We start from the raw sequence: 57,671 nt of genomic DNA on the forward strand, positions 1-57,671 counted from the left end.
AAGTGAACTAGCTGCTTGTTTGGCGATGTGTGGATATGAATCAATAGCTGGTGAAGTTTTACAAATATATTTAAATAATAATAGTGATGAAGAAATAGAGATGTTAATAGCTGAATCTGAGGCAACTTTAAACAGCAAATCATTACTAGATAGTAATAGAAACTCTTTTCTTATTCAGGAATTAGAAAACCTAATTCATTTACTAGTAAAATCAAATAAAAAAGCAAGATGTGTAACTAAGGAGTCAGTATTATTTATTCATTCGATACTCGGAGCAGATAGAGTCTTAATTCAACAAATAAGAGATAATACCCATTTTTTCTTAATCATCAACATTGAGGAAGGGTTTGACTCTATTCTGAAGAATCATTATAAGATGAATATAGACTCATTTCATCTATATAATCATCCTTCAATCAAACTAACAGAACAGATATTTGATCAACTTCATACTCTGGAAGATCCAATTATAGAATATATGAGAAACGATAAGAAGGTAGATTCAGCTTTAAAAGAATTTCTTTTGGATTTTAGAAAAAATAATAAGACCTTTGATAATTTATCTTTGATGGAGACTAATTATACAAATAATAGGATGGATATCAAAGAAGTCACTTTTTTTATTCCGTCTGTAAGCAACATATGGCATTTAGATTATGAGGGTATTAATAAAGATCAAATTTTTATTCATCACTCTTCGCCTGACAAATACATCCGAAGACTAAGTGAATCTATATTAACGTTTATCAAATAATTTCATAGGTTGTCTGGTGAAAGGAGTATTTATGAAAAGAAATATAGCAATCATACTAACACTTGGCTTTTGGCTTTTGATATCTATCTATCTAACAGGAATAAACATTCCATTCCCGAGTTCACTAGTCATTGTGATGTTAGGGATTAACACGATTTTTGCGTTCTTCTCAATATTCATCCAACGCCTAGTAGTCGTGCTTTATGAATCAAATGTATTTGAAAAGCCTCATTCTTTTTCGGACTATTTTTATAAATATATTGCGATTCTTACATCAGGTGTGAACTATTACGTGCAATTGGTCATCCGGCGTCTTCCATTTATCTTTAATAAGGTTATGGGTGTTGTGTTTTTTGTCTTTTTGTTATTCATCAATTTTACAATGATGTATATTTACAATTACCAATAAACGTTTTTAATGGAGGTGAACTTATTGGAGAAATTAGTAAGACCGTCTTATCAGGAAGTTTTATCGGCTTTGGAACATATGAAAAGCAAATCCTCCCTGCAAGAATTTAAGAGTATACATAAATTAAGTGCTGAGAAAGTTGACGGTATACCAGTGCTGCCCAAGAGTGCCCGTCTTAATGAATTGCTTGAAAAAATTCTCAACGCAAAAAAGATGATAGAGTTCTCTAGAGAAAATAGTACTGATACCTTGGCCGTTTATTATTATAATAAGGAAATGATTTCTGTATCTACAGATGATCAAAATTTCATTACTATTTTTCCTATTGGTAATAAAGATGAATTGAAGAAGAGAATGGCAAAATTTTATGAAGTCGATTTATCTTTTGAGAATAATCCAGTGGAAGTAAATATTGGTATCACGGAAGAAGACTATGACCGCCTTCATTCTAAAACACCTGATGAATTAACTGCTATGATTCAGGATGAGAAGGTTGATAAGAGGCTTCAACGTTTTCTTTTGGACTTTAAAAACAATCATCAAAAGGCAGACCGTATTAATTTTAAAATGAAAGAAAGAACCAGCGAACTTTTTACGGAAGGTTCTGTATTGTTTTTTGTGCCTGGTGAGAAAAATATATGGCATATAAAATATGATGAAATAGAATCAGGAATGATCTATTTAATGAGTAACAGCATAGCGGAGTATTTTACAGGTGCAGAACTTTTAATAGAAAAATTCTTAGAAGAAGAGCCTGTAAAGCCTCAATTAAACAAGCCAGCCGGCACCAAGAAAATAGATAGTGAGAAATTCTTTTCCATCAAGAGAGGCTTTTCTTTTTTCTATAAAAGTAATATAGCTGTTGTGATCGGGCTTTTGTGCTTCTTTATCAATCAATCAAGCTGGGTAGAACAGGGAGGAATAAACTTATTTATTGTCTTTATTTTGACTGAATCCTTCCTGCTCCTTCTATCCTTGATTGCTTGTTTTAAAGAGAAAGAAGAGAAAGCAGCGGCTGACAAACGTTTGAAGACCGCATAGTAAATTCATTCGTTCTTTTGCGACTTGTACAATACGGAGGAAAGGAAAACATTATGAAAAGCTCATTGGCTGCATTGCTGGTTTTCGGTGGATGGACATTAGTATCCTTATCTCTGTATCAATCTATGCCGCTGCCCACCTCATTTTTATATTTCTTAATCGGTGTAAATATCATCTTTGCGTTTTTCTCTATTTTTATTCAATCCAATTTAATTAAGCTATATAAATCGAATGTTTATAAAGAACCTATGACTTTTATAGATAGCTTTTTTAAATATATGGCCATTTACATGTCTGGGCTGAATCATTACGTACAAAGTGTTTTATCCGGGCTTCCTTTTTTAGTCAATAAAGTATTAGGGATAGTATTCTTAACCTATCTGCTTTTTGTGAACTTTTTGCTAATGGGAATATTTTTTGAGTAGATTAAAATTTTATCTTTTTCAAGAGGATCCTAAAGTTCTAACCTAAAGGAAAGGGTTAAATGAATGGCGTATGTAAAGAAAGATACAGTTTTTTCATTTAAGAAAGGCTATTCATTCTTCTGGAAAGCACAGGCAGCTTTCTTAGTCTTATTGCTTTCAATACTTATAAATATTAATGGGTGGAATCCACAAATCAATAGAGGTGTTATAATATTCTTGGCGTTAGTTTCAGAGTCTGTCATTTTTCTCTTCTTTTTGGCTGCCTGTATCCAGAAGAGTAAAAGATCACAAAGCAATGTTTAACAACAATCTGAGGTAGAGAAAAAACTTATAATTTATCAATTCAGCCACAGCTGCCATGTAAAGGTCTGCTGTGGTTTTATCTTATCTATTTAAGGGAGAATTTGCATTTAGGCCAAATTTTAGCCCGTAAAATGGTATGATAGTCATAACTATGTTTTAAGAGGTGTAAATTATAATGAGCGAGTCACAAACTCCCGAAGAAGAAATACGTCAACTGAGGGAAAGAGTAGAGGAATGCGAAAGGCTGATCGATGAGCTTTCTACCCCGATTATTCCTTCCATCATTCCCGAGACGATGCTGGTTCCTTTAACAGGAACACTAAATGAAAAAAGGTTAGATAATATTCAAAATAAGGTATTGTTCAGCATCCAAAAACAAAAGGCAGACACGGTTCTCCTTGACTTTACAGGCATCAGCCATTTAGACGTGGAAGAACTGGGGCTGCAAAACTTGATCTATCGAATCAGCGAGCTGCAGGCCGGATTAAAATTAATGGGCGTGGAAACAATCTTTGTCGGATTTAAACCGAACTTCGCACATGAAATGGTCATCTCCGGAGTCGACACAAGCAAGTTCATCACACATGCCAACTTCCGCGATGGACTGAAGTATCTAATGGATAAAAAAGGGCTGGATTTCATAGAAACCGAACCAGCCAAGTAAAGAAGGACCATTATCTTTCAGAGATGATGGTTCTTTTTGTTTTGAAGTATAGATGAAGGGGTTCCGTTTTGGGAGGGAAAATTACAATCTATCAAGCATACACTAATTATTGTGCTGCTGAAATATGAGGTGCAAATGTGTTAAATGACTTGTCAATTCGCATCCCGTCATGCGGATAAGAGTTCTTCTAAAGAATTGAGTGAAACCAATATTCAATTAAAGGATTACATAGCTTTTATGTGGAATTATGAAAGAGTATGGTTAGTTTTTGGAAATTTATATTGTCTAACAGATGGAGCAGTTTAGATAGAAGAAGTTATTGATATATTAAAAAGATAAATGTAATTTTTACAAAGAATTGAGGTGCAATGGATGTCTCAAATTAGAATTGTATTAATAGGAAGTGTTTCAATCTTTGACAATGATAAAGTTTTAATAATAAAAGAGAATAAACCTACTGCTGTAGATAAGTGGAACTTTCCGAGTGGACATATAGAGTATGGTGAGGACATTATTTATTCAGCTCAGAGGGAAGTTAAAGAGGAAACGGGATTAGAAGTTAAACTGACCGGCACGACTGGAGTATATAATTTTATCAGTAACACGAACGATCAAGTAATTTTATTTCATTTTATTGGGGAGATTACTGGAGGTACATTAAATCTTGAAGAGGATGACATCATTGACAGCAAATGGGTACAAGTTAATGACCTTGTAGCATTTGAAAACGAGGAATTACGAGAATCGCATTTAATGAAACAGATAATTAATAACTTAATAGAAGAAAATCTTTATTCAATTAGTGTATTTAATGACCAACTTTTTAAATAGTTCTTACTGGAGGTTTATTGGTTTAAAGGGAGCTTAAACGGAACAAGAAGTTCATAAAAATTAAGAACCGGATCCATTTGGGTCTGTTTTTTTTTGCTGTAAAACACAATTTAACTTGCACAGTTATTTCAGCTGCTAATTAAGGTGTGAACTATGGTTTGCTTGCCTTAAACGGTAAACACAAGTTTCCCTGAAGAGTGTTCTAACTATTTTTAGCTTAGCTTGTCTTTGAAGTGAATCCCAGCAACAGATTTGAACCTTCCGCGATGGGCAGATATATTTGATGAGCAAAAAAGGCTGGATTTCATAGAACCCACACCAGCCAAGTACTAAGAACTCCGTTATAAGAAATGTTTTGCAGTAAGCCCACTTCAGTAGAGAAAAAAGTTTCTAATATATTGAAGAATCTCGCCATTAATTTTCTATTTATTTGAATCTATCTCAAGAAGTTATACAAAGAAATGGGTGATCAAGGTGTAAACAGTTTCCAAGACCCTTCGGATAAAATTTCTATCTCTCCATCGTAAACCTTGATTGCCGTTTGATCGTCAATTGCATACGAGGGTCCCTGCATCTCGGCAGCCCATTTCTCTGCGGCAGCCATGTTGTTTCCAGGCAGCATTTCGTGATCCAGGTGGGGGAAAATTGAAAAATCAACCATTCCCAATGTTTCATCACCGCCGCTTGGCGGAGTCCAGCCAACGAAGTATTCCCCTATTTTAGGTGCCATTACCATGCTCCCGGCACTCATTCCTACATATACTAAGTTTAGTGTCGGTAAAAGGTCTGCTAGCCCGGATAGACGCATCCAGTGGCACAGATAAAGGGCGTCACCGCCTGACACCAGCAATACATCTGTCTCCTGAACAAGTGGTATCCAGTGTTTTTCGTCGATGCTGGGAAGCGCTGTGAGCTCCAATACGCCGACAGACTTCCACCCAAGGTTGACCATAGGATTCTCTTCTTTCCCACTGATGAACTCCCAGGCTTTAACACCAGGGCCAACCCAAGGGTGTCCATACATCGCAGTGGGGATGCACAGGGCGTTGCAGTCAGCAATCGGCTTTCCCAGCATGTCAACCAGCGCGTTGTGAATGGTTTTGTTATTGACGCCGCCAGATGTAAGCAGAAGTTTCATAAAATCACTCCTTTTCTTTTGTGTTACTGTCAATTTTGTTCATATTTCTAAGATAGCAACTCGAGCTTTATGGATGATTAGGACACTTCTATCCGATGTTCAGCTTAGATGTCTATTCAAACACCTAGTAAACAATCTGTCCTAGACTTTACAATTCTACAAATCTTATATAAATCCTTGTTTAACCATTCTGTCCTTCCGACATTAAGTACCTTCTTTCATAATGTCGGAAAAATATAATTTCAATAACTGTTATTATTTTAGGCACTTAGTTTACCTAAATAACTATATTACAAAACTGATTGAAGCGGAAGGTGCCCGACCTCCTGCGGGACTAGCGGTCGTCCAGTTCCAGGGCCTTAGCCCCTCGGGATTGTTAATATTTTTAGATTACCTTACTTACTATTATATAAGACTGATTGAAGCGGAAGGTGCCCGACCTCCTGCGGGAGCAGCGGGACAGATGAGACCCCGCAGGCGCAGCCGAGGAGGCTCAACGCCCGCCCCGCGGAGTCGGGCACCTGGAGCGGAAATCAAACCCATTTAAACCGCATATTTAATCCCCCTGGAACACACCCCAATAGTTAATCAAACCAAAAAGGTGTCGTATATCTCTACAAAAGAGAAATACAACACCTTTTTAAGTATGGAAAAACAATCCTGTAATAAAACAGTCAAATATAAAACACCTTTTACAAAATGTAAGCGGTTTTATATAAAAGCGTTTTCATAGAAAATAAAGTTAAATAAAGGGAAGGGGTTAACAAAAATGAAACTATTAAACAAGCTGGTTGCGGGAGTTGGGATTTCGACGATGCTATTTGCTGCAGGATGCAGCGGCGGTTCGACAGAATCAGGCTCAAGTGATGAAGGCAGCAAAGATAAAGTGGTACTGGATTACTGGCACACTTACAGTGATCAAGAAGAGGTCATCCTGAACGATGAGATCAAACCTTTGTTTGAAAAAGAACATCCAAACATCGAATTGAAATTAACTCGTATGCCATATGAAGGCTTGAAACAGCAAGTTGTTGCAGGTGTATCAGGCGGAGAAGCTCCGGACTTAATGCGTATGGATATCGTATGGGTATCTGAGTTCGCTAAAATGGGTGCTCTTCAAGACCTAAGCGAGTTCGACGGTTTTGAAGAAGTAAAGAACAGCGTATTCGAATCACCAATGGCAACGAACATTTTCGAAGGAAAGTATTACGGAGTTCCTGTTAATACAAATACAAAAATCGCTATCTATAATAAAGAATTGCTTGAGAAAGCTGGTTACACTGAAGCACCTGCAACAATGGATGAATTAGTGGACGCTTCTCAAAAAGCGGTAGACGCTGGAGCTAAAGGCGGAATGGCAATCGGCGGAAGCTTCTCATGGGCTTTCCTTCCATACTTCTGGAGCCTTGGCGGAACAATGACAAATGAAGATTATACAAAATTCGATGGATACTTGAACAGCCCTGAAAGTATTAAAGCTGTTGAAGAAATTGCGAAATGGGAAAAAGATGGAATCGTAGCACCTACAATCCTTGGCGGAGAGCCTGGCGTGTGGGATGGTATGAAAAACAATGAATACCTTATGATCGATGACGGTCCTTGGTTCTACAGTGTCCTGGCTAATGAAGAAGGAAGCAAGTTCAACCCTGAAGAACAAACGATCAGCGGTTTAATGCCTGCAGGTCCTGGCGGCAGCAGCTCTGTTATCGGCGGAGAAAACCTTGTAACATTTGCTGGTTCCGAGCATCCGGAAGAAGCTTGGACTTTTGCGAAATGGATGCTTACAGATGAGCCGCAAAGAATTATGGCTAGTGTAGGATTAATCCCGACTAACCAAGAAACTGCGAACGACCCTGAAGTTATTGAAAACCCAATCGTTCAAAAATATGTAGAACAGCTTGAAACGGCATTGCCGCGTACTCCAATCCCTCAATGGTCTGAAGTTGAAGCAATCATCAACTTGAACTTCGAAAAAGTGATCCGCGGGGAAATGGGAGCTAAAGAAGCAATGGATGATGCAGCGAAGAAAGCAGATTCCTTACTGCAACAATAACACTGACAAAAGAAGATACTCGCCAGGCGCCTTGCCGGTGCAGTATCTTCTTTCATTAAGGCTCTTTTCGTAAACTTTGTTGAAAAGCAAGCTGATTGCAGAGAGTTTAATAGGCTCTTTTCTAAATGATTGTCGCTTTAAATGCTGTTTTACCTTACACCCGTTTACGTAGGAGGATTGGAGCGGAAGGTGCTCGACCTCCTGCGGGACTAGCGGGACAGGTGAGACCCCGGAGGCGAATCTAGCTTCAGCGGCCAGCGACTAGCAGATTTCGGTCTCTCTCCTTGCGATAAGTCATCATCGAATCGCTTACGCTCTTCGGGATTCCTTTATCCCATGCGAGAGCCCTAAAATCTGTACGTCGCTGAACGGCCGCTTCCGCTTTTTATGAAGCCGAGGAGGCTCAACGCCCGCCCCGCGGAGTCGGGCGCCTGGAGCGGAAATCCACTGCTTTTAAACAGCCACAATCATGGCGAAAAGAGCCTTTTCAAAAGAGCAAGGAACAACTAACGCAGATATCAAGGTCAACAGGTTTTGCGAAGAGAGTCTTTACCAATAGTGAGGGGGGAGCAGGGGTGCTACCTAATTTAAAAAACAATAATAATCAAGACGTCGTGATGCTCGATAAGAAGCCGATGTCCAGCAGAGTAAAAAAGGATTTAGACAATGGCTACAGGTTTTTCCGTTTCTGTTTTTAGGATTAGCGGGTGCCAGCATTTTCGTCGTCTATCCTCTAATCAAAGGAATTGTCATGAGTTTTCAGGATTACAATATCATGCCTGGTGCCGAAAGCCCGTTCGTCGGCTTGGAGAACTACATGAAGGCATTTTCCGATCCTGCTTTCAGATACGCAGTGCGAAACACCTTTTTGAATACAGTCGTCACGGTGCCGATCAACTGGTTCCTCGGACTGTTCTTTGCCGTTTTAATCAACATCCAGTTCGTTAAATACAAGATTACCTTCAGGACTCTATACTATCTTCCAATCATTACTTCCTGGATCGTTGTCGCTTTCCTTTTCCGTTATTTGTTTGCGGATGGAGAGAACGGCTTGATCAACTTTCTTCTTGTGAATATTGGAATCGTGGATGAGCCGATCAGCTGGCTGCAAAATCAATGGACCGCGATGATCGTTATCTGGCTGTTCCATATCTGGAAGACAGTCGGTTGGACCGTTGTCATTTACCTGGCAGCCCTTCAAGGCATTCCGAAGAACCTATATGAAGCGGCAGCGATTGATGGAGCAAGCGGCATCAAGGCCTTCCGTTTTGTCACTATCCCAATGCTTGGACCAATCACCGCCTTTGTTATCATCAACCTTGTCATGGGTGCTTTCAATATCTTCCCGCAGGTGTACTTTATCACCAATGGCGGACCGATGGGGCAGACAGAAGTGCTGCAGAGCATGATATATAAGCAGGCTTTCAATAACTTCAACTTTGGTTATTCCTCAGCCCTGGGTGTAATGATGGGATTAACGATCTTCCTCATTACGTTGACGCAGCAGAAAAAACTTGGAAGACAGAGGTTCATGTAACCAGAGGAGGAGGTTTTACAAATGAAGGGAAACATTTTTTCAAAAATTATCGTATATTCGTTTCTAATATTCGGGCTTGTCATTTTTATCACACCATTCATTTATATGCTCATGACCACCTTCATCGGCGAAGCATATTCACTGCCTCGGCCGCATGAAGTATTTACCGCAGTTCCTAATCTGGAAAACTATGAAACGGTTTGGAACAAGAATAACTTTTTCCGTTACTTCATGAACAGTTTGCTTGTGGCGGGTGTTGCGACAGTCGGTAGCGTGTTTTTAGGAGCCCTGACAGCATACGCGTTTGTACGCTTCACTTTTCCAGGAAAAGAACTACTGTTCAGAATGTTTCTGTTCACAATGATGATTCCTCTTGTATTGGCAATCGTTCCACAGTTCACGGTTATCAAGAGCCTGGGGCTTGTCAACACGTATTGGGGATTATGGCTTTTGTATATCGGCGGTGGGGTAGTGGGATCAACCTTCTTCCTGCGCGGATTCTTTGAAACCGTACCAAAAGAATTGGAAGAATCCATCTTGATGGACGGCGGCGGAAACTGGACGATCTTCAGAAGGATCTACCTTCCGCTGTCCAAGCCGGCTCTGGGAACAATGGCGATCTTCGCTTTCTCCGGAACATGGGATGAGTACTTTGTCGCGTTAACAATCATCAAAGATGAAGCAATGAGAACACTGCCGATTGCCTTGATGATGTTCCAAGGTAAATACGCGAGCAACTGGTCATGGATCTTTGCAGCTTCAATCATTGCCATCCTGCCGGTTATCTTGATCTATATCATATTCCAGAAAAAGTTCGTCCAAAGCGGCGACTCAGAAGGCGCTGTCAAAGGTTAATTTTTCAAGATCTTTTCGTAAACGTTGCTGCTGTTTAATATGAATTCCGAAAGACAATGTCATATTTCAGGGTGAATTTGCGAAGAGAGTCTTTTTTTAAAAAAGCAGATTAAGGAGACTTTCATGAAAAATCAAAAGAAATTAGCGTTAGTGTTAAGTGTCGGTTTGGGATTGAATGTATTGGCGGGCTGTACGTCAAATGAACCCGTGTTTCAATCCGCCACGATCGAGTCAGGAGAATGGGTGAGCTCCCTGAACACGGATAAAGCTGCTTATGCTCCTGGAGATAAAGTGAAATTCACCCTTACCCTGCAGGAAAAGGTGAAGGAAGGCAGCCTTCTTATTCAATATAAGCACCTCGACGACCAGGTGGAAGAACAGGAAGTAACATTGTCTGACTCCCAGGAAGTTACGTGGGAATGGACTCCTGATAAAGAAGACTTCAAAGGGTATATGGCTGAGGTTTATGTAAAAGAAGGGAAGGATGTCGTTGATCACCAGAATATTGCGGTCGATGTCTCATCCGACTGGAGTAAATTCCCGAGATACGGTTATCTCGCCGACTTCTTTGCGATGGAGGAAGGCGAACAGGAGGCCATTATAGACAAACTGAATCGTTTCCATCTCAATGGCATTCAATTTTATGACTGGCAGTTCAAGCATGAAAAGCCGTTAAAGATGGAAAATGGAGAGGTTGCTGAAACGTGGCCGGACATTGCCAACCGGGAAGTGTCTAAGAAAACCATCGAAAATTATATAGAGCTCGCTCATGAAAAGAACATGATGGCCATGAACTACAACTTATTATTCGGCAGCTATGAGAATTTTGAAGAAGAAGGGGTCAAAAAGGAATGGGGAATTTTCCGTGACCCTGATATGGATGACCAGGACAAGCATCCGCTTCCTGAGAACTGGGCAAGCGACATCTATTTAATGGACCCTTCCAACGAAGGCTGGCAGGAGCACTTGATCAATGCGGAGAAGGAAGTATTCGATCACCTGGATTTTGACGGCTGGCATGTCGACCAGCTTGGCGACCGCGGTGTTTTATGGAACGGACAGGGCAAAACCATTGATCTTGCCCAGACGTATGTTCCATTCCTGGAGCGTGCCAAATCTGAACTGGAAGTGGACTTTGTCATGAATGCCGTGAGCCAATATGCACAAGGGTATATTGCCTCCCAGGCACCGGTGGACTTCCTGTATTCAGAGCTTTGGGATGGCCACACAACGTATGACAGCTTGAAAAAAGTAATCGATCAAAACTCAAAGTACAGCAAAGGTGAACTCAATACAGTGCTGGCGGCTTACATGAACTATGATCTGTCCAACAGCAAGGGTGAGTTCAACGCACCTGGCGTGCTGATGACAAACTCTGTCATCTTCGCATCAGGCGGCGCCCACCTCGAACTTGGGGAGAACATGCTGTCAAAAGAATATTTCCCGCATAAAAATTTAGAAATCACGGATGAATTGAACGACCAGCTCACAAGCTATTATGACTTTACTGTAGCGTACGAAAACCTGCTTCGCGACGGCGCGGAGGAAGTTGAAAAAGAAGTAACTATAGAGGGTCAGGAAGTAACGGCTTCCCCTGAATTGGGTGCGCTTTGGAGCTTTGTTAAAAAGAAAGACAAACAAGAAATCATCCAGCTCATCAACTTCACAGATGCTGCATCGATGGAGTGGAGAGACAATGATGGTTCCCAGCCGGAGCCTTCTGTGAAAGAAGAACTGAAGGTAACCATCAAAACGGATGGAGATGTTGAGAAAGTCTGGACAGCTTCACCGGATCTCTATGAAGGTTCCGCCATGGAACTGGAATTCAAGCAGAAGGTTGATTCGCTCGAATTCACATTGCCGTCTATTAAATATTGGGATATGGTAGTGTTAGAATATAAGTAAACTTACTTTCTCTTTTGAGGACGTCGCGGGGAGTGCGGTTGATTGATGGATGCCGCTGTTCCCGGTGTCATGCCTTTGAATGGGTTGCCAGCGGGGAAAATAAGGGGAGTTTTTCCCCTTATTTTCAGATTTGTACTGATTTTGAGGGTGAATAAGGGGAGTTTTTCCCCTTATATGAAGAAAAAGCCCCTATTTTCTAGTGGTTCTAGTCAAATAAGGGGAATTTCTCCCGCTATTTCAGTGATTTTCGGTGCTTTTAATGAAATAAGGGGAGTTTTTCCCTCTATTTAGAAGAGTAACTGAAGTGTTGGCCTTGCCGGAGCAACCAGTGGGAAAATAAGCGGAATTTGTCCGGTTAAATGCCGGTTTGAGCCCAATTTATTGGTAAATAAGCGGAGTTTTTCCGCTTATCTAAGGCAGAAGTGCCTATCTGATAGTCAATTGAGTCAAATAAGCGGAATTTTTCCGTCTATTCCAGCAATTATTGGTGTTGTTTTGTAAATAAGCGGAATTTCTCCGCCTATTATAAAAAGCACAAGCGCCCGCGTCCCGCAGGAGCTCATAAGCCGGCAGCGAAGACCCATAACCGCACTCAAAACAAACCAAAAAACCCCCAGAAAATACCCTGAAAAAAGAGAATTAAGATACATTTAATACTACAGAGTAAAGAGGGATCCAGCGATGATTTACAACCTACTTAGAAAACGTCTGGCTTCAAAAGTCATCGTCACTATATTGATTGTCAGTTTGATCCCGACCGTATTTAATAGTTTGTTTTTCTATCAGTCCGCATCGGATGTGGTAAAAGAAAATGTCAGAGAATCTTCGCTGCAGATCGCTAGGCAGGCAGCAGATTCTCTTTCGTTTATTTTTTCCAATGGCAGTGATATGTCGGACCTTTTATACAGCAACGAACGGATTCAGGAAATAGTTAAGGCGGACCTGAATGATACCGCTTCACCCGCTGAAATCAAAGAAAACCAGGAGTACATGAACTCTTTCCTGAATTCGAATATCTATACCAGTTCATTTGTCCGCATCATTTATGTGCTAAAAGATGAAGGAAACAGCTGGGGAAGCGGGACGTTCTCGCCTTATAAGCTTTCCATGGTCAATATTGACAAGTCGGAGTGGGCAAAGGAGTCTGTCAAAAAAGACGGTGAGTTGGTCTGGGGCGGCCTGCAGTACGATAAGTTCAGCGGAGCGGGAGAGAATACTGCCCTCGTGCTTCCCATCACCAGAGTCATGAAGGATTTTGACAATATGGAAAATATCGCGTATGTGCAGGTCAGCCTGGATGGAAATGCGATCCTCGAAAAAATCAATCAAATTAAATTGGGGAAAACGGGCCGCTTTTTTGTGGTAAATGAATCGGCGGAAGTGATGATCGACAACGACCTGGATGAAATCGGGAAGCCTGTCCATAATGATGAACTGCGGAATTACATTAAGGGTAAGAAGCAGGAGTTTGAATTTCATCAGAACGGCGTCCATCAGTATGGCGTCATGCAGCCGATCGGCAATGGCTGGTCGATTGTCGGCATCGTCCCTGTCACTGAAATCACAGGTGAAATTGTGTCGATCCAGCGCATCATCATTTTTGCCTCTGTCATGTTCGGCATCATTGCAATCATTCTTGGCATTGCCATCGCCAAACGGGTGACAGAGCCTGTCAAAGTATTGACAAAGCAGATGAAACTGGTTGGAGAAGGAGATTTTAAAGTCCGGACAGCCGTCAGTTCGGTTGATGAAATCGGCGTGATGAGCAGCCAGTTCAATCACATGATCAATCAGGTGGATAATCTTTTGGAACAGATAAGAGAAGAGCAGCGGCAGAAGCAGGAAGCCGAGCTCAGGGCCATCAAACACAGGATCAATCCTCATTTTCTATTCAATACGCTGAGCACGATCCGCTGGCTTGTACAGTTTAAGGAAACTGAACGGGCCAACACGGCGCTGTCTTCTTTATCGAAGCTGCTGGAAGGCAATATGGGGAAAACCGGAACCTTCATATCCATCAAAGAAGAGATCGAGCTGGTTGAGAATTTCATGCTCATCCTGCAAATCCGCTATCAGCAGAACTTCTACCTGAAAACAGACTTTGAAGAGGATGTGGAAGACTTCCAAATTCCGCGTATGCTTCTTCAGCCGATTGTCGAGAATTCAATTTTTCATGGAATCGTCCCTACTGGGAAAGAAGGAACAATCGTTATATCCGGTAAAAAGGTTGAACGGGGAGTGGAGCTGGAAATCCACGATAACGGCTTGGGGATCAAGGAAGATATCCTGCAGAAATTTCAGCAGACATCAGATACATCCAGTTCCTATTTAGGGATAGGGCTCAGTCATGTGTATGACTCTGTGCGCCTTTATTTTGAAAAGGATTCGAAGGTGGAAATCACGAGTACGGAAGAAGGAACTATCGTGAAATTACTATTGCTATCGGAACCAGGGGGTGAGAATCGTGTTTAATGTAATGATTGTAGATGATGAACCGATTATCCGCTTTGGACTGAAGTCCTCCATCGATTGGGAAAAAGAGAACCTGAAGCTCGTCGGTGATTACCCGAACGGCAAACAGGCATTGGATGCCATGGAGGACACTGCGGTCGATATCCTGATCACTGACATCAAAATGCCCGTAATGGACGGCATCACACTCATGAAAAAAGCGCTGGAAAAGAATTCAAAGCTGAAAATCGTGCTGGTCAGCAGCTATAACGAATTTGAATATGTAAGAGAAGGGCTTACACACGGAGCCGTTGATTATATTTTAAAGCCGACGCTCGAGCCTGAAACCTTTTTGAAAACGGTTCAGAAATGCGTGGACAAGATTGAGGAAGAGCAGAGTATGGACAGGAAACTGGAGTATGCCAGCAGATCGACTGATGCGGCCAACAGAAGAAAAATGGAACAGGAAATCAAGCGGATTCTTTTAAAAAAGAATGAAGACGTCAAGAGCGAAAGCATCAAGGAGATGTTTGCGGATCCCCATACAATCGTTCTGTTGAAGCTGAAGGAAATCGACAGAGTCGAAGAGGATTTTGGTTTTCTATACAACAGCCTGATTTTTGAAGAAATACAAGAAAGATTTTATCAGGAAATGGATGAAGGGATCTGCTTTCTAGTCAGTGACAGCGAGCTGATCTTTCTTCTGAAGAAGACGGGTGATCCCTTATCCCTGACGCACATGGTCAAGGAGAAAATTGAAAGCGAAACGTCGATCGGCATCATCTACGGATACGATGTCGTCCAGAATGTTCAGGATCTGGTAAAAGGATATTACCGGGCCCATTCCGCGTGCAGAAGATATTTTTTCCATAGTGAGAAAGAGGTATTCAAGTACAGACCGGATCTGGCGAAGGATGTCCCGGCGATTTCAGAACAAGAGCTGGAAGGGGTCCTGCTACCCTTCGATGAGAGCAGAAGCCAGCAGTTCATTGAAGACCGGTTTGGTGTATGGAGCAGTGAAAGCATGAATCCTTCCGATATTAAAAAAGAGGCAGGGAATATCTTAAAAACCATTTTTATAAAGAAGATTGATTTGCCCCTGCTGATGGAAAAGATTGCGATCATTGAGGCTTCGGCAACTTTGGAGGAAGTCCGAAAATCCACCCTTGAAGGTCTCAAAGCCTGTGCCCAGCTGTTAGTGAATGGTGAAAGCAAGCCTCATATGGACAATGAACTTCTGGATAAAGCCCTGCACTATATACATGCCAATTATACAGAAGAACTGACGCTGCAAAATGTAGCCGACCATATTCATATCAGCCGCAATTACTTTAGTATTCTTTTCAAAAGGCTGATGGATCAGAATTTTATCGATTATGTCATTGAACTCCGGGTGAAGAAAGCGAAGGAGTTACTGAGGCAGACCTCCTTGAAGGTGTATGAAGTGGCAGCCAATGCGGGTTTCAATGATGTGAAGTATTTCAGTAAATTATTTAAAAAAGTTACGGGCCAATCTCCCGGGGATTACAGGCTGAATCATGAACAGTAAGAAAGGAACTCCGTCCATGAAGCGTTCATTGCTGCCATTGGTCATGCTGGTGCTGACGATGCAGGGCTGCATGAACCAGAATATTATTGAAGAGAACGAACCCGTCCAGATGGATACGGGGAACGCCAAGGAACAGATTGAAATCTGGCATACGTATAGTGATGAGGAGACACGGATCTTCGAGCAGGAAGTCATTCCATTGTTTGAAAAGGAGAATCCGGAGATCGATGTCAAGCCGGTTCGCCAGCCTCACAATGAGCAGCTGATGTCTGCATTGATTTCGAGGGCATCGGTCAACCGCACGCCTGATATTATCCGGATGGACATCACCTGGCTTCCGAAGTTTGCCGACCTGGAGCTTCTCTATCCTGTGAGTGAGTTCGATGACTTTAATGAAGTCAAAGATCGATTTTATTTTCCGCCATTGGAATCCAATCGTTATGGGGACGACTATTACGGCCTGCCTTTGAATACCAACACGAAAGCAGCGATTTTCAATAAGGACACCGTTGAAGAACTTGAATTGGAACAACTGCCCCGTACGATGGATAATTTGCTGAAGATTGTGGAAGAGAATCAACTGAAGATCGCTATGAATGACGTATCCCCATGGAGCAGCCTGCCTTACTTTTACGGCTTGGGCGGGAAACTGCTGAGCCCGCAATATACTCAGGCTGCAGGATACCTGGACAGCAGGGAAAGTATCGAGGCCGTAGAGAGGCTTGTGCAGCTCTATGAGAATGGAAATTTCCCTCCTGAAATCTTGAAGGGATATCCGCAAACCTGGGAAAAAATCAGGACCGGAGAGTACTTCATGATCGATGAAGGGCCATGGTTCTACAGCGTCCATTCCCTGCTTGATATTGAAGTCCTGAAGAGGCAGACCGTTTCAGCCCCATTTCCGAGCAATGAAGTATTCACATCAGTTCTCGGAGGCGAAAATGCCGTCATTACAAAGGGGTCGGAGCACCGCGAAGCCTCGTGGACATTCATCAAGTGGCTGACGACAGAGACTCCGCAGAAGCTATTACTGACTGCAGGTGTGCTGCCGACCAATACGGAAGTGGAAATGGCCAGCATCGTCGAGCAGTATCCATATTATGAAAGCTATATTGAAAGCATCAACAGAACTTTCCTCAGGCCGCCTGTACCACAGTGGAGTGAAATCAACTCGATCTACACCGAGTATTTCAGGCTGATGTTTTCAGGAGAATTGAGCGCGGAGGAAGGGTTAAAGAAAGCAGCAGAAGAGATCGATGAGCTGCTGATATATAGAGAGGATGAAGAGGAATGAATAAAAAATGGTGGAAAGAAAGTGTTGTTTATCAAATCTATCCTAGAAGCTTCATGGACAGCAATGGAGATGGAATCGGTGACCTGCAAGGAATCACCTCCAAGCTGGATTATTTAAAAGAGCTTGGCATTGATGTCATCTGGCTGTCGCCTGTTTTTAAATCCCCGAATGATGATAATGGCTATGATATCAGTGATTATCAGGACATCATGGACGAATTCGGAACGATGGCGGACTGGGAAGAATTATTGGCAGGCATCCACAGCCGCGGAATGAAATTGATGATGGACCTTGTTGTCAACCATTCTTCCGATGAGCATAACTGGTTTGTGGAATCACGCAAATCCAAGGATAACCAATACCGAGACTACTATATCTGGCGTCCGGGACAAGACGGACAGGAGCCGAATAACTGGACATCCTTCTTCAGCGGCTCAGCCTGGCAGTATGATGAAGCAACCGATGAATATTTCCTTCATCTTTTCAGTAAAAAACAGCCGGACCTGAACTGGGAAAATCCTGTGCTGAGAAATGAAATCTACGACATGATGACTTGGTGGCTGGACAAAGGCGTCGACGGCTTCCGCATGGACGTTATCAACCTGATCTCCAAAGCGGACGGACTGCCGAGCGCACCGGGTGGTAAAAAATACGATTGGGGCGGGGAGTTCTTCATGAACGGACCTCGTGTTCATGAGTATCTTCAGGAAATGAACAAGGAAGTGCTTTCGAAGTATGACATGATCACGGTCGGCGAATGCCCGGGTGCTTCTCCGCAGGATGCGGCTCAATATGCTAATGACGAAGGAACTGAGCTCAACATGATCTTCACTTTTGAGCATATGGATCTGGACTCTGGACCTGGCGGGAAATGGGATGTTAAGCCATGGAAACTGGCGGACCTGAAGGACGTTATGACCAAGTGGCAGAAGGAACTTGAAGGAAAAGGCTGGAACAGTCTGTACCTGAACAACCACGATCAGCCGCGGATGGTCTCCCGTTTCGGGAATGACAACGAATTCCGTACAGAATCGGCAAAAATGCTCGGAACCTTCCTTCACATGATGCAGGGAACTCCTTACATCTATCAAGGAGAAGAGCTGGGGATGACCAATGTTCAGTTTGACTCTCTTGAAGAGTACAACGACATCGAAATCCATAACATGTACCGAGAAAAAGTAACCGAGGGCGGCGAAGACCATGATACAATCATGAACGCCATCTACATCAAAGGCCGTGACAACGCCCGTACCCCAATGCAGTGGGACAGCAGCGAAAACGCAGGCTTCACAACCGGGACGCCGTGGCTGAAAGTGAACCCGAATTACACGGACATCAATGCAGAAAGCGCTTTGAAAGATCCTGATTCCGTTTTCCATTACTATCAGAGGCTCATCAAGCTCCGCAAAGAGCATGAGATCATCGTGTATGGAACGTACGATTTAATCCTGGAAGATGATCCAGCGATCTATGCTTACACACGTACATTGGGCAGCGAGAAACTTGTTGTGATGTGCAACTTCACGGGTGAAGAGGCAGCGTTCAATTTGCCAGAAGGCATGGAGCATACTTCCGCAGACGTGTTGATTGGGAACTATGATTCAACGGAGGAAGGTACTTTATCTTCTGTGGAGTTGAAGCCTTATGAGGCTCGGGTGTATCTTTTGAAGTGAATTTTATAGAGTGCGGGCTGTTTTTGCTCGCTTGAGGGGTGTCTAGGAGTTTTCTAGATGCCCTTTTTTTGTTTGTTTGATTTGGGTGGCTGGGGGCTTTGTTGGTGCCCTATTTTGGCAGGTTGGATGGATTTAGGGCAGCTAAGAATCTAAGAACGCTTTAGTTGCCCTGTGTTAGCTAGCTTAAGAAGCTCTATTCTTTATAGGCACAAACAAATCAACTTTACATTTCCCTTCTGGATCTTCGGCAGGGTTATTCATATTAAATTCAAGGTTATGTCTATGAAAGTCCACCTCAAAGCCGCTATCCGGCAGCCATTGTCCATACATGTATTGATAGGCATTATTTAGCTTTTCAGGCACATCATAAAATGGATACAAAGCATATTGTCCGCCATCCAGTTTTTTAAATAGCATTTCATGATGTTTCTCTTTATGGAATCCTTCAGGGATTGTAACACAAGCATCATGACGGCAATTATTACTCTCAACTAAATCAGGATTATCCAAAGAAATCCCTATGAAATTTTGTCTTGGAGGATAAAGATCATTTTTAAATGCCCAATGCATCAAACTTCCCCAATGTTCTTGGGGTTCAAAATAACTTCCAACACGCCGGATATAGGCTACTTCACTTTGTGGCAATTCCTTCACTGTGATATTCAAATTTTATCTCCTCCAAAAATTATTCCGGTTTCATCAGTTTTCTCTATCAATTGTCAAAACTCCTTCTATTTTTAAACAGACACTTGAAGATTGTTGAGTCAAAGCTCTCCGTTAGAGTGAAATCACTCTGTATTAAAATAAGGTTGTCACTTTTTCAGCAACAACCCTTACATTATTTCTTTATTTTCTCCTGAAAGATTTCTCTTTTCATTACGCTTAGATTTCAGCTCTTTTCCGGAATACCTTTTCATATCTGAGTTGTCTAAATACCTGGTCAATGAAGCTTTAAGTTCAGGATATTCTTCAATTTCTTGTGCTGGATCAGAATCTGAAGCATGGTCTATTCTTTCTGAATCACCTTCTACCTCAACAGAAACTAATTTACCACTCAAAACAAAAACCCCTGATTCTCTTCCATTTAGAGCACTAAACAATTCTTGTTTTGCCTTTTCGCTCATTGAATTCATATAGGTATCACCTCAATTCAATTAAAACAAATTTGCCTAAGAGCTCTCTAGTAGCATAAATGAGCCCTAACAATTTGATTCCTCAGCCTCAAGCAATTCACCGCTTTCATCATCTACTTGAACAGCACCAAACTCGCAGTCTTCGTCGATTTCCCATTCAACGGTGTACTTCCCCCAACCTTTGCTTACCGATTTTATCTTAATTGTATTTTGGTCTTTGTTTGTTTCTTCAGTCAGATGCTGCACAACAATTGACTCTGCTTCGGATTGAGTAATTTTAGATTCAGAATTTCCACAAGCAGCTAATGTTAAAAGTAGTAAAACAAATAACATAGGGACCATTCTTTGCATATTTTGCTCCTAGTTTAAATTAGATTTTGGAGGGACAGAGGGACAGAGGGTGAACTGTCCCAGATTCAAGGAGGAAATTGAAGGGACAAGAACCTTTCCCTCCATCCCCAATGAACTGCAGAATTTCCACCCGAGACAAGATCCCCGTTTGTTCAAGCCTATCTCATTACTAAAACTCCTTTAACGGCGGCTCACTGCTCTTTTGCCTAAAGTCTATCATTGTAATTTGGCTTGTCTCTTCTTTATACGCAAAAACATATTCCACCATTGGTTCATCTTCGAAGGTTACAAAGGAAAAATACCCGCCTGAAAAACGAGGGTCACCATCTTCATCTATGCTGACCCTTGGATAGGTTGTGATTTCTTCCTTTTCAATAAGCTCTCCGTATCCCCGTTCTTGGAGGTAAGAATAGGTATCTTCTATGATCACATTTTGTTGATAAGTTTTAAAGAAGAAAATCCCTCCTGCGACCAATATCAATAAAGTTGATGCAACAATACTCCACTTTTTCATAGGTTTTTCACTTAAGTCATTTTTGAACTCATTCCGAATTACTATCCCAATAAGCCCGCCTATGCTCAATGCAAAAAAAGTTAGCCAATCTATTCCTTTTCCTGTCCATAAACTTATGACTAATTGGATAATGAACAGACTGCCTGCAAAATAAAAACAATCCTTTAATATACCCTTAATTGTGATCTCCTCCAAAAATTCTTCAACTAACCCTTTACTGGAATAGAGGGCGGTTGCTTGTTCAATAGACGCCACCGATAGTTCAAAAAGTTCTAAATGAATTAGTGTTTAGTTCTTCTGAAATATCTATATAAACCTACGGATCCTATTACAATTAAAGCGGTCATAGAACTGCTGTAAAAAAGTGATTTAAATGTGTAACTAAGCGAATACATACTACTAACCATAGCAGAACCTAAAACAAAAATAATACCACAATCAGCAACAATCGATTTTTCATATACTTCCTTCTCTCATTAAATAGAACTCTCTTATTCAACAAAACTCCCTTTACATGAACAGAGGGCAGCTGCTTGTTTAGCAAATGCCCCCTTAACAGAACAACGCTTAAACCTAAGCGAGTAGAAAGCATCCTGAAATACTTCAACTCAAATTGAACTGTGCCTATTTTTTATCTTTACCAAATTTCAGTTCTTCTTACGTTAAGGCATTCTCAAGCTTTTCATATTGGCCCTTATGATATTGAATACCCGTGATTACGCCTTCCTCATCTGTTTGTATATTGCCGTTAATTGTAAATGTACCACTTTCATCACTTTCTTTTTTCGCATAGGATACTTCAGCAGCAAAGGTGTAATAGTCCTCGGCTTCTTCAAGTGTGATTTCCTCTGTTGCCAAAACATAATCAGGGTAAGCATATCTCAAGAATTGAGTAGCACCATTAGAATTGATAAAACCCTCTTAAAGACTTTCGCTCATATAAGGCTCGAAATTATTTTGATAGTACTCTGAAATTCTTTCGTCTCTTCTTTCCAAATCATCAGCCTCTTCGAGAAAAGCCTCCACATACTCCTCGGTAGGTCCAGTAAACGCATTTTCTAAGAAAGCTTCAATGTTTTGTTCAGCAGCACTTTGGGTTCCGGCCTCTTCTGAGTTGTCCCCTGAGGTTTCGGAGTTTGTACACAGTGTCTAAAAGTAGAATTCCCACTAATATCAATGGCTGAAAGTGTTTTTGATTTTAATAATTTAGTACCACCCTTTCAATTATTCTTATACTCTATATACGAGACAGGACTATGATTAGTTTCAAAGTTGCTGCAATTCTGTAATTTCAAGGTGCGCCCCTATTCTCTTCGGCTAACATGCTCCTTTAATGGAGGAGCAGAAAATAGTTCGCAGTATATTGCAAACGCCAGTGTCTAATTTAACCCTCATTGTCATTATTTAGTTTCTTGTTTGCATTCTCCAGATCCTCGGTTGATTTTGACCAATAACCAATCGCCAACCACGATACTATTGTGAGGATGGAAACTGCCAAAACTGCAACAAGATTTATCAAAAATAACCCCTCCCAAAAAGTTTTAATTATTCAATAATCCTGCTCCTTGAATGGATAATGGAACATTATATTAACTTCAGTTTACCATAAATATTCCAATTAATCTGACTATTTGGTTGCACATTACCCTAAGAAGTAGGGTGCAGATTAGTTTGATACCTCATATAAAAAAGCAGTTCAGTTTTGTACTCCAAAAATGAACTACTTAATTGATTATCGGATGGTATTTGAATCTAAAATTATAAATTGTACAACTTCCTATACACTTTTTCCTAGTGAGATGCAATTAACTAAAAAACCTAGCAATGATTTGATTGGAACGGAAGGTGCGTGACCTTCTGCGGGACTAGCGTGACAGGTGAGACCAAGGTTACGTACCTACTGGAACGTAACCCCACAGGCGAATCCAGCTCCAGCGGCCAGCGACTAGCAGATTTCGGTCTCTCTCCTTGCGATAAGTCAACATCAACTCACTTCGTTCGTTGTGTTTACTTTATCTCATACGAGAGCCCTAAAATCTGTACGTAGCTGAACGGCCGCTTCCGCTTTTTATGAAGCCGAGGAGGCTCACCGCACGCCCCGCGGAGTCACACACCTGGAGTGGAAATCAATTTACCCTCATTTGACATCGGCTATTGATCATTTTAATGCATTTTAGAATTGTCTTTTGACTGTAAATTAACAATCATTTCGGTTACTTATTAGAAGTATGTATCTCAAAACAGAACCCGTTATATATCGACTGCCATTTTCCGGAATAAGTGCTTTATATTCCTGAGAAGGTGTCTTAAGTTAAGCGTTTACATTTTCCGTGTTCTACTCCTCCAGTGTTCACTTTACAATGAAGTAAAAGGGGGAAAGAACATGATTAAAAATAGAGTAGTGAAGGTTGGCTTGATTGGCCTTGGGGACATGGCGAATGCCCACAGGACCATGATTTCCGAATTGGATGAACTGAAGCTGAGTGCCCTTTGCGATGTCAATGAAGACCTCCTTAATAAAATCGGGGACATTGAGAACGTCGCAGTGGAAAAGCGCTTTAACAATATGGAAGCCCTTATTTCTGACGGCGATGTAGATGCGGTGATTTCGATTGTTCCTAACCATCTTCACGCCAGGGTGCTGGAGCTGTGCATTCAATATCAGAAGCCAATCCTGGCGGAGAAGCCGTTCACATTGAATTTTGAAGAAGCCGAATACTTAAAGTCTCTATATGAAAAACAGCCAATCCCCTGCATGGTCGGATTTTCTTATCGCTATACACCTTCATTCCGTTATGCGAAAGAGCTCATTCAAGAAGGCAAAATTGGGAAGGTAAAGCATATCTCGGTCCGTTATCTGCAGTCATTCGGTGCGCCGATTTATGATGTTCCTTTTCTGTGGAGATTTGATAAAGCGGTTACAGGAACAGGAGCGCTTGGGGATCTTGGTGCCCACATGATCGATCTTGCCCGCTTCATGATTGGTGAGTTCACTTCTGTGTCCGCGATGGTGGATACCTTTGTACATGAGAGGAAAAATCCTGTCAGCGGGGAGATGCAGAAAGTCGATGTCGATGATTATGCGAGCTTCCTGGCTGTTCTGGACAATTCCATTCCTGGTAATTTTGTTACGACGAGAAACGCGATCGGTTCGGGCAATCAGCATGAAATCACTGTTTATGGAGATTTCGGGACGATTCATGCGAGCTGTGAAAGACCTTATGAAATCGATGTCTGCATCATTGAAGACAAAGAAGTTCAATCCAGCTTCGAAACAAAACCGGTTTCAGAGAGCTACAAGAGACAGCAGCTGGAGGATTTCGCTGATTTGATCTTGGGCAAGAAGCAGGAGGGAACACCTGAATTCTTTGATGGCTACCAAAACCAGAAAGTTCTTGAGCGGATCATTGAATCGGCGGAAAGCGGACGCACCGTACTGATTGATTAAGGAAGGAGCCAGGAGATGAGTAATAACAAATTGAAAATCGGTATCGCCGGGGCCGGATCCTTCACGGAGCTATGGTACCTCCCGGCTCTGGAAAAGCATCCGGATGTTGAACTGACGGCGATTTGCAGTCCGAGCGGCATAAGTGCTGAAAGGCTGGCTGAAAAATATGAGATTCAACGATGCTATCAATCTTATATAGAGATGCTTGATGCGGAACAGCTGGACGGGCTGTGTATCGTGACGCCCAATCAATCTCACAGCGAGATAGCGCTAGAAGCGAGCCGCAGGGGGATCCATATCCTCTGTGAAAAGCCGCTGGCCATGAACCGGGATGAGGCTCGTGTGATGCTGGAGGAAGCTGATAAAAATGGAATCCTTCACGCCATTAATTTTACATACCGCGAGAACCCTGCCGTGAAAAAATTGAAGGAACTGCTGGCTGAAAATCAAATTGGCGAAATCTATGAAGGTCGTTTTCACTATACAGCCTGCTATGGGCTTTCCGGTCCTCCGGGCTGGCGGGGAACAAGGTCCAAAGGCGGCGGTGGCGGCGTGCTCGCCGACTTGGGGTCCCATTTGATCGACATGGTGCAATATGTTTTGAAGGAAGAAATCGCCAGTGTGCAATCATCGCTATCTTATCTGCATGAAGGAAAGTTGAAAAGAATCAAGGATATGGGGGACGCGGACCAGTCGGTCGACTCTGCTATGTTCAATTCAGGATTTCCCTCCGGAATTCATGCTTCCTTTTTTACAAGCTGGATTTCACCTCAGGGAAACCGGAACCAGACGATCGAGTTAACTTTTTACGGAAGCGAAGGAGCCATACAACTGCTTTCCAGTGAACTCGGCATCAAGCTGCAGATTGCCCTCGGAAATGAACCATGGACGGAAGTGGAGCTGGACTCTGTCTGGAAATGGGAAGAGGATGCAGAGCCGGAAGAAGACCGATTCCGTCCATGGCGCCTAACTGAAACCAATGAAATCTGGAAGTGGGCAGATTCTATTAAAAATGGCCCTGCAGCGGACTATCCCGACTTTGCAGATGGATATTCCGTGCAGAAGGTGATTGATGCTGTCCTGGAGTCAGCGATTCACGGGAAAGAAATTTTAATAGAAAAATAGACTAATAGAGGAGTGGTCAACATGATCAAAGTGACAATTTGGAACGAAAACCGCCATGAACAGACGAACCCTGATGTGAAGGAAATCTACCCTGATGGAATCCACAATGCGATTGCCGGTTTTTTAAAAGAGGATTTCGAAGTAACGACTGCCACACTGGATGAGCCGGAGCATGGTTTGACAGAAGAAGTATTGAACAACACGGATGTCTTGATCTGGTGGGGCCATCTGGCTCATGATGACGTCCAGGATGAGATCGTTGAAAGAGTGAGAAATCGTGTCCTTGACGGCATGGGCTTCATTCCTTTGCACTCTGCTCATGGAAGCAAGATTTTTCATGTGCTGATGGGAACAAGAACGGGCGAATTGAAATGGCGTGAAGCGGATGACACCGAAAGACTGTGGGTCGTCGACGAAAGCCATCCGATTGTCGATGGTCTGCCAGATATGATCGAAATTGAAAAAGAAGAAATGTACGGCGAAAGATTCGGCATCCCGCAGCCCGAAGAACTGATCTTCATCAGCTGGTTCTCAGGCGGAGAAGTATTCCGTAGCGGCTGCACCTATAAGCGCGGAAAAGGAAAGATCTTCTACTTCCGCCCGGGACACGAAACCTACCCGACCTATTATCAAAAAGAAATCCAGCAGGTCATTCACAACGCAGTGAAGTGGGCAGCACCGAATCAGCGCAGCCCGAAGATCCACTTAGGAAACGTGGAGCCTTTGGAAGCAATTAAATAAAAGGAGAGAGGCTGTTGGGACTTTGGTTCTGCAGCCTTTTGGCGTTTTATTGAATTACCTCTAAGAGTACTGTTTGTTGGGGTAGAGACCCAATGGCGATGAAAATGTCTAAAATGGAGAAATCCAAGTATAGTAGGGTGTTTAAGAGCTAATCACCCTATTAAAATGGAGAAATCCAGTTATAGTAGGGTGTTTAAGAGCTAATCACCCTACTAAAATGGAGAAATCCAGTTATAGTATAGTGTTTAAGAGCTAATCACCCTACTAAAATGGAGAAATCCAGTTATAGTATAGTGTTTAAGAGCTAATCACCCTATTAAAATGGAGAAATCCAGTTATAGTAGGGTGTTTAAGAGCTAATCACCCTACTAAAATGGAGAAATCCAGTTATAGTAGGGTGTTTAAGAGCTAATCACCCTATTAAAATGGAGAAATCCAGTTATAGTAGGGTGTTTAAGAGCTAATCACCCTACTAAAATGGAGAAATCCAATTGTAGTATAGTGATTAGGAGCAAAACACCCTATTATAAATAAGAAATCCAGTTTTAGCAGGCAGTTCCCACCCCAATCACCCCCACCCTCAAAGCACAGAGCCAGGCATTTCCCTCCAGCAACTCTCCAAAGCCAAAAGGCCCAAGACTATAGGGCTGGCAAGCAAAAAAGCACCAAGCAAAGCAAAAGTTTTGGTGTCTTATATCTCTATAACAGAAAAAATAACACCATCCTAAACCCACGAAGAATCCCCTGTGAGTCTATATATTCGAAAATTCAAACAAAGGACACCTTCAGAGTAATGAAAACGGTTACATAAGAATTCTCCATAGAGGACAATAAAAGTATCGAAGATTTCAAGGAGGAAATGTATGAAGAAGAGTTCATTCCGCAAAACGACTTTACCGTTAGCCAGTCTGGTGGCTGTCAATCTTGCCTTCGCTTCCATGACGCTCACCCCTGTAACAGAGGCGAAGACGAACAACCCCCACGCCGCAGCGCAAGCGCAGCATAAGGCCAAGCTTCCGGCTGAACCTATCACCGCCTTTTTGGTCGATAAAGCCAGATACAACCCGAAAGAAAAAGTAAAAATGTCACTTCTGTTTGACACGACGAAGGATTGGAAAGGAAAACTGAACCTCGAAGTCTATCACTTGAATGAGAAAGTGGCAGAGGGAAAAAAGAATATTAAGGTGAAAAAAGGATTAAAAGGGATCGAGATCGAATGGACACCGCCGAAAGAGGATTTCCGTGGATATCTTGTGAAGGCTTCCATAAAAGGTTCCGATCAGGTAGTGACCGCAGCGATTGATGTTTCCAGTGACTGGACCCAGTTTCCTCGTTATGGGTATGCGACTGAGTTTCCTCAAGAATCCAAGGCGGATAGTGAGAAAAAGATGAAGGAACTGACGCAGGAATATTATCTGAACGGGTTCCAATTTTATGACTGGATGTGGCGCCATGATGTGTCCGTCTACTCTAAAACGGACAGCGAAGGAAACCCTCTCCGTGATGAGGATGGAACTTTTATCTCAGAAGAAATTACGAAAGAAACGGCCTATGATGATTTGCTGGGGAGAGAGTTATTCCCACTGACGGTCAAGCAGCAGGTCAAAGCGGCGCAGAAGTACAATGCGGCTGCGATGGCTTATCAAATGAACTATGCGGCAAGGGAAAACTATGAAGCCTTCGGAGTGAAGAAAGAGTGGGGGCTGTACAGAAAGAATGCGGAATTCCCGAATCCGTCCCTCAATGATCAGGAAGGCTTTTACTTTGACTGGGTAGATCCGCCGACTGGATTGTATCTTCAGGACCCGGGGAATACGGAATGGCAGGACTACCTCAATAAAGAATTTGCCAGGGGAGTCAATGATTTCGGTTTTGATGGGATGCACCTCGATCAATGGGGCTTCCATGACAATGATTATCTATATGATTATGAAGGAAATGAGCGTTATTTTTCAAGAGACTATGATTCTCTCATCAATTCGGTCAAAGATTCACTCGTTGATAATGATAAAAAGAAGAACTTTGTTACCTTCAATATGGTGGGAGGAAATGAAGGGTACCAGGATGTTCCGAAAACGACTACCAAGACGGACTTCGACTACAGCGAGATCTGGCAGGATAAAGACAATTATCGCGATCTCTTGAAAATCGTCGAGGAAACCAGGGAAACCAATGGCGGGAAAGCAGTCGTGATTGCAGGGTACATGAACTACAAGCAGGCGACGGGCACTCACTATGAGGTTTCTGATGTGCAGGGAATTCCGAAAGCTGATCAATTTTTCTCCAGGATCGGAAAGACTGCCGGCTGGGTCGGTGATTTTGGTAAAAAAGACGAAGACCAGATCATCTGGACTGTTGATGTGCCAACAGCAGGCACCTATTCGCTCTACCTTAAATACGGCCATGATAACGGAGAAAGCCCGAATGGCAAGCTGACAGTCAACAATTCTGAAGCCGTGCCGTCTATCGATTTTAATGAAAAAACAGGATGGGGCAATCCGGTTGCAGCCAAGTCTTATGAAGTGGAACTGCAGGCAGGAACGAATGACATCATGCTGAGTTTGAATTCGAATAATCTTTGGCTGAATGTCGACAGCATTTCCCTTGAGAAAGCTGATTTTAAAAAGGAATATGAAGCGGAAGATGCGGAGCTGGTCAGCTGTAAAGTCGACAAGCATGGCCATGTGTTTAATTTTGAAACAGACGGCGATTTCATTGAATTTGATGTGAATGTAAAAGAAGCAGGAACCTATCCGATCAGCTTCCAGTACGGAGTTGAACGTACGGCTGTCTCCCGGAATGTTTATGTGAACGGAGAACTCGCCAAGGACCAGGTCCAGATGGCATCAACGGGCGGATGGGAGAACTTCCAGCCGACAGCAGATATCCAAGTGCCTTTAAAAGCAGGAGCTAATAAAGTTGTTTTAAAAGTGGAAGATGTAAATGATACAGGAGCTAAAGTGGATTACCTGTCTGTAGGAGAGGACCGCTATCAGGCTGAAAAGGCACACAGCGGATGGGAGCCTTCACAGGAGCCGTTACTGGATATCGCAGACGGCGCGCTGACAGAGTTCAAGCAGCAAGGCGATTTCATTCGTTTTAATGCAGAAACGAGTTCAGCTAAAGAAACAGGAGTCTCCATCTTTTACAAAAACCCGGGTGAAGAAACGAAAAGAAGTATTTTCATCAACGGGAAAAAGCGGGCGTATTCACCCTGCCTCATACAGAAGGCGAAGAGTACCACAAGGCAGAGGCTGTCGTCTACCTTCCTGGAGGAACGAATGACGTAATGGTCAAAATGGAAGAAGAAACAGCAGCTGCGGCCATCACGGTCGATCAATTTAAAGTAGAGTCCTCAGTGATTGAAGCCGAGCAGGCCCAGATTGGCTGGAGTCCTGTAGTGGCGAAAACAAGTCAGGTATCCATCTCCCCGGGATACACGGACAACTTTGGAAACAGAGGGCAGCGTGTTGTTTTTAACGTGAATAATGAGAAAGAAACAGATACACTGACGTTCAAATATAGAACGGGCAATAATCCGCAAGTCAATATTTATGTGGATGGAGAGCTGATACCGGCGAACAATTCTTACGTCGACGGAAAGACCATTTCCGAAAACATCTTCAGCAGCACGCCAGGAGGCTGGGATGGCGCAATGGCGGAGAAATCCATCAAGGCTCCGGTTCCTGCCGGCAGCCATGAAGTGGTATTTGAACTGGCCTCCAACGGACAGTACATCAACCTGGACAGCATGACGGCCGGTGAAAAGGAATACCAGGTAGAGGATGCTTCGTTTGCGCCAGAAGGCCATGGCATCTCGACCACAACAGGACATGTCTACGACTTCAAGGATGAAGAAGACTTCCTGGATTTCCAAGTGAAAGCAGAAGAGGCAGGCACTTACGATCTTGTTTGGAAATACAACAATGATTCAGCCTCAAAGCGTGACGCCAAACGAAGTGTCTATATCAATGGAGAAAGAATTCAGGATGTCACTTTCCCTTCAAGCAATGGATGGACTGAACTTGAGATGAAGGACATTTCATTAAAAGAAGGAATCAATTCCATTAAACTAGCGGTGGAAAATATCGATGACGATGGAGTGAAGCTGGATTATCTGCAGGTCGGGGAAGAAAAGTGGCATGCAGAGTCAGTCAACACCCTTGCGCCTATGCACATCTATAAGGATACCCTGCTCAACTTCGGCCATGTCGGTGATGAAGTCACGTTCAATGTCGACCTCGAGGAAAAAGGCGAAACGAGCTTCATCTTCACCTACGCCAACGCCGGAGCGGAGACGGCAAGAACCGTCCTGGTGGATGGAAAACCTGTTCTGGACGATAACGGAAAACCATACACAGTTGCGTTCAAAGGCACAGGAAACAAGGATTCCTACAGTGAGGATGGATATATTGTCCTGCCGGATATGACAGAAGGCCAGCACACCATCACCCTGAAACAGGAAGAAGGACAAAAAGGATCGATCGATTTGCGAAGAATGACAATCGGCTTGTTCGATGAACCTGCCGTCCGCCTGATGGATGCCGGACTCGCTGCAATGGGAGCGACGCATATCGAAATCGGTACCGCCGAAAATTACGAAGAAGGCCCGAATATGCTGGCGCACGAGTACTACCCGAACCGCAGCAAAAAAATGAGTGCTTCCCTGAAAGATTCCATGAAGGACTACTATAAATTCTTTGCTGCCTACGAGAATCTTCTTTTTGACAGTAAAGAAACAGACAAAAAAGTTGTTATCGAAAAAAGTAACGAAGAGGTAAAAACAAGCGCTAACGGCGAGCAGAACAGCATCTGGACCATCGCCAGAGAGAACAAGGATAACAAAGGTTTCGAGGATTATGAACTCCTCCACCTGATCAACCTTCTCCATAATGATTCCAATTGGAGAAACGCCGCCGCGAAACCTCAGAAACAGGAAGACATGAAGGTTCGCTATCACATCGGCAAAACCAAGAAAGACCTGCGTGACTTGCGTGTCTATGCAGCCAGCCCGGATGGAGCAGAAGGACAGCTGCAGGAAATTCCGTTCACTTGGAGTAACGATGAACTGGTGATTACCCTGCCTGAATTGGAATATTGGCAGATGATCGTCATTGATCGGGATGGAACGCAGAATAAAAAGGCTGAAAAGATTAAGTTCTGAGGAAAATCACTTAATTTCCAATCCATTAGAGGGGAAATCCCAGAAAAACCAAAAAGCAAGTATAGCAGTTTCTGCTATACTTGCTTTTTACTATTTGACTCTAATGTTAATTCATCAATATTTATAATTGCTTTCAGTTGTTGTAACAAGTCTAAACCAATAATACCATCCAAATCAAAACCATAATTCATTGCACCAATTTCTAACGCAAAATCTTCAGTGTGCATATCACCAATTCTTACTGAATCAACCGTTTTAGAATATACAAACTCCGAACCTCCAACACCGCTAATACGGTATATCTGGTCATTTTCTTCTGCTATGATTCCTATTGTCTCCGCTAAGTCAGTTGATATAACTGTACTTCCAGAGCCAGTATCAACGAGTACTCGTTGTAAATGAAGCAGTTGACCTTTAAATACCAGATCAAATTCCGTAAGCAATAAACCATCTTCAATCATTAACTTTCTCACTACCGCCTGACTCCTGCCCATTTTTTCTCAATGATATTAGGCTCCTTACGGCTGGTATGAAGGACATATAGTTCTCGTTTAGGATCTTCTATGTGAATCTCTTGATAGGCTTTCATCGCCTCGGGAGAATTAGAAAACTTTTTCAAAGGGGCAATCTCGTCTAAAATGCGCTCATTGTTCTCATTTGTATATGCCTGGACAGCTTCAATCAACACCCATTGTTCTGGAAAAGCCTGGCACACATCTTCCCACTTCATATGAGTCACCTCCTGAAATCTTTGATTACATTGTACCATGTTAAAATTAAGGGCAATAACAACAATATGGCCAAGATTATTAAAGATCAGCACCGGAGAGAAAGTTTGATTAACCGAATATAAAGGGGAAGCTCGTCTATAGAGAATCATCTAGGCATCCCGCCCGCTGCATCCGCAGTGAAATCAGCTAGAAACCCAGCCAAGGCTGGGGGAAAAACTAAAGTTAGTTTGTTTTTATTTGAAAAACTGCCACGACATTGGTGGGTGGTTGATAGAAAGGGGAAGCTGATTTGAAATGCACCAATAAAATCAGAAGCCTGCGCGGGGATGGTACGATTAGCTGGAAAACGTATCATCAAAAATAGAAATCAGAGTTGAGATGGTACGATTACTTGGAAAACATACCATCAAAAATTAAAATCTACGTTGAAATGGTAAGATTACTGGGGAAACATACCATTAAAATCAGAAATCTGCGCTGAGATGGTACGATTAGCTGTGAAACGTACCATTAAAAATAGAAATCAGAGTTGAGATGGTACGATTAGCCGAAAAACGTACCATCAAAAATAGAAACCCGTGTTGAGATGGTACGATTTCTCGGAAAACGTACCAACAAAATCAGAAATCAGTGTTGAGATGGTACGATTAGCTGGAAAACGTACCATTAAAATAGAAAACAGCGTTGAGATGGTACGATTACTCGGAAAACGTACCAACAAAATCAGAAATCAGTGTTGAGATGGTACGATTAGCTGGAAAACGTACCATCAAAAATATAAATCAGCGTTGAGATGGTACGATTAGCGAAAAGAACGGAGGTCCCACCATGTCAAAATCAGTATGTGTCATCGGCGCGGGTGTCGGCGGACTCACAGCCGCTGCTTACTTAGCGAAGGAAGGCTATAAGGTGACAGTCATTGAAAAATCCACGACGGTTGGAGGCTCGGCGGGGTGGTATTTCCGTAACGGCCGGAAGTTTCCGACGGGAGCAACCATTGCGTTCGGCTTAGAGGAGCAAGGTTTGCTAAGAAACGTTTTGGATGATTTGGACATCGATCTGCCGGCAGAAGATCTGCTGCACCCCATGGATATTATTTTGCCGCAGGAAAAGGTTTCGGTATACAAAAGTCAGGAGCTGTGGGAGGCAGAGTTGAAACGCGCTTTTCATGAGAGAAGCGGGGATGTCTTGAAGTTCTGGAGAGCCCTTCAGCAGATCGGCGATGATGTTCAGGCTGTCACCGAAAGCCGGGTTTCGCTGCCTATCAGGAGACTCTATGAATTAGGAAGTCTGCCGCAGCATGCGTTAAAGCATCCAGCGTCTGTGCTGCGCCTTGCCCGGCATGCGCTGATGACAGTAGAAGATCTCATGAAAAAATACAATCTTCAATCGTACGAACCACTGCGACAGCTGCTGGACGCCCAGCTTCTTGATGCGGTGCAGACTGATGTGACGAAAGCGGCCCTGCTTCCATCAAGTCTTGCGTTAACGATTTACCGGAGGGGCAGCTTCGCCGTTGAAGGCGGGCTGGGACAGCTGGGGAAGGCGTTGGCAGCTCGTGTGAAAGAACTCGGCGGGGAGGTTGTGAAGGTATCCACGGTTCAAGGGCTTGCATATGATACAAGCAGGAAGCAATGGAATGTCACCAGCCGGAAGTGCACGGATTCCTTCGATTATGTCATTAACAATTCAGGGGCTTCCATTGGGGAGGGGACGAGCTATGAAGGTGAGGATGAGTTTTCATGGGGAGCCTTCAGAGTGGACGCCATTCTTTCAGAAAGAGTTAGGCGGGGACCTTTAGAGGGAATGAGGTTTCCGTTTGCTTATCAAATCGTGCCGCGGTTTGATTTTTCTACGCTGGTTAAGAATACGCATGGACCTGTTTATGCAACATTTCATGACACCCGGGACATGAAGGGAAATCTTTTAAAAGATGAAGTGACAATGACTGTTTCTTTGCACACGGACCCTAACATTTGGTCGAGCTATTCAAAGGAGAAGTACCAAGAACTGAAGGAGCAGTTGAAGGAAGAAATACTGAATGAAATCGACCGCGTCATCCCGATTAGGAAGCACCTCATTTTTGCGGAAGCCGGAACGCCCCTGACCTATGAGCGCTATATCGGGAAGACGGCAGTCGGCGGTTTTCCTTTGACGATAAAAAATGCGATCTTGAAGCCGAAAAGTGTACGGTCTTCTCTGCCGCAACTTTTCATTGTCGGAGAGCAGGTGTTTCCTGGTCCAGGGACGCTTTCTTCTACTCTCAGCGGTTATTATGCTGCCCGTAGTATTATGAAGGGGAGATAACCGGATTATTATTGGTCCACATTAGTTATTTTGGCTACTGAAGCCTTAAAAGACATGCTATTATATTAAAGGATACTTTATACGGAAACAGCCATCATATAACAGAGAGAATAACCAAAGGAGACACAATCAAATGTCAGTCATAGTAAACAAACACCGAGTGGAACGAGATTTCCTCGGATCTAAGGAAGTACCTGAACATGCTTATTATGGAATACAGACGCTGCGCGCGGTGGAGAATTTTCCGATTACAGGCTACAAGATTCACCCGGAATTGATCAAAGCAATGGCGATGGTGAAAAAAGCTGCGGCCCAAGCAAATGTAGATGTCGGCAGGCTCTATTCTGGAATCGGGGAAGCCATCGTGAAAGCGGCGGATGAAATGATTGACGGACAATGGCATGACCAGGTTCTTGTCGATCCGATCCAGGGGGGCGCTGGGACTTCGTTCAACATGAACATCAATGAGATTCTTGCCAACCGCGCACTCGAGTTCATGGGACAAGAAAAAGGGGCTTACGGCCACTGCAGTCCGAACAGCCACGTCAATATGTCGCAGTCGACAAATGACGCCTTCCCAACAGCTATGCATATTTCAATCCTGAACCTGCTGGATCAGCTGATTCCCACAATGGAGCGTATGCATGAGGCGTTCAGCGCTAAAGCGCTTGAATTCAGTCATGTTATCAAAATGGGGCGCACCCATCTTCAGGACGCTGTTCCAATCAGGCTCGGCCAGGAATTCGAAGCTTACAGCCGGGTGATTGCAAGGGACATCAAGCGCATCAAGCAGACAAAGGAACATCTCTATGAATTGAATATGGGAGCAACCGCAGTAGGCACAGGCCTGAATGCATTCCCGAAATATATCGAGCTTGTCGTTCCTTATCTGGCTGATTTCAGCGGCCTTCCGTTCAAGGGAGCGGAGCATCTGGTGGACGCTACGCAAAACACGGATGCATATACCGAAGTCTCCAGCACGCTGAAGATCTGTATGGTCAATATGTCCAAAATCGCAAATGACCTTCGTTTAATGGCGTCAGGACCAAGAGCCGGTCTGGGCGAGATCTCCCTTCCAGCAAGGCAGCCGGGATCATCCATCATGCCTGGGAAAGTAAATCCGGTCATGCCGGAGCTCATCAACCAGGTGGCTTTCCAAGTCATCGGGAATGACCACACCATCTCCATGGCGTCCGAAGCCGGGCAGATGGAACTTAACGTGATGGAGCCTGTGCTGATCTTCAACCTTCTTCAATCGATCAGCATCATGAATAATGCCTTTGAAACGTTTACCGAGAACTGTGTGAAAGGCATCGAAGCCAATGAAGAGAGAATGAAGAACTATGTGGAGAAGAGTGTGGGAATCATTACGGCGGTCAACCCGCATATCGGCTACGAAGTGGCATCACGAATTGCAAGGGAAGCTATCCTTAACGGCGAGCCGATCAGAGAGCTGTGCTTGAGATATGATGTCCTGACAGAAGAAGAGCTTGATTTGATTCTGGATCCTTATGAGATGACGAATCCGGGTATCGCGGGAGCGGCTTTGTTTGAGAGAGAATAGGTGAAATAGAGGCGCGTTGATTGGGGAGAAAGTGGTTTATAGAATGAGCGTTGAATTGCACTTCAATTCAACGCTCATTTTTTTGTTCTACCAAAGATGAGTGTTGATAGTGGAAAATTTTAACTCAATTTAATGGCTGCATCCATCAATATGAAATTTTAACAGAGTCATTTTATAAGAAAAATTCTTACTTTTTTTCAACTTTGTAAAGCAAGCGCTTCCTTTAAAAAAGCTTGAAAATTCCTGATGACAAGAGAAAATCCTATGCTATAATGATTATCATTATCAATTAAAAGGTTGCCTGGGAGGAAGAATAATGAAAAAAATATATATGTGGACTGGAATCGTTCTCATACTTTTATTGACAGCAGCTTGTTCACAGCAGGAAGGTCAAACTCAATCTTCTCAAGAGGAGACGGAAGGAAATGTGGTGGAACATGATCTTGGTACGACAACAGTGCCTGAGAATCCGAAATCCGTGGTTACTCTTGAACTTGGATTTACTGAAACCGTTGCGGCCGTTGGTGTTGTTCCGGTTGGTGTAGCTGATGATGAGCGTCCGGAGCGGATCGCTGATTCAACGTTGGAAATTATTGATGGATATAAGTCAGTCGGTGCACGTTCTGAACCGAGTCTTGAGATTATCCGAATGTTGAAACCTGATCTGATCATTGCTGATTCGACTCGTCATGAAGCGATTTACGAAGAGCTGAGTGATATTGCTCCAACGGTTGCTGTGGTTAACGATACGGCAGACTATAACGATGTGTTAGTAGCAACAGAAACGATTGGTCTTGCTCTTGATCGTGAGGAAGAAACGGAGCAGCTGCTTGCGGAGCATAATGGAGCTGTGACGGACTTGAAAGAGCGTTTGTCCGATGCAGACGGGACGGTGCTTCAGGCACAATATACCAGCAGCAACATCTTTGGTGCCCCAACGTCTTCCTACTTCATGCCGAGTTTCATGGAAGTGGTCGGGCTTGAGTACGCTATTGAGGATGAGACTGAAACGTCACAAGATTTAACGATAGAACAACTGTTAAAGACTAATCCGGATACCCTTTTACTTACAAAAAATGATGACGATCCTTCTGTGAAAGAACAGCTGGAAGGGGATGCACTATGGAATCAGCTGTCTGCCGTCCAAGAAGATCGTGTCTTTGAGCTGGACCATAACGATTGGTCACGCCGCCGCAGCATTCCGGCTGTGAATGAGCTGGTGGATGACTTCCTTGAACTATTTGCCTCAACGTCTTAAGCAACGTATAAACTGTATGGTAGGTGAGTCCATGCGTACCAGAAAGATTTCTGCTGTATTACTCCCTGTGGTCCTTTTACTGCTGGTGAGTTCATATTTCTCGTTAAAAGTGGGGGCCTTCTCTTTTACCACCGGTGAACTGTTTCATTTCATCACGGAGGGCGGGTCCTCTGATCAAGCGCTTGTTCTCCACGATGTCCGGATTCCACGCCTATTTATGACCATTCTGGTTGGTGCCAATTTGGCGGTGGCAGGCGCGCTCGTTCAGAATTTAACTCAAAATCCATTAGCCTCTCCCAGTGTCCTTGGGATTAATGCGGGGGCTTCATTTTTTGTGGTGGGATCGATTATCTTCCTGCCGGGTATAACAGGGTTATCCCTTGTGGTCGCCGGCTTTGCTGGAGGCGCACTTACTGCAGCTTTAATTTTTTCATGAGTGCGATTCTCCAGGGAGGGCGTCTGCTCGTCAAGATTGCGCTTGTGGGAGTTGTCATCCAATCTCTTTTTGCTTCAGCTACGCAGTCGATAATGCTATTTAATGACGAATCCATCCATCAGATTCTCGTGTGGTTGACGGGAACGGTTGCCGGTTCGACTTGGGAGGATTTGACGGTGCTGACGCCGGTGACGATTATAGGGATTGGATGTTCGCTGTTGATGGTAAAAGTCTTATCCGTCCTCTCCCTTGGGGAAGATATAGCCCGTGGTTTAGGACAGCGTGTGAGACTTCAGAAATTGCTCGTAATCCTTATAGTTGTTTTCCTTGCCGGATCGTCCGTGGCGTTTACGGGACCGATTGGATTTGTTGGTTTAATCGTGCCGCATATTGTAAGGTTTTTGATCGGGCCGTCCCATCCTCTGATGCTTCCTGTCAGCGCGCTTATGGGATCGGCTCTTCTGGTGCTTGCCGATGTGGGATCACGCTTTATTTCTTTTCCATCTGAAACGCCTGTAGGCATTGTAACGGCTCTAATTGGAGCTCCTTATTTTATTTACCTGGCTCGAACAATTAAACGCTAGAAAGGAAACCGTCTTATGATGAAACGCCATCCGAACATGATCCTTGCCATCTTAGCCGTGGTGCTCTTCTTTCTCGGGGTCATCAATGTTGGTATAGGGGATATTTTTATCGCTCCCCTTGATATTATTCAAATGCTCACAGGGCAGGGGGATGTAAATGAGCGCTATATTGTCTTCAACTACCGTGCCCCGAGGATCCTGCTTGCAATCCTTATTGGCGGGGCGCTTGCTGTCGCCGGGGTCATTATGCAGACAATCTTAAATAACTCATTGGCGGCCCCGGATACACTTGGAGTCTCCGGCGGGGCGGCTGTAACCGCACTGGCTGTCGTCAGTATCGTCCCATCCCTGTCAGTTTTCTCTGTCAGTCTTGCTGCTTTTATCGGCGGGTCTATAGCCGCTTTTTTAGTTTATATTTTAGCCTATAAAGACGGAGCTGACCCTGTCCGCCTTGCTCTGGTCGGGGTTTCTGTCAGCGCGCTGTGTGGATCAGGTGTAGAGCTTGCCCTCTTAAAGATGAATGCGAACGCTCAGACCTCTTTACTTTGGTTAAATGGCAGCTTATTTGGCCGCAGCTGGGATCAAATCCAAACAGCCGTCCCAGTCATTATAGGGGCTATCCTTGTTCTGCTCGCCTTCACTCGTCCCCTTGATGCATTGAAGCTTGGAGGACAGGTAGCGGCCGGGCTTGGTGTCTCTGTCGAGAAAATGAAAATTGCTCTGCTGGGATTTAGTACATTACTGACCGGGGCAAGTGTAGCCGCTGTTGGGATGATTGGTTTCGTGGGACTGATCAGCCCGCATATTACGAGGCAGCTGGTTGGATCGCAGCACCGGTACATCTTGCCTGCCGCCGCTCTTGTCGGGGCGGTTCTATTGCTTCTTGCGGATACTATTGGACGAAGTGTGTTTCGGCCCCTGGAGATTCCTGCGGGGATTGTAACGTCGTTATTAGGTGCTCCCTATTTTCTCTATCTGATGTATCAAGAGTCTAAACAGGGAAGGAAGTCCGCCGTTTGAGCTGGTCTGCAAGACAGAAAAGGAAACCGCAATGTTTAATGGCAGTTTTCTTCTCGAAGTTGATCTCAAGAGAAAAGCTTTCAAAGGCGGTCACTCCATAATGTGATCGCCCTTTTTAATTCCAATTTGGGTTAAACGGCATCATTGCTGGATTAATAGAAATCAACAAAAGGACATTAGTGTCTTTTTAGTGAGAGGGCCACTGTTGCCTTGAGCATAATAAGAAATGCTATAAATAACCTTTCATTCTCATTACTTTTCCATCTACTTCTGTGCCGGCTTCTTCCATTCCGAGTTTGCGGTAGAACTTAATCGCATTGCTGTTTGATGGGGAAACTCTTAAATGATATTCTTTGACTTTATTCTTTTTAAAGAATTGCTTAGCGTAGTTGTGTAAGTCTTCTCCTTTACCCCGGCCACGCATTTCGGGCACCAAATAATATAAATTTACATACCCAATGGCAGTGCCTTCATACTCACGAATGGTTAATTCCAATTGTCCTATATAGTTGCCTTCTTCTTTGGCTAAAACAAAGCCTCCTGGAAACATTCTGGCTTTTTCATCTACCCACTGTAAGTATTCATCTTCTTCACCAAACCCTGTAGTCTCTCCAAAACTTACATAAAATGAATCTTTTCGAAATGCAACTGCTGTATTCCGATGTTTTATTATATCAATTTCTTCGAAGATCAAATTTAATCACCCCATAATGTATAGTGATTATTATCCCAGCGACTTCGCCTGCTTTTCATAGTGAGGGTGCAAAAGCCATAGTGTATTCAAAAACTGAACTGCTTATTTAGTGAGTCTCTACTCTTATAATTCATGCCAGGCGATTGTCGGCCTTGAAGCAGGATAACCATTTTGCTCTCTGAATAATTTTCTTTCCGAAGTAAAGTCAAACCATTGCTTCTTGCTGTCAGGGTGATTGGCATAATGAATGACGCACATTATTTGATCTTCCACACATGAATCCGTCCAGCAGCCGAGCTCCAGCTCAAGGTTATGAAAGACCTCCCACCAGTTTTCATCCTTCATTTGCTGAAGTGAAAAATAGCCAAGATGCGTGACTAACTTATTAGCTAGTTCATATCCAATAGAGGGCACTTGCTGAAAAGCAGCCAACCCTTTCAAGGCTTGCGCTCGTTCAGTCGAAACACCGATTGAATCACGAATCTCATCTAATTCTAATTTGTGGAAGTCGCATAATTTAATCTTCCTTTTCCTAAGTGCTCGTTTTTCCTCGTCTGTAAGCGGCAGCTTTGGTCTTTTTCTTTCAAAAAAATCACTCCCTGCAGTTAAGCTTTCTCAACGTTCAATTCCTGGAATAAACCGACCTTGTTTCCATCCTGGTCTTCAAAGGAACACCAGGCAGCCGGTACGCCTTCATGGGTATTGATTTCTTCTATGGTGATATTCAGCTCGTCCATCAACCGGGTGCGCTCAGCTTCGATGTCCCTAACTCCCAGACGCAGCGGACCGCTGCCAATCGCAGGCTCTCCCTTTGCCACCTGCAGCCATGCCCCTTTGACAATTTCCCACTCCGCGAAATCCTCGTGTGGAATGAAATCGGGCTCACGATTGAATAGTGCTTTGTACCATTGAATCCCTTTTTCATAGTCCGTTACTCTAATTTGAAATGTTGCTCCTGTATGCATTGTATTTCCTCCTTTAGGAAAGCAGCGGTGTCGGCAGGTACTCCGTTTATTGTATATAAGGATTCGGTAAAGTAGTCGGTTTATATAAATCGAAGCCTATGATCTGCAACACCCTCTAACTACTCTATTTTAAAAAATCCTCTGAAGCATGGTGATTAGTCGGAAAACACCATGCTAAAAGTCAAAGACCCACACTGAAGCATGGTGATTAGCCCGAAAACACCATGCTAAAAGTCCAGAAACCGCGATGAAGCATGGTGATTAGTCGGGAAACCCCATGCTAAAAGTCAAAGACCCACACTGAAGCAAGGTGATTAGCGGGGAAACACCCTGCTAAAGGTCCATAAACCGCGCTGAAGCATGGTGATTAAGCGGAAAGCACCATGCTAAAAGTCAAAAACCCACACTGAAGCATGGTGATTAGCCCGAAAACACCCTGCTAAAAGTCCATAAACCGCGCTGAAGCATAGTGATTAGCGGGAAAACACCCTGCTAAAAGTCAAAAACCCACAGTGAAGCATGGTGATTACCCCGTAAACACTATGCTAAAATCGAAAAAATTTTCTGAAGCATGGTGATTAGCGGGAAAACACTATGCTAAAAGCCAAGAACCACACTGAAGCAAGGTAATTAGCCGATAATCTAATTTAGTCTACTATAATCCATTCAAGAAAGAGGGCAGGTTTTCCTTCATTGTGCAAAGATTGCCCGGAAAGCTTCATGCTGAGTTTATGGATAGTCCAGATTAGTGGAGGAGGGAAGGTATAATAGTTATAAATGAAAGGCTTCCTTCATTATGAGAAAACAGACTTTGTAGATTGTTGTTTTTGGAATAATTTCCTCTTCTTTTAGGCAGGGGGAGTGGAAATCCATCACTTTTCAAATAACAAAACCAGTGTGAAAGAGCAGGAGAATAGGAGGCAGGCTGTCATGCTCCAAAACTATTTAAGTAAAACTCTTATTCCTCTACCTTTTATTTTTATTTGCCATGTTTTTAGGAATCCTCCTGACATGGGACCAAACGACTTACAGCCGGGACACGCTGTTCATCACCCTTCAGATATGGGGTTTGTTAACACTGTCAAACATTATTTACTTGGTAAGGAAGAGAAGGCAGGACCATGCCGTCAGCGGCTTTTTTTAAATGGTCCTGTTAATTCCCATTCCATATATTTTGTTAGCCGTAATCATGGGGCTGGCAGTAGTGTACAACTGAAAAATGGCTCAGTGCTTTTGCGCTGGGCCATTTTTAGTCTACTAAAAAAGTTAGGAGGTATCGGACAAACGCCATAACATCCTGCTGATTTTAAAATATAGTGTAGAGAAGGACTGAATTTTTAATAGAGTTTAAAGGTCTCTTTTCGCAAGCTTTGTTGCTATTAATTTTGAATTTCGTAAGATAACGCTGTGATTGCCCTGAGAAATTCTGTTGAGCAGATAGAAAAAATCTGCTCACACTTAGTATCCGGGTATACCCGAAGGCAGCAATATATGTGAAAACAACCCTTTACAAAAAGGAGAGATACCCAGCCATGACAAATGGTAGAAAAAGATTGAGCATCACGTTTGCTATCCTGACCCTTTGCAAGGGCGGTGCGCAAAGGATGCTTGCTGACATAACAAATGAGCTCACTCGCCGCGGGCATGATATCACGATTTTGATGCCAAAGCACGGCGAGGTGGAGTATGGAGTTGTATCTAAAATCAAACGTGGAAAGCATGATAGAGTTCTGACGGAGGAGGATTATCCCTACAGCGACATTATTGTCTCCAATTTCTATACAACTGTTAATTCTGCAGTGACTGCCAGCTTAAAAGGAAAAGGGGCGCATGTCCGCTTCAGTTTATGCTATGAGCCGATATTCTTTCCGGATCAAGCCTCTTCCTTCCACTCTTATCATCAGGCGCCTAACTTGCTTGTTTTATCAAGTCATCAACAAAATCTCATATCCCTGCTTCATGGAATTAAGGGAGAAATCGTTCCTATTTATGTGAATCCTGTTTTTGAAGACAAGCATATCCGGCAGAACAATAAGAATCTGCATATATCCGCCATAATGAGGCGGACAGAAGGAGGAGCGGCGTGGCAGCGCGATCAGGATTATTTAATGTCAGAACTTCTGAAGGTGAAGTCGCTTTATCCACAACATCAATACAATATAATAAGCCCGCCTAATGAGGTCGCAGCCTCGCCGAGTCTTCAAAAAATAAACAATGAGAAAAAATTTCATCTCATTATCCCTGCCAATGATGAAGTGTTGAGCCAGGCATACAGCCTTTCCGATATATTTGTCACCTCCTCTGTATTTGAATCCGCTCAAATGCCAGGTCTGGAAGCAATGAAATGCGGTGCCGCCCTAGCTGCTGTCTATGCCGGTGGAAACGTTGATTACTGCCGCAACGGACATAACAGCTTACTTTCTTACCGCCATGAAAACAAACTGGCTTCTGATATTATCAAGCTAATAGAAAACCCTAATCTCAGGAAGAAGCTTGCGGCACAAGGGAAACAAGATGCTTCAGAGTGGACTTTGGAAAGGTCGGCCTCTTGTTTTGAAGAAGCCTGCTATGATTTGTTGAGTAAAAGGTAGCGTTGCTGCTGTAGTATCAAAAGGATGATTTGATGTTGGATAACCGTTCAACGCGGCCGAGAGTGTTTGGTAAGTAAAAAAAGGAACCGCATCTCTTAAGGCGGTCTTACCAAAGCATAGAAGGCTTAAGAATTCTCTATTTTCTCAATAAATAGAAAAGAACGGTTAACCTGACATCCCTTGTGGATTAAGCTATAATTGAATGCGTCTGAAATTTACCTTTCACATAAGAAAGTGGTTTTTTTGTATGCTCATTTTGCATGATGTGACAAAAAGTTTTTCGCGCTATCAAGCTATAAAATCGGTTTCACTGACCATACATAAAGGAGAAATCCACGGAATCATCGGAGCCAGCGGGGCGGGGAAGTCAACCTTGCTCAGGCTGATGAACTTGCTGGAAACCCCTGATGAAGGGGAAGTCGAAGTGAATGGGCAATTCCTGACGAAGATGAACAGCCGGAAGCTTCGGGAAGCCCGGAAATCGATCGGGATGATTTTTCAGCACTTTAATCTCGTGGCCAATAAAACGGTGTATGAGAATGTGGTGGTGTCACTTCAACTGGCGAATTTTCCAAAGAGAGAACGCCGGGCCCGTGTGATGGAATGCCTTCGGTTTGTTGGATTGGCGAGCTTTGTGGAGAAGTATCCTGCACAGTTGAGCGGCGGTCAGAAGCAGCGTGTGGCGATTGCCCGGGCATTGGCGAATAAGCCTCAGGTGCTGCTGTGCGATGAGCCGACTTCTTCTCTCGATCCGAACACAACGTCCGATATATTGGGTGTTTTAGAAAATATCAATCGAAGCCTCGGCGTGACGATTGTGATTGTCAGCCATGAGATGGATGTGATCAAGAGCATCTGCAATCGTGTAACCGTGATGGCAGGCGGGGAAATCTACGATACGGTTGACTCTAATCCAAGAGGCATTGAAGCCAGGGATGACAGCCCGGATTACTTTATTGAGCAGCTGAAAAAGGATGTGTGATAGATGCTTGATGTTTTAGTTCAATATGAAGCTGAAATTTGGCGGTCTATCGGACAGACCTTTATCATGGTCGGCTTTTCTATCCTTGCTGCCGTTCTGCTGGGACTTCCCGTCGGAACGCTGCTGTTTCTGACCAGAAAGGGCAATATGCTCGAGAACCAGCTGGTATTTTCGATTGTGAATTTATTGGTCAATATCATTCGCTCCTTCCCGTTTTTATTATTAGTGGTTTTCTTGATCCCGTTTACAAGGCTCATCATCGGAACGGCCATTGGTACAGCGGCTGCGACCGTCCCGTTGGCGATCATTGCGGTTGCCCATTATTCACGGCTGGTCGAGCAGTCTTTGCTGGACGTGCCAAGAGGGGTAATGGAAGCCGCCATTTCCATGGGGGCGTCCGTGAAGGAAGTTGTGTTCAAATTCGTATACGTCGAAGCCAGGTCCGGACTTGTCCTCGGATTGACCACGTCTATCATCAGCTTCATTTCCTACTCCACCATCATGGGAGTCGTCGGCGGGGGCGGAATCGGTGACTTCGCGATCCGCTACGGCTACCAGCAGTTCAAAACCGACCTGATGATGTACATGATCATCATCATGATCATCTTTGTCCAGCTCATCCAATTCGCCGGAACGACGGTGGCCCGGTTGATTGATAAGAGGTAGGAGGAGCATGGGGCAGGGGTTCAGGTTGGGTGCGTTAGCAAATAATAGAGGGAAAAATTCCCCTTATTTTTAAAATAGCACCAAAACTAGCTTAAATAGAGGGAGAATTTCCCCTTATTTGACTCAAAACACTGGAAATTAGGGGTTATTTCTTCACTTAAGGGGAAAAACTCCCCTTATTTACCCGTAAAATGAGCTCTAATCTACTAATAGCGGTAAAAATTCCCCTTATTTTAGACCGCTGGTTATTGCCATTTAGGGATCTTCACTGCACTCTAGCGCGCGACTGGCTCCAGCACCAAGTCCCGCAAAAATCAAACATTTTTAAGTAAACACCAGGAGGAAAAACTCATGAAAAAATTACTTTTACTAGCAGCGGCATTGCTATTCGTCCTAGCCGGCTGCGGACAAAACAACGAAGGAAATAACGAAGAAAACGCCTCAGAACCAAAAGAGCAAGAAGGGGAAGAAGTAACCCTGAAAGTAGCTTCTCTGATCCCGCCAATGACTGAAATCGTTGAGCTTGTAAAACCTAAGCTTGCCGAAGATAACATCAACCTTGAAATGGTGGTCCTTGGAGATAATGTCCAGCCAAACACGGCGCTGGCAGCAGAAGAAGTCGATGCGAACTTCTTCCAGCATGTTCCGTACATGGAAGAATACAATCGCAGCAATGACGCAAACCTTGTGCCGGTTACACCGATCTATTTTGCCAACTACGGTGTGTATTCCAAAGAATTCTCTTCCATGGAAGAACTGCCTGAAGGTTCTGTCATTGCGATAGCCAATGACGTTTCAAATATCGACCGTTCCCTGTCCCTTTTGGCGCAGCATGATGTAATTACATTGAAGGAAAAAGAAGATGTCTACTACACTCAAGCGGATATCATTGAAAATCCGAAGAACTATGAGTTCAAGGAAGTTGACTTGCTGATGCTGGCGAGAATGTACGATGACGCCGATGCTGTCGTCATGACACCGGCTTATGCGTCACCGCTTGGGTTGACTCCAAAAAGTGACGGTCTTCTGACAGAAGGCGTTGAAAATGACTTTGCGATCACATTGGTGGCACGTGAAGATAATGTCGATTCCGAGCCGATCCAAAAGCTCGCTGAAGCGATGACAAGTGAAGAAGTACGAACGTTTTTAGAAGAAAATTACGATGAAACGGCGATTCCGGCGTTTGAATAACAAAAAAGGACCAATTCCTCTGGGGTTGGTCTTTTTTAGTGCCTAATGAACTGGGGCAGCATGTTCCTTTTTTAGAATATTGATTACTCCTATTATTTTACATATACTTATAGCATGTTACGATGACAACGCTGATTCCGGTAAAATAGTCACGGCCTATCCTAAATACCAAGCATAAGGGGAGATCTGTATGAAAAGCACATATCCGGTTAAAGTGACCCAAGCAGGGATTCCCTATTTGGAGATGGCCGAGGAGTTAGCCATTCTGGAGGACTTGATGATTATCGATCTTAATCTTACTAATATCCAGGAGTATACAGATAAAATTGATGAAGTATTACATTCAGGATCTCCCCAGGAGATATCAGGCAGCACCACGCTGTTAAAAATCGATAAGAATAGGACAATTGTTTATAACTTTGCCATTGATCAAGAGTGTACGTTAGAGACAAAAGAACTCAAAGAAATCTTAAAGAACTATCTGAAACAAAGCATCCTTATGACGATAGAACAGGATTTAAGAAAAAAGCAGGCGATCTATGAAAAAGTAAAGAATCTGGACGATATTACTGATTTTCTGAAGATTAGAAGTGAATTACAGCAGGATAAAATTGTATAAGAAGCAGGCGATTCCGGCGTTTGAATAAGTGTTGAAAAGGTTCCCTTCTCCTAAATAAGTAAGAGGTTCGGTTAAGGGAGTGAAAACCTTAACCGAACCCTACTTAGAAGCAGAAAAAGTAACATCAATAACACCATATTTAACAGTGAAAATCCCAGAGCAAATGTCTCTGGGGTTTTATTTTTATACTATTTTCTTGTTCCGTTAAGCACCCTTTAGTTGGAGACAGGGGATAGTGTTATTTAGAAAGGTGTTTGTATTCGACGACCTCTATTTTGAAATCGTGGTTACATTTCTGCTTATTAATTTTTCCGCTGTCACAGGAGGGAGACACTCTCACTGTAACTAAATCTTCTTTCGCATTACCGTTGTCGGAAGGAATATTAATCCTCACAGCAACATCATATGAATGATTATCATTGTAGGTTATTCCGACAATTTTTTGCGCTTTCCAGTAAAGAAGAGGTCCACCTTGGTATTCTTTTATTACTCTCTTATCAATAGTAGGCATAATGAGGTCCCTAACAATGTCTTCTGTTGTGACATACATATCTTCTGATTTTGGAGCTGACTCTGCTAAAATACTTTGCTGCGGGATTAAAACAGTTATTAGTCCAAATAAAATCAAGCATTGTTTAATTATATTAATTCACCTCGTTTTGAATTTTACAGTTACTATCCCCAAAACGAGCTTCTTTATCAAACTGAACTATCTTTTCCTTGTACAGAGGTACTTTACTTTTTTGTAATATAGTAACAATAGTAAAACCAATAAAATAATTATTAAAAAAGGTAAAAAGCCTAATAAAACTACGGGTAACAAGTTATCATTCATATTCGTATCCACGTTCAAAAAAATCACTGCCTTTTAATCTACTGAATAACCATCTTTGCCCACATATAATCTGACCTACACCATTCATATTCTTTGTGCATCTTATAATGTATATGTTCATCGGGTGGTATTTCAGGTGTTTGAGAACCCATTTTTCCTCTGCCGCCGAAGGACATTACTTTATGAAGTGGTAGTGTGCTCCAATCAACATTATAAATCCTGTTAATTTCAATAAAATCAACTTCAATTTTTGAGTTGAAATAAGAGATGAAGGCAATAACTAAAGCTATGAGAATTGCATCGCAAATTTCCTGGCGATTTTTTTGTTATTCCCTCTCAACCGAAAAGGCCCCTTCTTTTATCTTGGCTCAAACTGCCTTTCTTCGCTGCTTTCTTTCCTCACTCAGCTTCTGCCATACGCGCTTGATCCTGAGTCCATCGGTCGGCGTGCCGGCAAGGCCTCTTCTCCTGGGCCGCGTTTTCGGGAACATGCGGTCCAAGATACACATGGGCCCGGGTCTGTTTTGTGAACAAAACAGCTCCGAGGGCGTGTCCGATTTCATGAAGCAGGACGGCCAGAGGGACAAGGATCAGATAGACGATTAATATATTTACAAACAGCAAGCCATTTTGCTCCTTTCTCAAGCCAGAAATATAAATATTAGACTATTCCAACTAATTTGGTATAATTTTACCATAAAATGAACGGAATTTTTAAGGGAGTTGGAAGTCCTGAAGAGAAAATATGGAAATCGCCAAGGGTGGAAACGGATTTTGGAAAGGCAGTATGCCCAGTCCTTTTTGAAAACTGAGTCATTCAGAGGGGCAATCACCTTATTGCATACAATAAAGGTTGCTCACCCTTTGATGGTGGGGTACGGCGGCCAAAATCATTGCATTGTCGATGACGGGTATATGTGGCTGCATCAGTTCCCTGAGGGAAAGAACCATGTGGTGACGACGATGTTCAATGAAAAGGGTGAAGTCGTTCAGTGGTACATCGATATATGTGCAAAAAATCATTTTGAGGATGAGGTTCCCTGGATGGAGGATTTGTATCTGGACCTGATTGTGCTTCCGTCAGGCAGAGTGATTGAAAAAGATATGGATGAACTGGAAGAGGCGTTTTCACTGGGAAAGATTGATCAAAAGCTTTATGATTTAGCTTGGAAGGAACAAAAAGAGATTTTGCATTTAATTAAGATCGGGGAGTTCAAATTGTTTGAGTTAACCCCGGAGCATAAAGATATTCTTGTAAAAAAGCTAAATGAAGAAAGCTCGAGGTGATTTAGTTGAAGGAATTCACAGAACAAGAGATGGAGAGAATCCGCTCAAATGAGAAGGTGATGGAGTTGGAGGAAGTTTTTCCGGAAGAACTACTTGATATCATTTATGATAAGCGGTTGTTCAAGATATTTGTGCCTGAGAGGTTTGGCGGCCGGATGACCTCTCTTCCAGAAAGCGTTCGTATTTTTGAAGAGGCTTCTTCTATTAACGGCAGCTTTGGCTGGCTGGTGACGATAGGTTCCGGAGGCGGATTTTTTTCTGGGAATATGAAGGAGCAGGTCCTGGATGATATTTTTTTACCAAAGAAGGCAGTCATTGCAGGCAGCGGTGCTCCAACGGGAAAAGCGGTGAAGTGTGAAGGCGGATATCGTGTGACGGGTCAATGGAAGTACTGTTCAGGTGCTGAGTTTGCGACCACTTTTACCGCTAATGCTGCGATTGAAAATGGCGCTGCTGATGAACCGGAGATAACATCTTTTGCTTTTACAGAGAAACAGATAGAGATTTTAAAAGATTGGAATACCTTTGGGTTAAAGGCAACCGGAAGCCACTCAATCAAGGTGGAAAATGTGTTTGTTCCTGAAGAGCGGACGTTTTCCATCTTTGAAACGAATGGGGCTGTGGATGAGCCTGTTTTCAGCTACCCATTCATGCCTTTCGCCCAGGCTTCTTTTACAGCAGTTATGCTGGGCCTGGGATTGCGGGTCATGGAGGAAGCACAACATTACTATGCTTGTTTATCGGAAGGGTCTGCTAAAAAGCCGGTTCTGCGGAATGTGCTGGATGAACAGGTTGAAAGATTGGAAGTTTTAAGAAGAACTTTTTTTAGTACAATTGATGGTAACTGGGGTCTGCACATAGAAGGGGAATCGGGTCAGGGCCAGTATGATGAAGTGAGTGAGATTTGCGTGCATACTGCTCAGGGTGTAAGGGAGGCTGCTTTTGCATTGTATCCTTACCTGGGAATGTATGCTTCAGATCGGGACAAGCCTTTCAACCGGGTGTTCAGGGATTTGCTGACGGCCTCGCAGCATGAGTTGATAGGGCGATATTAATAAGACCTTGCTTCAACACTTAAAGCGCGAAGAGGGACTGTCCCTTTTCGCGCTTTAATTCGTTGAAGTATTTTTTATACTCTTTGTATATTGGTAATCTGAGTAATCGGCACCCCTTGCATAGGCAGCATTTCCTGCAGTTCCTCACCAACCACGGGGATGTAATCAGTGCCTTCCCGGAACCCGTAACGTTCTTTTATATAAATATCGAAATTGCATTTGACCTGCAGGGCGATGTCACCTTCGCGGTCGAAAGGCGGGGAGACAGTCTGAACGTCAAATTTGTTGCCGTTTTTGCTGAAACCATTTATGGTCTTGATTGCTTTAGGTTTGTAATTTTTAACGGCTTTGGGAGTGAAGGAAAAAGTCACCCAGCCAGTTGCACTAATCATGTAGAACACCTCGAAAAGTCTTATTTGTTAGGAAAGGTATTCTTGAAGTATAGCAGAAGATGGTGATGCGGGCATTTACTTGTATTGGAAGTGACCTGTACCTGCTTGCTTAGGGTGTTGGTAGGCTAAGAGGTCTCAAGGAGGCTTCTAGAGACCCGAGGATGATGGAAAATGCGGAGAAGAGGCGTCAAGGAAGCTTGTAGAGACCCGAGGATGATGGAAAATGCGAAGAAGAGGTTTCAAGGGAGGTTCTAGAGACCTGAGGATAATGGAAGATGCGGAGAAGAGGCGTCAAGGAAGCTTTTAAGGACCCAAGGATGATGAAAAATGCGGAGAAGAGGTCTCTAGGAAGCTTCTAGGGACCCAAGGATGGTGGAAAATGCGAAGAAGAGGTCTCAAGGAAGCTTCTAGAGACCCGAGGATGATGGAAATGCGAAGAAGAGGTGTCAAGGGAGCTTCTAGAGACCCGAGGAAGATGGAAAATGCGGAGAAGAGGTCTCTAGGGAGCTTCTAGGCACCCGAGGATGATGGAAAATGCGGAGAAGAGGTGTTAAGGGAGCTTTTAGAGACCCAAAGATATTGGAAAAGACAGTTATGAGGCCTCAAGGAAGCGTCTAGAGACCCAAGGACGATGGAAAATGCGGAGAAGAGGTCTCAAGGAAGCTTTTAGGGACCCAAAGGAATTGAAAATGACAGTGAAGAGGTCTCAAGGAAGCTTCTAGAGACCCCAAGTCCACAAAACAAAAATAGGTTCAATAGAAGGAGTGATGCTTTCTATTGAACCTATAGTTTTATCATGAAGCAAATATAGCCCACTTATTCTCCTCGGCAACTTTGACCATGCCTTCTTTAGGATTGACCAAAACCGGATTGCTTACATAGTGGAGCAGTGGAATATCGCTTTCGCTGTCTGCGTATGCCCAGATTTCTTTAGGTGGATTTTCTGTCAGGTGCTGCTGGTTCATCCATTCCTGTAATTTGGCTACTTTTACATCACCGTTGACTATTTGTCCGATTTCGCCGGTGCACTGGCCGTTGTGGTCGAACTGCAATTCTGTGCTGAGCACATGGACATTGGTTAGCTGGAGATGATTGATGAAAGCATTAAGGAATGGCTGAAGTGCGCCGGATAGGACAATGACCGTGTCTCCATTTTTCTGGTGATCATGGATTCTGCTGACAAGGGTGTGGTGAACTTCCTCTTTACCGTGGTTGACTAGTTCCTGGAAAAAGAGATCCAATTCTTCCGGAGTTTTGCCTTTGAATGTCTTGGCGAATGCCCTGAAAAAATCATGGCGGAATTTGTTCTTTCCTTTCAATAAGCCGCCGGCAGATGCTTTCGCTAATCCTGCCGCCACAATGGCCCATTGCTTTGCGGTGAATGTTTCTTTTCCGACTGAAAACATGGCCTTGAAGGAATTTCCCTGATAGAGCGTACCATCGAAGTCTACCGTGATAATTGCCAAAACCGAACACCTCGCTTTTTTAGTAAGTATAGGACAGTTGGGATGTTTTGTAAATGAACTGTAAGGACCAGTTGTATCATCTGCTGTAGTACTTTAAAGCGCGAAGAGGGACTGACCCTTTTCGTGCTTTAATGCAGTGACGCTTCTTTTTAATTGGAGGGATAATACCAGAAAAGCTATAATAAACTAAACAGACTGGGGGTAATGACAATTAAACAAGATTATAAGAATCATACACAGGCAGACCCGATATTTATAGGAGGTATCGGCCTGCTTTCGCTTATTGCGTTCATTTTATCCACTGTGTTCTTTTTCCAAAACGTGAGGGACCAGTGGCTGCTGAGTGTCATCGTAGTATTATTTGCACTGATTTTTTGTTTGTGACAGTAAGGCTGAGAGGGTATGCCTTGAAGCTTCAGGATCGGATCATTCGTGGAGAAGAGAACTTCCGGTATTATCGACTGACTGGGAATCTATTAGATTCAAGGCTCTCATTGAAGCAGGTGATAGCACTGCGTTTTGCGGATGACGCGGAGTACCCTGAACTAGTGGACCGTACCGTAGCGGAGGACCTTTCTCCAGGTGAGATTAAGAAAGCAGTCCAAAATTGGAAGGCCGATCACCATCGCGTATAATTAGAGGAAAGCAGCTTATGAGAGGCTGCTTTTTTCTTGACCTTTTGCAGTTATAAAAAGGAGAGACCGCTTTTTCTCAGGAATATTTGCCAGGCGGGGTAACCCGTGCGCTTCTGCTTTTTAAATAGGGGAACAAATTTCCCTTATTCACTTAAAAGACTCGAAAAAAGCTTAAATAAGAGAAGAAATTTCCCTTATTGCACTCAAATCACTAGAATAATAGGTACTATCCTTTAAGTAAGGGAAAAAACTTCCCTTATTTACCCTGAAATGAGAGTGAATCTGCAAATAGCGGAACAAACTTCCCTTATTTTCTCACCAGGCGACAGCACCATATTCTACAAAAATAGCGATCGAAAAAGCTTTATGAATAACTCAACTGCATTACTACGGAGGTTTGTTATGAATAATGAAGTAATGGTAGATGTCCAAAATCTTGTGAAACGCTACGGCTCCATGACGGCTGTAAATGAAGTGGCTTTTCAAGTGAATAAAGGAGAAATATTCGGCCTGCTTGGACCCAATGGGGCCGGGAAGACAACGACGATTGAAATGCTGGTCGGTCTTCGCAAGCCTGACGAAGGAACAGCGGTATTGGCAGGGTTCGATGTCCGAAAAGAAGTGAACAAGGTCAAAGAGGTGATTGGTGTCCAGCTTCAGTCCACCTCCTTATTCGAATTATTGAAGGTAGACGAAATTCTGCACTTATACGCCAGCTTTTATCCGAATAACGTCAACATCAACGAATTAATAGAGGATATGCTTCTGACTGAAAAGAGGAAGGACCGGATCAAAGGCCTTTCTGGCGGGCAAAAACAGCGTCTCGCAATTGCTCTGGCTCTGATTCATGATCCGGAAATCGTGTTTCTTGATGAACCGACGACCGGTCTCGATCCACAAGCGAGGAGAACTCTATGGGATATTGTACTGCATTTAAAGGAGCGGGGGAAAACAGTGATTCTTTCAACTCATTACATGGATGAAGCCCATGTGCTCTGCGACCGCATCGGCATCATGGATCAAGGAGAGTTGATCGCTCTCGATACACCAACTAACCTGGTGAAAAAATTGCAGTCGACCAGCACGGTGGAATTTCACTCCAGCAACCCTCCTGAAAAAGATTGGTTCATGGCGATGGAGGGAGTCGACGAGGTGTCCATCAAAGATACCTTTGTCCAGCTGTATACGGACGATCTGCAGCTGGCCTTGACCTCCCTGATTCATGCGTCCGAGCAGCATCAATTTAAATTTGAGGATCTTCAAACGCGCTTGGCGACTTTGGAAGATGTCTTTATCCATATGACAGGAAGGAGCATCAGAGAATCATGAGAGCATATTGGCAGTTAACATTGGCGCAGCTCCGTATTTTTGCACGAAATAAGCAGGTGCTGCTCTTCACGTTGCTTTTTCCCATCATCTTAATGCTGGCGCTGGGTTCGCTTGTTGGAAAAGAAAATTCTGTTTCTTTGTCCGCCGGGGTGGCAGATCTCGATCAAACCGCTGCATCCAAAGACTTAAAGGACCGATTTCACGAGAATGAGAGCGTTGAAACAGAAAGCTTCGAAACGGTAAAAGCAGGTAAAAAGGCTGTTGAGAACGGGGATATCCAGCTTCTTATTGAGATACCAGCAGGATATGGAGAGAATCTGAAGGGAGAGAATCCAGCCTTCTCGCTTCCGGTTTATTATAATGAAAAAAACCTCGAAAACGCCGAGCTCGGCCTCACGGTTATAAATGGAATTATTGATCAATACAGCAAAGACCTTGTGGATTATCAACCACTCGTGACCGTTGAAAAGGTAGGCATTGAGGCTTTGAATCTCCGTTACGTCGATTTCCTTGTGCCGGGGATTGTCGCGTTGATGATTTTGAACAACAATATGAATGGCGTTGCAGGCCAAATCTCAGCGTGGCGTGAGAGAGGGATTCTTCGCAGGATGCAGGGGACAAGGCTAAAAGCTTCGACTTTCATTGCGGCGCAAATCTCAGCCAGGCTGATGCTGAATGGGACGCAGGCACTGCTGGTCGTCCTCATCGCCAATCTCATCTTCGGCATAAATGTCGCAGGCTCCTGGCTCGCACTTATTTTCTTCATCGTACTCGGAACCCTGACCTTTATGTCACTTGGCTTCGTCATTGCCGGTTTGGCCAAAAACCCTGAAAGCGCAGGCCCGATTGCTGCATTTGTTACGTTTCCCCTATTGTTCCTGGGCGGAGTGTTTTTTCCAGTCAGTGACATGCCGGAAATCGTTCAGCCGGTTGTTAACATCCTTCCCATTGCCCATCTAAGCTCAGCTCTGCGGGAGACAATGAATCTGGGAACACCGTTTTTGGAGCTGGGGACGGAAACGCTGATTCTGGGCGTGTGGCTGGTCGGCGGATTTCTGCTTGCCAGTTATGTGTTTAAGTGGGAGTGACCATCAATATCCGATGGTACACCTGAATAGTGGAAAAACAGTGTAAAATAGCATAGCAGATAGCACCCTGAACGACGGCTTGGCAATAGATATTGTCGCCGTGCGATTTTGGGTGCTTTTTTACGGTAAGATTTTGTTCCAAGAAGATAAGGGTTTTGGTAATTTACATGGTAAAATATACTAACAATTATGAAAATTGAGTTCTCATTATCAGGAGGTAGTTATCATGAATGCTTATCTCACCTTTATAATTGCTATGGTGATTATTACGTTTGTTTCGCTTTTAATTTATAGCTTTGGAAGAAATAGATCAAAGAATTTTAATAAATACATACCATCAATCGCTTCTGCAATTAGTATCGCTGTGTTTTATTTGAAAATGACATTTATTTCGGAAGGTTATCAACCAATCTTAGATATAGTTGTCATTATCATAATGTCGGTTGTGTTAGGAGTTTCTTTATTACTGGCAGTTATTATGGATCTATTAAACATCAGAGATAAAAACCAAATTTAAAAAACAGTGCCAGTTGAGTTCTTCGTCCAATTAACTTTTATTGAATATCTTTAGTAAGGAAATCCGGAGGTGAGCTTTAAGGTGAACTTAGGACCTATTGGTTTATCTTTGTTAGGATTAGTTCCATATATGCTCCTCTTAACTGCGATCCTATTTTTTATCTGCTTTATCTGGAAAAGAAGCGATAAGTTAGCTTCAATCAGGGAAATAAACAGGATTTTCGAAACTTAAGTAAATGAGTATCGTCTAATTATTAACGTAATTACCCAGGACCGGACTTAATTGCTTGGTTTTCGTCAAAAGGTAAAAAGGGGGAATAATCAGTGAAGGAATTTCGTGAGAGTTTGAAATACGCTGGAATCATCTTAGGGGTATCGATGCTGATTTTTTTAGCAGCGGGTTATGCAGATGGCTCATACAATTGGAACACCTTCTACATATTTTTTATGGGAGCTGTTTTTGGTAACTGTGTCGGATTGATGAGAAATAAACAGAATTTTAGCGGAACCTTAAAACGAAATTTAAAATAGAGAATGGAAATACAGCTATCTCTGTAGTTCCGTTATAAGAAGCGTTTGCGGAACAAACTGCCGTGTATGGTTCAAGAAGGGGGAGGTTAGTATATACCTCTATTTCAGTTGCGAGAAGCAAAGGAGGAAAGATTTTGACAAGAAATAAAATGATGATAATTGCTGTATTTTCAATAGGCTGCATATTACTTCTTGCTTTTAAAGCCATAAGCAACCAGGATTATTCCTACTTAACTGGAGTGGTTAGCATACTTGTTATCTTCTTTTTCAAGAAGAGAGAGTACGGTCGGAGTAAAGAACGATTTGATTAAAGAGAGCGTTTAAAACAGCCGATCCTTGTTCAAGTAAAGGAAGGTTAATGCAAAAAATAGTGTAATTCTCTTAGGGGGGAATTGTTTTATAATGCTAAAACACATAGAACGCTTTTATTATTTTTACTTGTGTTTGCTATCTGGGCATTATTTTTAAATAGAGATTATCCACATATGTATTATTTTCTTATACCTTATTTTATATTTGTTCTTACAGCTAATTTTAGTCAATTTAAGTTATTGATTGAAAAAGATACTTTGTCTTTTCAAATGATAATATTTGAGTTGAACGTTTACAGAAAAGAGATTAAGTCTAATCAAATTGCTGTTATGAAATTCAAGCGTGTTGGCTGGGGCAGGAAATGCGTAGTAGCACAAACGAAAAAAGGGCTTAATTTAAGGCTTGTTAATTTCTATCCAGAAAAAATTTTCATGACTTAATTGATTTTGCTAATGAACACGATATATCCGTATTTAAAACCAGGGATTATTTGATTGATGCACCTAAAGCTTGTCAATACTATAATTAATTAGATTAAGTGAAATGGGAAGGGAAAGGGGGATTGGATATGAAAATTAATATAAGAAATGAAAGTCCACAAGATTACAGAGTAGTTGAAGAAATTGCTAGAGAAGCCTTTTGGAATTTATATTTTCCTGGATGTCATGAACATTTTGTTATACACAAAATGAGAGCACATGAAGATTTCATTAAAGAACTTTCCTTTGTGATTGAAGTTGAAGGTAATATTGTAGGTGGCATATTTTATACTCATTCGAAGGTAGTATCCGAGGATAATAAAGAATATAAAACAGTTAGTTTTGGACCAGTATTTATTTCTCCTGAATACCATAGGAAAGGACTCGGAAGAAATTTAATTACTCATTCTATTCAAGCGGCAAAAGAAATGGGATATCGCGCTATTATCACACTAGGGTACCCGTATCATTATGAGCCATATGGATTTATAGGGGGTAAAAATTACAACATATCCATGCCTGATAAAAAATTTTATAAAGGATTGTTGGTATTACCACTTTACGAAGGGGCGTTGGATTGTATATCTGGTTATGTGAGGTTTTCTGATGTCTTAGAAGTTAACGATGATGAAGTGAATGAGTTTGATAAATCGTTTCCTCCAAAAGAAAAGAAGTTTCAGGAGAGCCAAACTGAATTTGAAAAAGCAGCATCCATGCTTGATGATTAATAAAAAGACTTAAAATAATGATGTCACTAAAAATAACCTATGGTTAATACTT

Annotated in this window: 56 protein-coding genes and 1 pseudogene (1 of these 57 cut by a window edge); 42 read left to right on the top strand and 15 right to left on the bottom strand. The window is 43.0% G+C overall.

Going from position 1 to position 57,671, the window contains the following annotated elements; translation table 11 throughout:
- From B9Z54_RS13225 to B9Z54_RS13255, 6 genes are all read left to right on the top strand, one after another.
- On the top strand, positions 1–754 hold the 3' portion of the coding sequence (locus B9Z54_RS13225) for a hypothetical protein (protein ID WP_113928846.1). The gene continues 41 nt to the left of window position 1, outside the view; only the last 754 of its 795 coding nucleotides appear in the window; its start codon lies off the left edge, out of view; its stop codon occupies positions 752–754.
- A 31-nt stretch (positions 755–785) separates the two neighbouring features.
- On the top strand, positions 786–1,163 hold the full coding sequence (locus tag B9Z54_RS13230) for a hypothetical protein (protein WP_113928847.1): 378 nt from the start codon (positions 786–788) through the stop codon (positions 1,161–1,163).
- A gap of 24 nt (positions 1,164–1,187) precedes the next feature.
- Positions 1,188–2,204 (top strand): hypothetical protein, encoded by a 1,017-nt coding sequence (locus B9Z54_RS13235; protein WP_113928848.1) that lies wholly within the window; start codon positions 1,188–1,190, stop codon positions 2,202–2,204.
- Between the two features lie 53 nt (positions 2,205–2,257).
- Complete coding sequence (locus B9Z54_RS13240; protein WP_113928849.1) at positions 2,258–2,629, top strand: hypothetical protein; 372 nt, start codon at positions 2,258–2,260, stop codon at positions 2,627–2,629.
- A gap of 478 nt (positions 2,630–3,107) precedes the next feature.
- A complete protein-coding gene (locus B9Z54_RS13250; RefSeq protein ID WP_113928851.1) occupies positions 3,108–3,596 on the top strand; it encodes an STAS domain-containing protein in 489 nt (162 codons plus the stop codon).
- 372 nt (positions 3,597–3,968) lie between these two features.
- Positions 3,969–4,427, top strand: coding sequence for an NUDIX hydrolase (locus B9Z54_RS13255; protein ID WP_113928852.1), 459 nt, complete (start codon positions 3,969–3,971; stop codon positions 4,425–4,427).
- A 469-nt stretch (positions 4,428–4,896) separates the two neighbouring features.
- Here the strand turns inward: B9Z54_RS13255 and B9Z54_RS13260 are convergent, their stop codons facing one another.
- Positions 4,897–5,565: a Type 1 glutamine amidotransferase-like domain-containing protein gene (locus B9Z54_RS13260; RefSeq protein ID WP_113928853.1), complete on the bottom strand. Its 669-nt coding sequence runs from the start codon at positions 5,563–5,565 to the stop codon at positions 4,897–4,899.
- 769 nt (positions 5,566–6,334) lie between these two features.
- On the opposite strand from B9Z54_RS13260, the gene B9Z54_RS13265 reads away from it, so the two are divergent.
- From B9Z54_RS13265 to B9Z54_RS13305, 9 genes are all read left to right on the top strand, one after another.
- On the top strand, positions 6,335–7,618 hold the full coding sequence (locus B9Z54_RS13265; protein ID WP_113928854.1) for an extracellular solute-binding protein: 1,284 nt from the start codon (positions 6,335–6,337) through the stop codon (positions 7,616–7,618).
- Positions 7,619–8,369: 751 nt separating this feature from the next.
- The gene (locus B9Z54_RS13270) at positions 8,370–9,155 is read left to right on the top strand and encodes a carbohydrate ABC transporter permease (RefSeq protein WP_205207711.1); all 786 of its coding nucleotides are present in this window, start codon (positions 8,370–8,372) and stop codon (positions 9,153–9,155) included.
- A 21-nt stretch (positions 9,156–9,176) separates the two neighbouring features.
- The gene (locus B9Z54_RS13275; protein ID WP_113928856.1) at positions 9,177–10,010 is read left to right on the top strand and encodes a carbohydrate ABC transporter permease; all 834 of its coding nucleotides are present in this window, start codon (positions 9,177–9,179) and stop codon (positions 10,008–10,010) included.
- A 123-nt stretch (positions 10,011–10,133) separates the two neighbouring features.
- Positions 10,134–11,915: a glycoside hydrolase family 66 protein gene (locus B9Z54_RS13280; protein WP_113928857.1), complete on the top strand. Its 1,782-nt coding sequence runs from the start codon at positions 10,134–10,136 to the stop codon at positions 11,913–11,915.
- A 45-nt stretch (positions 11,916–11,960) separates the two neighbouring features.
- Positions 11,961–12,206: a hypothetical protein gene (locus B9Z54_RS13285; RefSeq protein ID WP_162785206.1), complete on the top strand. Its 246-nt coding sequence runs from the start codon at positions 11,961–11,963 to the stop codon at positions 12,204–12,206.
- 390 nt (positions 12,207–12,596) lie between these two features.
- Positions 12,597–14,387, top strand: a complete 1,791-nt coding sequence (locus B9Z54_RS13290) for a cache domain-containing sensor histidine kinase (protein ID WP_113928859.1) — start codon at positions 12,597–12,599, stop codon at positions 14,385–14,387.
- Positions 14,380–15,915, top strand: coding sequence for a response regulator transcription factor (locus tag B9Z54_RS13295; RefSeq protein WP_113928860.1), 1,536 nt, complete (start codon positions 14,380–14,382; stop codon positions 15,913–15,915). Before B9Z54_RS13290 ends, B9Z54_RS13295 begins: the two co-directional genes overlap by 8 nt.
- Positions 15,905–17,209 (top strand): extracellular solute-binding protein, encoded by a 1,305-nt coding sequence (locus B9Z54_RS13300; protein WP_113928861.1) that lies wholly within the window; start codon positions 15,905–15,907, stop codon positions 17,207–17,209. The genes B9Z54_RS13295 and B9Z54_RS13300 overlap by 11 nt, the downstream gene beginning before the upstream one ends.
- The gene (locus B9Z54_RS13305) at positions 17,206–18,882 is read left to right on the top strand and encodes a glycoside hydrolase family 13 protein (protein WP_113928862.1); all 1,677 of its coding nucleotides are present in this window, start codon (positions 17,206–17,208) and stop codon (positions 18,880–18,882) included. Before B9Z54_RS13300 ends, B9Z54_RS13305 begins: the two co-directional genes overlap by 4 nt.
- A 183-nt stretch (positions 18,883–19,065) precedes the next feature.
- Here the strand turns inward: B9Z54_RS13305 and B9Z54_RS13310 are convergent, their stop codons facing one another.
- The 5 genes from B9Z54_RS13310 to B9Z54_RS13330 form a co-directional block, all read right to left on the bottom strand.
- A complete protein-coding gene (locus tag B9Z54_RS13310) occupies positions 19,066–19,548 on the bottom strand; it encodes an AraC family transcriptional regulator (RefSeq protein WP_113928863.1) in 483 nt (160 codons plus the stop codon).
- A gap of 167 nt (positions 19,549–19,715) precedes the next feature.
- On the bottom strand, positions 19,716–20,015 hold the full coding sequence (locus tag B9Z54_RS13315) for a hypothetical protein (protein WP_113928864.1): 300 nt from the start codon (positions 20,013–20,015) through the stop codon (positions 19,716–19,718).
- A 66-nt stretch (positions 20,016–20,081) separates the two neighbouring features.
- Positions 20,082–20,348 (bottom strand): hypothetical protein, encoded by a 267-nt coding sequence (locus tag B9Z54_RS13320; RefSeq protein WP_148954680.1) that lies wholly within the window; start codon positions 20,346–20,348, stop codon positions 20,082–20,084.
- A gap of 187 nt (positions 20,349–20,535) precedes the next feature.
- Positions 20,536–21,135: a DUF3139 domain-containing protein gene (locus B9Z54_RS13325; RefSeq protein WP_205207712.1), complete on the bottom strand. Its 600-nt coding sequence runs from the start codon at positions 21,133–21,135 to the stop codon at positions 20,536–20,538.
- A 402-nt stretch (positions 21,136–21,537) separates the two neighbouring features.
- Positions 21,538–21,765 (bottom strand): hypothetical protein, encoded by a 228-nt coding sequence (locus tag B9Z54_RS13330; protein WP_113928867.1) that lies wholly within the window; start codon positions 21,763–21,765, stop codon positions 21,538–21,540.
- Between the two features lie 1,498 nt (positions 21,766–23,263).
- Here B9Z54_RS13330 and B9Z54_RS13335 point away from each other — a divergent pair.
- The 5 genes from B9Z54_RS13335 (at position 23,264) to B9Z54_RS13355 (ending at position 31,358) form a co-directional block, all read left to right on the top strand.
- Entirely contained in the window at positions 23,264–24,328 is a 1,065-nt protein-coding gene (locus B9Z54_RS13335; RefSeq protein WP_113928868.1) for a Gfo/Idh/MocA family protein, read from the top strand.
- 15 nt (positions 24,329–24,343) lie between these two features.
- Complete coding sequence (locus tag B9Z54_RS13340) at positions 24,344–25,453, top strand: Gfo/Idh/MocA family protein (protein WP_113928869.1); 1,110 nt, start codon at positions 24,344–24,346, stop codon at positions 25,451–25,453.
- A 21-nt stretch (positions 25,454–25,474) separates the two neighbouring features.
- Positions 25,475–26,194 carry a ThuA domain-containing protein gene (locus B9Z54_RS13345; RefSeq protein WP_113928870.1) on the top strand — a complete coding sequence of 240 codons (720 nt, stop codon included), beginning with the start codon at positions 25,475–25,477 and terminating at the stop codon, positions 26,192–26,194.
- 863 nt (positions 26,195–27,057) lie between these two features.
- On the top strand, positions 27,058–29,484 hold the full coding sequence (locus B9Z54_RS13350) for a glycoside hydrolase family 66 protein (RefSeq protein WP_113928871.1): 2,427 nt from the start codon (positions 27,058–27,060) through the stop codon (positions 29,482–29,484).
- A complete protein-coding gene (locus B9Z54_RS13355; protein ID WP_113928872.1) occupies positions 29,484–31,358 on the top strand; it encodes a glycoside hydrolase family 66 protein in 1,875 nt (624 codons plus the stop codon). Before B9Z54_RS13350 ends, B9Z54_RS13355 begins: the two co-directional genes overlap by 1 nt.
- 74 nt (positions 31,359–31,432) lie before the next feature.
- Here B9Z54_RS13355 and B9Z54_RS13360 read toward each other — a convergent pair whose 3' ends face one another.
- The gene (locus B9Z54_RS13360; protein WP_205207713.1) at positions 31,433–31,831 is read right to left on the bottom strand and encodes a retropepsin-like aspartic protease; all 399 of its coding nucleotides are present in this window, start codon (positions 31,829–31,831) and stop codon (positions 31,433–31,435) included.
- Positions 31,831–32,088, bottom strand: coding sequence for a hypothetical protein (locus tag B9Z54_RS13365; protein ID WP_113928873.1), 258 nt, complete (start codon positions 32,086–32,088; stop codon positions 31,831–31,833). Before B9Z54_RS13365 ends, B9Z54_RS13360 begins: the two co-directional genes overlap by 1 nt.
- A gap of 829 nt (positions 32,089–32,917) precedes the next feature.
- Here B9Z54_RS13365 and B9Z54_RS13370 point away from each other — a divergent pair.
- The 6 genes from B9Z54_RS13370 (at position 32,918) to B9Z54_RS13395 (ending at position 39,258) form a co-directional block, all read left to right on the top strand.
- Positions 32,918–34,396 (top strand): phytoene desaturase family protein, encoded by a 1,479-nt coding sequence (locus B9Z54_RS13370; protein ID WP_113928874.1) that lies wholly within the window; start codon positions 32,918–32,920, stop codon positions 34,394–34,396.
- Positions 34,397–34,529: 133 nt separating this feature from the next.
- Positions 34,530–35,960, top strand: coding sequence for an aspartate ammonia-lyase (aspA, locus tag B9Z54_RS13375; RefSeq protein WP_481747794.1), 1,431 nt, complete (start codon positions 34,530–34,532; stop codon positions 35,958–35,960).
- A 316-nt stretch (positions 35,961–36,276) separates the two neighbouring features.
- A complete protein-coding gene (locus tag B9Z54_RS13380) occupies positions 36,277–37,218 on the top strand; it encodes an ABC transporter substrate-binding protein (RefSeq protein WP_113928875.1) in 942 nt (313 codons plus the stop codon).
- Between the two features lie 31 nt (positions 37,219–37,249).
- Positions 37,250–37,654, top strand: a complete 405-nt coding sequence (locus tag B9Z54_RS26480; RefSeq protein WP_162785207.1) for an iron chelate uptake ABC transporter family permease subunit — start codon at positions 37,250–37,252, stop codon at positions 37,652–37,654.
- Entirely contained in the window at positions 37,651–38,238 is a 588-nt protein-coding gene (locus B9Z54_RS26485; protein ID WP_113928877.1) for an iron chelate uptake ABC transporter family permease subunit, read from the top strand. The genes B9Z54_RS26480 and B9Z54_RS26485 overlap by 4 nt, the downstream gene beginning before the upstream one ends.
- Before the next feature lie 15 nt (positions 38,239–38,253).
- Positions 38,254–39,258: a FecCD family ABC transporter permease gene (locus B9Z54_RS13395; RefSeq protein ID WP_113928878.1), complete on the top strand. Its 1,005-nt coding sequence runs from the start codon at positions 38,254–38,256 to the stop codon at positions 39,256–39,258.
- Between the two features lie 229 nt (positions 39,259–39,487).
- On the opposite strand, the gene B9Z54_RS13400 is transcribed toward B9Z54_RS13395, so the two are convergent.
- From B9Z54_RS13400 to B9Z54_RS13410, 3 genes are all read right to left on the bottom strand, one after another.
- A complete protein-coding gene (locus tag B9Z54_RS13400; RefSeq protein ID WP_113928879.1) occupies positions 39,488–39,952 on the bottom strand; it encodes a GNAT family N-acetyltransferase in 465 nt (154 codons plus the stop codon).
- A 123-nt stretch (positions 39,953–40,075) separates the two neighbouring features.
- A complete protein-coding gene (locus B9Z54_RS13405) occupies positions 40,076–40,393 on the bottom strand; it encodes a helix-hairpin-helix domain-containing protein (RefSeq protein WP_240189915.1) in 318 nt (105 codons plus the stop codon).
- A gap of 164 nt (positions 40,394–40,557) precedes the next feature.
- Positions 40,558–40,917, bottom strand: coding sequence for a VOC family protein (locus B9Z54_RS13410; protein ID WP_113928881.1), 360 nt, complete (start codon positions 40,915–40,917; stop codon positions 40,558–40,560).
- A gap of 930 nt (positions 40,918–41,847) precedes the next feature.
- Here B9Z54_RS13410 and B9Z54_RS13415 point away from each other — a divergent pair.
- The 6 genes from B9Z54_RS13415 to B9Z54_RS13440 all read left to right on the top strand — a co-directional run bounded on the left by B9Z54_RS13415 (position 41,848) and on the right by B9Z54_RS13440 (position 46,966).
- Positions 41,848–42,210 carry a hypothetical protein gene (locus tag B9Z54_RS13415; RefSeq protein WP_113928882.1) on the top strand — a complete coding sequence of 121 codons (363 nt, stop codon included), beginning with the start codon at positions 41,848–41,850 and terminating at the stop codon, positions 42,208–42,210.
- Positions 42,211–42,449: 239 nt separating this feature from the next.
- Positions 42,450–43,508, top strand: coding sequence for a glycosyltransferase family 4 protein (locus B9Z54_RS13420; RefSeq protein ID WP_113928883.1), 1,059 nt, complete (start codon positions 42,450–42,452; stop codon positions 43,506–43,508).
- Between the two features lie 247 nt (positions 43,509–43,755).
- Entirely contained in the window at positions 43,756–44,490 is a 735-nt protein-coding gene (locus tag B9Z54_RS13425; RefSeq protein WP_113928884.1) for a methionine ABC transporter ATP-binding protein, read from the top strand.
- Between the two features lie 3 nt (positions 44,491–44,493).
- On the top strand, positions 44,494–45,156 hold the full coding sequence (locus B9Z54_RS13430; RefSeq protein ID WP_113928885.1) for a methionine ABC transporter permease: 663 nt from the start codon (positions 44,494–44,496) through the stop codon (positions 45,154–45,156).
- A 351-nt stretch (positions 45,157–45,507) separates the two neighbouring features.
- Positions 45,508–46,347, top strand: a complete 840-nt coding sequence (locus tag B9Z54_RS13435) for a MetQ/NlpA family ABC transporter substrate-binding protein (protein WP_113928886.1) — start codon at positions 45,508–45,510, stop codon at positions 46,345–46,347.
- 190 nt (positions 46,348–46,537) lie between these two features.
- On the top strand, positions 46,538–46,966 hold the full coding sequence (locus B9Z54_RS13440) for a hypothetical protein (protein WP_113928887.1): 429 nt from the start codon (positions 46,538–46,540) through the stop codon (positions 46,964–46,966).
- Positions 46,967–47,204: 238 nt separating this feature from the next.
- Here B9Z54_RS13440 and B9Z54_RS13445 read toward each other — a convergent pair whose 3' ends face one another.
- Both B9Z54_RS13445 and B9Z54_RS13450 read right to left on the bottom strand, forming a co-directional pair.
- Positions 47,205–47,594 (bottom strand): hypothetical protein, encoded by a 390-nt coding sequence (locus B9Z54_RS13445; protein ID WP_240189916.1) that lies wholly within the window; start codon positions 47,592–47,594, stop codon positions 47,205–47,207.
- Between the two features lie 606 nt (positions 47,595–48,200).
- A complete protein-coding gene (locus tag B9Z54_RS13450) occupies positions 48,201–48,425 on the bottom strand; it encodes a hypothetical protein (RefSeq protein ID WP_113928889.1) in 225 nt (74 codons plus the stop codon).
- A gap of 177 nt (positions 48,426–48,602) precedes the next feature.
- On the opposite strand from B9Z54_RS13450, the gene B9Z54_RS13455 reads away from it, so the two are divergent.
- Positions 48,603–49,088, top strand: a complete 486-nt coding sequence (locus B9Z54_RS13455) for a ribonuclease FAU-1 family protein (RefSeq protein ID WP_240189917.1) — start codon at positions 48,603–48,605, stop codon at positions 49,086–49,088.
- 5 nt (positions 49,089–49,093) lie between these two features.
- Positions 49,094–50,143 (top strand): acyl-CoA dehydrogenase family protein, encoded by a 1,050-nt coding sequence (locus B9Z54_RS13460; protein WP_113928891.1) that lies wholly within the window; start codon positions 49,094–49,096, stop codon positions 50,141–50,143.
- A 74-nt stretch (positions 50,144–50,217) separates the two neighbouring features.
- Here B9Z54_RS13460 and B9Z54_RS13465 read toward each other — a convergent pair whose 3' ends face one another.
- Both B9Z54_RS13465 and B9Z54_RS13470 read right to left on the bottom strand, forming a co-directional pair.
- Positions 50,218–50,535, bottom strand: a complete 318-nt coding sequence (locus tag B9Z54_RS13465) for an antA/AntB antirepressor family protein (RefSeq protein WP_240189918.1) — start codon at positions 50,533–50,535, stop codon at positions 50,218–50,220.
- Between the two features lie 794 nt (positions 50,536–51,329).
- The gene (locus B9Z54_RS13470; protein ID WP_113928893.1) at positions 51,330–52,001 is read right to left on the bottom strand and encodes an HAD family hydrolase; all 672 of its coding nucleotides are present in this window, start codon (positions 51,999–52,001) and stop codon (positions 51,330–51,332) included.
- 204 nt (positions 52,002–52,205) lie between these two features.
- On the opposite strand from B9Z54_RS13470, the pseudogene B9Z54_RS25735 reads away from it, so the two are divergent.
- From B9Z54_RS25735 to B9Z54_RS13510, 8 genes and pseudogenes are all read left to right on the top strand, one after another.
- A pseudogene (locus B9Z54_RS25735) lies at positions 52,206–52,636 on the top strand (DUF6526 family protein).
- Between the two features lie 402 nt (positions 52,637–53,038).
- Positions 53,039–53,965, top strand: a complete 927-nt coding sequence (locus tag B9Z54_RS13485) for an ABC transporter ATP-binding protein (RefSeq protein ID WP_113928896.1) — start codon at positions 53,039–53,041, stop codon at positions 53,963–53,965.
- Complete coding sequence (locus B9Z54_RS13490) at positions 53,962–55,053, top strand: ABC transporter permease (protein ID WP_113928897.1); 1,092 nt, start codon at positions 53,962–53,964, stop codon at positions 55,051–55,053. The genes B9Z54_RS13485 and B9Z54_RS13490 overlap by 4 nt, the downstream gene beginning before the upstream one ends.
- 226 nt (positions 55,054–55,279) lie before the next feature.
- Positions 55,280–55,570, top strand: a complete 291-nt coding sequence (locus B9Z54_RS13495) for a hypothetical protein (RefSeq protein ID WP_113928898.1) — start codon at positions 55,280–55,282, stop codon at positions 55,568–55,570.
- 323 nt (positions 55,571–55,893) lie between these two features.
- Complete coding sequence (locus B9Z54_RS13500; RefSeq protein WP_113928899.1) at positions 55,894–56,100, top strand: hypothetical protein; 207 nt, start codon at positions 55,894–55,896, stop codon at positions 56,098–56,100.
- A 134-nt stretch (positions 56,101–56,234) separates the two neighbouring features.
- Positions 56,235–56,411 carry a hypothetical protein gene (locus B9Z54_RS24865; RefSeq protein ID WP_162785210.1) on the top strand — a complete coding sequence of 59 codons (177 nt, stop codon included), beginning with the start codon at positions 56,235–56,237 and terminating at the stop codon, positions 56,409–56,411.
- An 81-nt stretch (positions 56,412–56,492) separates the two neighbouring features.
- On the top strand, positions 56,493–56,852 hold the full coding sequence (locus tag B9Z54_RS13505) for a hypothetical protein (RefSeq protein ID WP_113928900.1): 360 nt from the start codon (positions 56,493–56,495) through the stop codon (positions 56,850–56,852).
- A 128-nt stretch (positions 56,853–56,980) separates the two neighbouring features.
- Complete coding sequence (locus tag B9Z54_RS13510) at positions 56,981–57,619, top strand: GNAT family N-acetyltransferase (RefSeq protein ID WP_113928901.1); 639 nt, start codon at positions 56,981–56,983, stop codon at positions 57,617–57,619.
- Positions 57,620–57,671 lie beyond the last annotated feature (52 nt).

This window comes from Bacillus sp. P14.5 (assembly GCF_003316765.1).
Classification (GTDB): domain Bacteria; phylum Bacillota; class Bacilli; order Bacillales; family Bacillaceae_B; genus Rossellomorea.

What these genes read in the sequence shown, in the direction of transcription:
- B9Z54_RS13230 (WP_113928847.1), top strand. Translation starts at nt 786, where the DNA reads ATGAAAAGAAATATAGCAATCATACTAACACTTGGCTTTTGGCTTTTG.
- B9Z54_RS13240 (WP_113928849.1), top strand. Translation starts at nt 2,258, where the DNA reads ATGAAAAGCTCATTGGCTGCATTGCTGGTTTTCGGTGGATGGACATTA.
- B9Z54_RS13250 (WP_113928851.1), top strand. Translation starts at nt 3,108, where the DNA reads ATGAGCGAGTCACAAACTCCCGAAGAAGAAATACGTCAACTGAGGGAA.
- B9Z54_RS13255 (WP_113928852.1), top strand. Translation starts at nt 3,969, where the DNA reads ATGTCTCAAATTAGAATTGTATTAATAGGAAGTGTTTCAATCTTTGAC.
- B9Z54_RS13260 (WP_113928853.1), bottom strand. Translation starts at nt 5,565, where the DNA reads ATGAAACTTCTGCTTACATCTGGCGGCGTCAATAACAAAACCATTCAC.
- B9Z54_RS13265 (WP_113928854.1), top strand. Translation starts at nt 6,335, where the DNA reads ATGAAACTATTAAACAAGCTGGTTGCGGGAGTTGGGATTTCGACGATG.
- B9Z54_RS13270 (WP_205207711.1), top strand. Translation starts at nt 8,370, where the DNA reads ATGAGTTTTCAGGATTACAATATCATGCCTGGTGCCGAAAGCCCGTTC.
- B9Z54_RS13275 (WP_113928856.1), top strand. Translation starts at nt 9,177, where the DNA reads ATGAAGGGAAACATTTTTTCAAAAATTATCGTATATTCGTTTCTAATA.
- B9Z54_RS13280 (WP_113928857.1), top strand. Translation starts at nt 10,134, where the DNA reads ATGAAAAATCAAAAGAAATTAGCGTTAGTGTTAAGTGTCGGTTTGGGA.
- B9Z54_RS13285 (WP_162785206.1), top strand. Translation starts at nt 11,961, where the DNA reads ATGGATGCCGCTGTTCCCGGTGTCATGCCTTTGAATGGGTTGCCAGCG.
- B9Z54_RS13290 (WP_113928859.1), top strand. Translation starts at nt 12,597, where the DNA reads ATGATTTACAACCTACTTAGAAAACGTCTGGCTTCAAAAGTCATCGTC.
- B9Z54_RS13300 (WP_113928861.1), top strand. Translation starts at nt 15,905, where the DNA reads ATGAACAGTAAGAAAGGAACTCCGTCCATGAAGCGTTCATTGCTGCCA.
- B9Z54_RS13305 (WP_113928862.1), top strand. Translation starts at nt 17,206, where the DNA reads ATGAATAAAAAATGGTGGAAAGAAAGTGTTGTTTATCAAATCTATCCT.
- B9Z54_RS13315 (WP_113928864.1), bottom strand. Translation starts at nt 20,015, where the DNA reads ATGAATTCAATGAGCGAAAAGGCAAAACAAGAATTGTTTAGTGCTCTA.
- B9Z54_RS13320 (WP_148954680.1), bottom strand. Translation starts at nt 20,348, where the DNA reads ATGTTATTTGTTTTACTACTTTTAACATTAGCTGCTTGTGGAAATTCT.
- B9Z54_RS13335 (WP_113928868.1), top strand. Translation starts at nt 23,264, where the DNA reads ATGATTAAAAATAGAGTAGTGAAGGTTGGCTTGATTGGCCTTGGGGAC.
- B9Z54_RS13340 (WP_113928869.1), top strand. Translation starts at nt 24,344, where the DNA reads ATGAGTAATAACAAATTGAAAATCGGTATCGCCGGGGCCGGATCCTTC.
- B9Z54_RS13345 (WP_113928870.1), top strand. Translation starts at nt 25,475, where the DNA reads ATGATCAAAGTGACAATTTGGAACGAAAACCGCCATGAACAGACGAAC.
- B9Z54_RS13350 (WP_113928871.1), top strand. Translation starts at nt 27,058, where the DNA reads ATGAAGAAGAGTTCATTCCGCAAAACGACTTTACCGTTAGCCAGTCTG.
- B9Z54_RS13355 (WP_113928872.1), top strand. Translation starts at nt 29,484, where the DNA reads ATGGTCAAAATGGAAGAAGAAACAGCAGCTGCGGCCATCACGGTCGAT.
- B9Z54_RS13365 (WP_113928873.1), bottom strand. Translation starts at nt 32,088, where the DNA reads ATGAAGTGGGAAGATGTGTGCCAGGCTTTTCCAGAACAATGGGTGTTG.
- B9Z54_RS13370 (WP_113928874.1), top strand. Translation starts at nt 32,918, where the DNA reads ATGTCAAAATCAGTATGTGTCATCGGCGCGGGTGTCGGCGGACTCACA.
- aspA (WP_481747794.1), top strand. Translation starts at nt 34,530, where the DNA reads ATGTCAGTCATAGTAAACAAACACCGAGTGGAACGAGATTTCCTCGGA.
- B9Z54_RS13380 (WP_113928875.1), top strand. Translation starts at nt 36,277, where the DNA reads ATGAAAAAAATATATATGTGGACTGGAATCGTTCTCATACTTTTATTG.
- B9Z54_RS26480 (WP_162785207.1), top strand. Translation starts at nt 37,250, where the DNA reads ATGCGTACCAGAAAGATTTCTGCTGTATTACTCCCTGTGGTCCTTTTA.
- B9Z54_RS26485 (WP_113928877.1), top strand. Translation starts at nt 37,651, where the DNA reads ATGAGTGCGATTCTCCAGGGAGGGCGTCTGCTCGTCAAGATTGCGCTT.
- B9Z54_RS13395 (WP_113928878.1), top strand. Translation starts at nt 38,254, where the DNA reads ATGATGAAACGCCATCCGAACATGATCCTTGCCATCTTAGCCGTGGTG.
- B9Z54_RS13410 (WP_113928881.1), bottom strand. Translation starts at nt 40,917, where the DNA reads ATGCATACAGGAGCAACATTTCAAATTAGAGTAACGGACTATGAAAAA.
- B9Z54_RS13415 (WP_113928882.1), top strand. Translation starts at nt 41,848, where the DNA reads ATGCTCCAAAACTATTTAAGTAAAACTCTTATTCCTCTACCTTTTATT.
- B9Z54_RS13420 (WP_113928883.1), top strand. Translation starts at nt 42,450, where the DNA reads ATGACAAATGGTAGAAAAAGATTGAGCATCACGTTTGCTATCCTGACC.
- B9Z54_RS13425 (WP_113928884.1), top strand. Translation starts at nt 43,756, where the DNA reads ATGCTCATTTTGCATGATGTGACAAAAAGTTTTTCGCGCTATCAAGCT.
- B9Z54_RS13430 (WP_113928885.1), top strand. Translation starts at nt 44,494, where the DNA reads ATGCTTGATGTTTTAGTTCAATATGAAGCTGAAATTTGGCGGTCTATC.
- B9Z54_RS13435 (WP_113928886.1), top strand. Translation starts at nt 45,508, where the DNA reads ATGAAAAAATTACTTTTACTAGCAGCGGCATTGCTATTCGTCCTAGCC.
- B9Z54_RS13440 (WP_113928887.1), top strand. Translation starts at nt 46,538, where the DNA reads ATGAAAAGCACATATCCGGTTAAAGTGACCCAAGCAGGGATTCCCTAT.
- B9Z54_RS13465 (WP_240189918.1), bottom strand. Translation starts at nt 50,535, where the DNA reads ATGATTAGTGCAACTGGCTGGGTGACTTTTTCCTTCACTCCCAAAGCC.
- B9Z54_RS13485 (WP_113928896.1), top strand. Translation starts at nt 53,039, where the DNA reads ATGAATAATGAAGTAATGGTAGATGTCCAAAATCTTGTGAAACGCTAC.
- B9Z54_RS13490 (WP_113928897.1), top strand. Translation starts at nt 53,962, where the DNA reads ATGAGAGCATATTGGCAGTTAACATTGGCGCAGCTCCGTATTTTTGCA.
- B9Z54_RS13495 (WP_113928898.1), top strand. Translation starts at nt 55,280, where the DNA reads ATGAATGCTTATCTCACCTTTATAATTGCTATGGTGATTATTACGTTT.
- B9Z54_RS13510 (WP_113928901.1), top strand. Translation starts at nt 56,981, where the DNA reads ATGAAAATTAATATAAGAAATGAAAGTCCACAAGATTACAGAGTAGTT.